This window comes from Kitasatospora sp. NE20-6 (assembly GCF_045862635.1).
Map to the genome: position 1 here is coordinate 285,384 of NZ_BPRL01000003.1, position 55,979 is coordinate 341,362.

The following is a 55,979-nucleotide window of genomic DNA, read 5'->3' on the forward strand; positions in this document are numbered from 1 at the left end:
GGTCGTCCTCGTCGCGCAGGAAGTGCATCACCGCGGCGAGCACGAGCGCGACCGGCCGGTCGGGATCGAGCAGTTCCCCGACCTCGGGGGCGGCGAGGATGGCCGCCGGGTCGCGCAGGTCGGCCTGCAGGACGCTCGTACGGCCGTGCCCCATGCCGGCCATCAGGGCGCGGGCGTGGGTGAGGACGATCGGGTCGTTGTCGACGTAGACGACGCGCGCCGAGGGGGTGACGGTCTGCGCGGTCTCGTGGGTGTTGCCGGCGGTGGGTATGCCGGTGCCGATGTCGAGGAACTGGTCGATGCCCAGTGCGGCCACGTGCCGGACCGCGCGCTGCAGGAAGGCGCGGTTGGCGCGGGCGGTCGACCGGAACTCGGGGTTGGCGGCGAGCGCGCGTTCGGCGGCCTCGCGGTCGGCGGGGAAGTTGTCCTTGCCGCCGAGGTAGTAGTCGTACATCCGGGCCGGGTGCGGGATCTCGGGGCGGAGTGCGGCGGAGGGCTTGCCGCCCGGCTCCCAGCTGATGTCCTCGCCCACCGCAACCTCCAAAGATGATCTGACGATCCGACGGATGCCAGCCTAGGTGGTCGTGATCACCGCGCGTCGACGGGTGGCCGGATCGCGCCGTCAGGCGGAGCGGGAGGGGCCGGTTCCGGCCATCGGCGGCCGTGCGGGTGGTGTCCGGCGCGGGAACCGGGGCGCGCGGCGCGGGCGTCCACCAGGCGTGGCGGTTCGGACCGGGGCGCCGGAGGGCAAGGAGACGGACATGGGTTTCATCAGCTGGATCATCCTCGGCCTGCTCGCCGGGGCCATCGCCAAGTTCCTGCTGCCCGGGCGCGACCCGGGCGGCATCGTCGTCACCACCCTGATCGGCATCGCCGGTTCGTTCGTCGGCGGGTGGATCTCCTCGCGGGTGCTGGACAGGCCGGTGACCACGGAGTTCTTCGACCTGGCCACCTGGGTCTCGGCGATCGGCGGCGCACTGGTGCTGCTGATCGCGTACCGCATCGTCTTCGGCAACTCCCGCGACTGAACCGGCCGGTGGCGGCCCCGGTGTCGGGGCCGCCACCGGCGCCGTCGTGCCGTCACTCGCGGGAGCGCTCCCACCACGCTGTGCCGACCGGCGTCGAATTCTGTCGAAACTTCCTTGTGCACAAGGGATTACGGGAATCCTCCTGCCCGGCTACGATCGGCCCCGGCTGCGCGGGAGCGCTCCCACGGCACCCCCCATGATCGCTGACACCTCTCCCGCGCAGTGTTGCTCCCACCCAGCCCCTCTCCCACCCGAGAGCCCCGCGGAGGACCCCAGTGCGCACCCCCGACGGCATCCGTCGTGCCGCCCCGGCACCCGGCAGCCCCACCCCCCGTACCGCAGGCCGCGGCCGGGCCGCCGCCCTGGCCCTGGCGGCCGGCGCGGCCGCCACCGCCCTGCTCGTCGCCACCCAGACCGGCGCCGACGCGGCCGTCCAGGGCAGCCTGGCCGCGGACACGCAGTTCTACAAGGACCCGGCCTCCCAGGTCGTCAAGTGGGTCGCGGCCAACCCCAACGACTCCCGCACGCCGGTGATCTCCAAGCGGGTCGCCTCCCAGCCCCAGGGCATCTGGTTCTCGAACTACCGCCCCGACACCGTCACCTCCGACGTCCGCACCGTCACCTCCGCCGCCGCCGCGGCCGGCCAGGTGCCCGTGCTCGTCGTGTACGAGATCCCCAACCGCGACTGCGGCGGCGCCTCCGCGGGCGGCGCCCCCGACCTGGCCGCCTACGACGCCTGGGTCACGAAGTTCGCCGCCGGGCTCGGCAGCGGCCGCTCGATCGTCGTCCTGGAGCCCGACTCGATCGCCCTCACCACCTGCCTCAGCTCCTCCGAGCTGGCGAACCGCTACGCCTCGCTCTCCCGGGCCGGCGCCGCGATCCACGCCGCCAACCCCAACGCCAAGGTCTACTACGACGCCGGCCACTCCAGCTGGAACAGCGCCTCCGAGCAGGCCAACCGGCTGCGCAGCGCGGGCATCCTGACCAACGGCGACGGCTTCTACAGCAACGTCTCCAACTTCAACACCACGGCCAACGAGGTCAACTTCGCGAAGTCGGTGCTGTCGGCCCTCGGCAACCCGTCGAAGCTGCACGCCGTCATCGACACCAGCCGCAACGGCAACGGCCCGTCGGGCAGCCAGTGGTGCGACCCCTCCGGCCGCAAGATCGGCAACTACCCGACGGCCGCCACCAACGACGCCGCGATCGACGCGTTCCTCTGGATCAAGCCGCCGGGCGAGGCCGACGGCTGCGCGGCCTCGGCCGGCCAGTTCGTGCCGGACATCGCCTACCAGCTCGCCCTGAACGCCTCCGACCCGACCACCCCGACCAACCCGCCGACCTCGCAGCCGCCCACGTCGCAGCCCCCGACCTCCCAGCCGCCCACGTCGCAGCCGCCCACGTCCCAGCCCCCGACGTCGCAGCCGCCGACCTCGCAGCCCCCGACGGGCACGGCCGCCTGCTCGGTCGCCTACCGCGCCAACTCCTGGACGGGCGGCTTCACCGCCGACGTGACGGTCAAGAACACCGGCACCTCCGCGATCAGCGGCTGGACGCTGACCTGGACGTACCCCGGCGACCAGAAGGTCACCAGCGCCTGGAACGCCAAGGTCACGCAGTCCGGCGCCGCCGTCACCGCGACCGACCTCGGCTACAACGGCAGCCTCGCCCCCGGCGCCTCCACCGGCTTCGGCTTCCAGGGCACCTACGGCTCCAACAACACCACCCCGACCGCCTTCACCCTGAACGGCGCGGCCTGCACCGTCGCCTGACGCACCACGGCACCACGGCACGGCAGCACGGCAGCACGGCGGGCCTCCCCCCGGAGCACCTCTCCGGGGGGAGGCCCGCCGCGGCGTGCCGGGCACCGGTCTGCAGCAGCCGGGCGGTCCCGGTTCAGCCGAACACCGCGCTCCCGGGCACGGGCAGGCTCTCGCGGGCGGCGAGCCAGCCGGCGGGCACGCCGGTCAGGCCCGTGCGTGCGGCGACCACGCCGCCGGCGATCGCGCACGTGGTGTCCATGTCGCCCCACCCGCCGAGGGTGTGCCAGAGGGCTTCCGGCAGGGAGTCGAGCCGCCCGGCGGCGCACCACAGTGCGAACGGCACGGTGTCCTGGGCCGAGATCATGATGCCGGAGCCGAGGACGACGGCGGCGTGCCGCACGGAGGTGCTCGCGGGGAAGCGGGCGGCGGTGCGCAGACCGGAACGGACGTCACTCACCGGCAGCCGGTCCGCGATCCCCTGCAGGAAGGCGGTCCGCTCCGGCGCGCGGGATCCGCGGCTCCGGGCGGCCGAGGCCGCGGCGAGGGCGACGGCCACCGCGCCCGCCGTCGCCTCCGGATGCGCGTGGGTCGCCTCGGCGGAGAGCGCGGCCTGCTCGGCGACGGCGTCGAGGTCGTCGGCGAGCAGGGCCCCGAGGGGCGCGACCCGCATGGCGGCCCCGTTGCCGTGCGAACCCTGGCCACCGAACATGCCCTCGACGACGGTCCGCCGGTCGGCGCCGGCGTGCACGGCCCGCAGCACCTGGTGCATGGACGGGCCGTACTTGCGGCCGGGCTGGATGGTGTAGGCCGTGGCGAAGGCCCGCGCGAGCGCGTCCGGCCGCACCTCGCCGTGCCGGGTCAGGTGCCGGAACAGGACGACGGCCATCGCGGTGTCGTCCGTCCAGTGCCAGGGGGCCCTGCGAGGGATGCGGGCGGCGTGGGCGGCGGCGGCCTCGTCGGCGTCCACGGAGAACCAGCGGTCACCGAAGGCGTCGCCCAGGGCGAGGCCCTCCAGGCTGTCCAGGGCCGCGGTCGGCGGGCGGTGCACGTCATCCTCCAGGTGAGAAGAACCGGAGGTGCCAGTGTCGGGCCGGACGCCCGCCCGCCGCGAGCGGTTTTCGCCGGGCCGCCGCCCCGGCCCGTCCCGGCCGGCCTCGGCGCACCCGGCCGGCCCCGGGCCATCCCGGCCCTCCGGCCGGTCAGTGCGCGCGGAGCCCGTTCAGCAGGAGCGACCAGAGCGCCTCGAAGTCGGCGTCGGCCTGCTCGTGCGCCCACTCGGCGGCGTGCGCCGGGTCGTGGAAGTGGGCGGTGGCCTGGAAGACGGCGCGGGCGACCGGCCCGGCGGGGGCGTCGCGGAACTCGCCCCGCCGGATGCCGTCCTCGACGATCGAGGCGATCTGGGCGACGAGCGTGGCCACGTGCGCCTCGACGGCGCTGCTGAGTTCGCCGACGAGGGCCATGTAGGTGGCGAACATCTCCGGGTCCTCGTGCGCCTTGAGGCGCTTGGCGGCGAAGAGCGTCGCCAGCCAGCGGTGCAGCCGCTCGGGTGCGGGGCCGGGGCCGGCGGCGACGGCGGCGAGGTCGTCGTGGGCCCGGTCGAGCCACCGCCGGGTGACGGCCTCGCGCAGCGCCGCCTTGCTGGGGAAGTGCCGGTAGACGCTGCCGTGGCTGACGCCGAGGGCCCTGGCGACGTCGACCACGGTGGCCTTCGCCGGGCCGAACCGCCGCAGGACGTCCTCCGCCGCGCCCAGGATCTGCTCGGGGGTGAGTGCGTTCTCGGTGCCCACGGGGAGGTCGTCCTTCGGTTCGTACGGCTGCCGGCGGCTCAGCGCTCGCTGTCGAGGTGGGCCATCTGTGCGGCAGCGTACCTGTCGCCCGCGGCCGAGCCCGGGGGGACGGCGGCCTCGACGGCGGCGAGGTCCTCCGGGGTGAGGTGCACGTCGAGCGAGCCGAGCGCCTCGGCGAGGCGGTCGCGGCGGCGGGCGCCGACGAGCGGCACGATGTCGTCGCCGCGGGAGGCGACCCAGGCGATGGCGACCTGGGCGACGGTGGCGCCCTTCGCCGCGGCGATGCCGCGCAGGGCCTCGACGAGCCGCAGGTTGTGGCTGAGGTTGTCGCCCTGGAAGCGCGGGCTGAAGCCGCGGAAGTCGGTCGCGGGGATCTCGCGGTCGCCCGTCCAGTGGCCGCTCAGCAGGCCGCGGGAGAGCACGCCGTAGGCGGTGACGCCGATGCCCAGCTCGCGGGCGGTGGGCAGCACCTCGGCCTCCAGCGAGCGGGAGAGCAGGGAGTACTCGATCTGCAGGTCGCTGATCGGGTGCACGGCGGAGGCCCGGCGGAGGGTCTCGGCGCCGACCTCGGAGAGGCCGATGTGGCGGACGTGGCCGGCCTTGACCATCTCGGCGATGGCGCCCACGGTCTCCTCGACCGGCACGTTCGGGTCGAGGCGGGCGGGGCGGTAGACGTCGATGTAGTCGGTGCGCAGGCGGCGGAGCGAGTAGGCGAGGGCGGTCTTGGTGGCGGCCGGGCTCGCGTCGTAGCCGAGCCAGGAGCGGTCCGGGCCGCGCTGGGCGCCGAACTTGACGCTGATCTGGACGCTCGCGCGGTCGCGGCCGCGCAGCGCCTCGTGCAGGAGCAGTTCGTTGTGGCCCATGCCGTAGAAATCGCCCGTGTCGAGGAGGGTGATGCCGGCGTCGAGGGCGGCGTGCACGGTGGCGACGGACTCGGCCTCGTCGGCCGGGCCGTACAGGTCGGACATGCCCATCAGGCCGAGGCCGAGGGCGGAGGTCGCGGGGCCGGTGGTGCCGAGGGTGGTGCGGGCGGGGGTGGTGGACATCGCGTGCTCCCTGCGGACGGGGGTGGGCGGCGGACGTGTTTCAACTATGGCACTCGGGATGACAGATTTCAATATCTGTCACTTCCGGGCGCCCGGGAGACCTGTGCGGCGCGGAGACCGCGACCGATTCCGAACACTGATCCGACGTCATCCGTCGGACGGAGGTCCGCCGTTCGCAGGCGTTCCGCCCTGCCGAAGCGTTCCCGCAGGTCCATCGTGGGAGGTGGGACGCGTGCACCTGCCCGTGGGCGGGCCGCGGAGCACCAGGCCACCTCGCACGGAACCGAACGGGTCTTCTAGGCTCACCTCCTGTGCCCGCCGGGTCGCCGGTGCCCGGCCGTACCGCGCGCCGGGGGCGCCGTCCACGGGCCCCGGGCCGACCGGGGCCGCCGGAACGAGCGAGGAGGACGCAGTGTCGCCCAGTCCGAGGTTGCACCAGCAGGCGTTTCCCGTCCGGGCCGCAGGCCCGCACCGGGCCTGCCGCCCACGACCGCCACGGCCGCCGCACCCGCCACGCCACCGTCCGGCCGCGCCGTCCGTCCCGGCCGGCGGCGGCCGCGGAGGTGCGAGGTGAGCCCGCATACCGTGCTCCCGGCCGAGCCGGGCACGACCGGGGCCGACCCCGCAGCCCCCTCCACGGCCGACCGGGCCGCCGAGGGCGGCGATCCCGCGAATACCGCGGCGGCCGCCCGTCCGGTGGCGACCGCGGCGCCCGCTCCCGTCGAACACCCCGAACACCCCGAACACCCCGAACACCCCGACCGCCCCTCCCGCCCCGACCCCGCGGCGGCCGGGCTCCCGGAGGCGCCCGCCGTGGCCCTCGCCCTGGCCGCGCTGCCCGCCCTGCCGGGTCTCCCGCAGGCCCTGAGTGCCCGGGCCCGCACGATGGCCGGTGCCGTACGGCGCCGCTGCGCCGCCCTCGCCGCGATGGAGTCGCCGAGCGGCGACGCGGCCCGCCTCGACGCCCTGGCGGAGGAGCTCTCGGCCGGGTTCCGTGCCACCGGCGGCGCCGTGCGGCGCGAGGCCGGGCCGCACGGCGACCACCTGCTGGCGGAGTGGCCCGGCCAGGACGACTCCCTCCGCCACGTGCTGGTCGTGGCCCACCACGACACCGTCTGGCCGGCGGGCACCCTCGCCGACTGGCCGGTCGAGGACCGCGACGGGCGGCTCAGCGGCCCCGGTGTCCTCGACATGAAGGGCGGGCTGGCCCTGCTGGAGGGGGCGTTCGCCCTGCTGGCCGACCTCGGTCAGCGGCCGCACCGGCCCGTGCGGCTGGTGGTGGTCTCCGACGAGGAGGTCGGCAGCCCCGACGGCCGTCGTCTCGTCGAGCGCCAACTGCCCGGTGCCGCAGCCGTCCTGGGCCTGGAGCCGCCGCACCCCGACGGCCGGCTGAAGACCGCCCGGCGCGGTTCCACCCGGGTGCGGCTGAGCGTCACCGGCAAGGAGGCGCACGCCGGCCTCGCCGCCGCCGAGGGCGTCTCCGCGGTCGACGAGCTCGTCGACCAGCTCGTCGCCGTACGGAGCCTGGCCCGGCAGCCGGGCACCGAGCTCAACACCGGCCGGATCACCGGAGGCACCCGCGCCAACGTGATCGCCGGCCGGGCCGAGGCGGAGCTCGGCCTGCGGTTCGCCACGGCGGAGGCGCAGCGCCGCGCCCTCGACACCCTCGCGCACCTGACCGCGCTGCGGCCGGGTGCCAAGGTGCGTTCCGAGGTGCTCTCCAGCCGTCCGGCCTGGCCGGAGCGGGCGGCCAACCCGCTGCTGCGGCACGTGCGGTCGCTGGCCGCGGCGCTCGGCCAGCAGCTCGACGGCGCCCCGGCGGGCGGGGCGGGCGACACCAATCTCGCGGGGGCGCGCGGCCTGCCCACCCTGGACGGCCTCGGCGCGGTCGGTGCGGGGCCGCACGCCCGCCACGAGCACGTGCTCGTCGACCAGTTCGCCCCGCGGATCGCCCTGCTGGCGGCGCTCCTCGCGGTGCCGCTGCCGCGCCTGCGCGAGCGCGCCTGAGGGCCGCCCGGGCCGGGGCGCGCCTGCCCCGGCCCGGGCGCGGTGCCGCCCCGGAGCGGCTGTCCGGCCGCATGCCTTGTCATCGCCGGTCCGGCGTGTGCAGAATTGACCCGACCGAACGGTCAGTCGGGAGGCGGGTGCAATGACGGCAGCGGAGCTGGACGAGGCGGCCCTGGAGGCGCGCTTCGACGCGGTGGTGGCCGCCGAGCAGCGGATCGAGCCGCGCGACTGGATGCCGGACGCCTACCGGGCGACCCTGGTGCGCCAGATCGCGCAGCACGCGCACTCGGAGATCATCGGCATGCAGCCCGAGGGCAACTGGCTCACCCGGGCGCCCTCGCTGCGCCGCAAGGCGATCCTGCTCGCCAAGGCCCAGGACGAGGCCGGCCACGGCCTGTACCTGTACGCCGCGGCCGAGACCCTCGGGGTCGACCGGGCGGAGCTCACCGAGAAGCTGGTCGACGGCCGCCAGAAGTACTCGTCGATCTTCAACTACCCCACGCTGACCTTCGCCGACGTCGGCGTGATCGGCTGGCTGGTGGACGGCGCCGCGATCTGCAACCAGGTGCCGCTGTGCCGCTGCTCCTACGGGCCGTACGCCCGCGCGATGGTGCGGGTCTGCAAGGAGGAGTCCTTCCACCAGCGGCAGGGCTACGAGCTGCTGATGACACTGATGCGCGGCACCGACGGCCAGCGCCGCATGGTGCAGGACGCGGTCGACCGCTGGTGGTGGCCGTCGCTGATGATGTTCGGCCCGCCCGACGACGACTCGCCCAACAGCGCCCGGTCGATGGCCTGGCGGATCAAGCGGCACTCCAACGACGAGCTGCGGCAGCGCTTCGTCGACATGACCGTGCCGCAGGCCGAACACCTCGGCGTGACCCTGCCCGACCCGGCCCTGCAGTGGAACGCGGACCGCGGCAGCTGGGACTTCGGCGAACCCGACTGGTCGGAGCTCAAGCAGGTGATCAAGGGACAGGGCCCGTGCAACGCGCAGCGCGTCGAGCGCCGCCGGGCCGCCCACGAGGACGGCGCCTGGGTCCGCGAGTCGGCCCTGGCGTACGCGGAGAAGAAGCGGAGCGCGACATGACCGGGACCAAGGCCGACTGGCCGCTCTACGAGGTGTTCGTCCGCCCCCGCCGCGGCCTCAACCACGTGCACGTGGGCTCGCTGCACGCCCCCGACGACCGGATGGCGCTGCTCGCCGCCCGTGACCTCTACACCCGCCGCAACGAGGGCGTCAGCCTCTGGGTGGTGCCCTCCGCGGCGATCACCGCCTCCGCCCCGGACGAGCTCGACCCGTTCTTCGCCCCCAGCGGCGACAAGGTCTACCGCCACCCGACCTTCTACGACATCCCCGAGGATGTCCCGCACATCTGAGACGGGGAGCCCGCACGCCATGACCGACGACCACGTCTACCTGAGCCTCACCGACGCCGAGCCCGGGCCCGAGGGCGAGGCCCGCTGGGCGTACGGCACCGGCTTCGCCGACCCGCTGCTCGGCGTCGACACCGCCCTGCCCGCCGGCGTGGACGGCGCCGACCTCGCCGCCTACTGCCTGATGCTCGGCGACGACGCGCTCGTGCTCGCCCAGCGCCTGGTCGAGTGGTGCACCCGCGCGCCCGAGCTGGAGGAGGAGGTCGCCCTCGCCAACCTCGGCCTCGACCTGCTCGGCCAGGCCCGCCGCCTGCTCACCCGGGCCGGGCAGGCCGACGGCAGCGGCCGCACCGAGGACGACCTCGCCTACTGGCGCGAGGACCACGAGTTCCGCAACGTCCGGCTGGTGGAGGTCGCCAACGGCGACTTCGCGCACACCGTCGCCCGGCTGCTGTGCTTCGCCACCGCCCGGCACGCGCTGTACGCGCGGCTCGCCCACCACGCCGACCCCGTGCTGGCCTCGGTGGCCGCCGCCGGCGTCAAGGAGCTCGCCTACCACCGCGAGTGGGCCCTGGAGTGGCTGCTGCGCCTCGGTGACGGCACGCCGTACGCGCACGCCCGCATGCAGGCCGGGGTCGACGCCGTCTGGCCGCTGCTCGACGAGCTGTTCACCCCGCACCCGGTGGAGCTGCGGCTCGGCACCGACCCCGCCGCACTGCGGGAGCCGGTGCTCGCCCTGCTCGCCGACGACCTCCGCGAGGCCACCCTCACGGTGCCGGACGCCGCGCCGCTGGCCTCCGTCGGCGGCCGCGCCGGACGCGACGGCGTGCACACCGAGGCCCTCGGCCTGCTCCTCGCCGAACTGCAGGTCGTGGCCCGCGCCCACCCGGGGGCGACGTGGTGACCACCGCGACCCGCGCCTGGGAGCTGGCCGCCGCCGTGCCCGACCCGGAGCTGCCCATGCTGACCCTCGCCGACCTCGGCATCCTCGCCGGCGTCGACGAGGACCACGGCACGGTCACCGCCTGGCTCACCCCCACCTACTCCGGCTGCCCGGCCGTCGCCGAGATGGCCGCCGACGTCGACACCCGGCTGCGCGCCGCCGGCTACACCGACGTACGGGTGCGGCTGCGCCTCGACCCGCCCTGGTCGACGGACCTGATCACCGCCGACGGCCGCCGCAAGCTCGCCGAGGCCGGCATCGCCCCGCCCGCCGCGGGCGGCCTGCTGCAGCTCGGCCCGACCCGGCAGGCCGTGCACTGCCCGCAGTGCGGCAGCGCCGACACCGAGGAGCTCTCCCGCTTCGGCTCCACCGCCTGCAAGGCGCTGTGGCGCTGCCGCAGCTGCCGCGAGCCCTTCGACCGGATCAAGGAGATCTAGATGGCCGTCCGCCGCCCGACCTTCCACGAGCTGCGCATCGCGGCCCTGGAACCGCTGTGCGAGGACGCGGTCGCGGTCACCTTCGACGTGCCGGACGCCCTCGCCGGGCAGTACGCGTTCCTCCCCGGCCAGACCCTCACGCTGCGCCGCGTCGTCGACGGCTCCGACGAGCGCCGCTCGTACTCGCTGTGCTCGCCGATCGGCGGGCCGCTGCGGATCGCCGTGCGCGAGGTGCCCGGCGGGCTGTTCTCCCGGCGCCTGGTCCGTGAGGCGCAGGTGGGGGAGACCATGGAGGTGCTGCCGCCGTCCGGGCTGTTCACGCCCCCGCTCGGCGAGGCCGCCGAGCACGTGCTGATCGCCGCCGGCTCCGGCATCACCCCGATGCTCTCCATCGCCGGCTCGGTGCTCGACGGACACCCCGGCTCCCGGGTGACCCTGCTCTACGGCAACCGCCGCAGCGACACCGTGATGTTCGCCGACGAGCTCGCCGACCTGAAGGACCGCCACCTCGGACGCTTCCAGCTGGTGCACGTGCTCTCCCGGGAGACCCGCGACGCCGAGCTGCTCACCGGACGGCTCGACACCGAGCGGGTGACGGCACTGGTCGGAGCCCTGATCGACGTGCCGGCGGTCGACCACTGGTGGCTGTGCGGCCCGTACGGCATGGTGACCGGCGCCAAGGAACTGCTCACCGGGCTCGGCGTGCCCGCCGACCGGGTGCACCAGGAGCTGTTCCACGCCGAGGACGGCCCCGGCCCCGAACGGGCCGACGGGCCGGTCGCGGACGGCGCCCTCAGCGAGGTCACCGTCGTGCTCGACGGCCGGTCCAGCACGCTCGCCCTGCCGCGGGACCGCTCGGTGCTGGACGGCGCCCAGCGCTCCCGCCCCGACCTGCCGTTCGCCTGCAAGGGCGGGGTGTGCGGCACCTGCCGGGCGCTGGTGTGCGAGGGCGAGGTGGAGATGCGGCGCAACTTCGCCCTGGAGGAGAAGGAGGTCGCGGCGGGCTACGTGCTGACCTGCCAGGCCCGTCCGGTCTCCGACCGGGTCACCGTCGACTACGACCGCTGAGCGGGCACCGCCGCCGGAGCCGCCGCCCGCGGGTCGCCCAGCAGCCGCACCAGGCCCGCGGCGGCCGCCCGCCCGGCCCGGTTGGCGCCCACGGTGCTCGCCGACGGCCCGTAACCGACCAGGTGGATCCGCGGGTCGTCGGCGGCCTGCGTGCCCGCCATGCGGATGCCGCCGCCGGGGCCGCGCAGGCCCAGCGGCGCGAGGTGGGTGACCTCCGGGCGGAACCCGGTCGCCCAGACGATCACGTCGGCGGGCTCCTCGGTGCCGCCCCAGGCGACGCCGTGCTCCGTCAGCCGGTCGAACATCGGCCGTCGCCGCAGCACGCCCAGCTCCTCGGCCCGCCGGTACGCCACCGACGGGCCGAGCCCGGTCACGCTCACCACGCTGCGCACCGGCAGGCCCTGCCGCACCCGCTCCTCGACGAGGGCGACCGCGGCCCGCCCGGACTCCTCGGTGAACGGCCCGTCCCGGTACACCGGCGGACGCCGGGTCACCCACACCGTCTCCGCGACCGCGCCGACCTCCGACAGCACCTGCACGGCCGAGGCGCCGCCGCCGACCACCACCACCCGCCGCCCGGCGAACTCCTCCGGCCCGCGGTAGGCGGCGTAGTGCAGCTGCCGGCCGGCGAAGTGCCCGGGGTAGTGCGGCAGGAACGGCCGCGTCCAGGTGCCGGTGGCGTTGACCAGCGCGCGGGCCGTCCACCCGCCGCGGTCGGTCTCCACCCGCAGCCGCCCGTCCGGCAGCGACCGCACGGCCCGCACCCGCACCGGGCGCTCCACCGGCAGCGCGTGCCGCGCCTCGTACGCGGCGAAGTAGCCCGGTACGACCTCGCGGGCGGGGGCGGCGGGATCCGGGGCGGGCAGCTCGAAGTCGGGCAGGTCGTGGAAGCCGTGCACGGTGGCCATCCGCAGCGAGGGCGCGCGGTGCGCCCAGGCGCCGCCGGGCGCGTCGTCGGCGTCCAGCACGACGAAGCCGGTGTACGGCGCGAAGCCGCGGCGGCGCAGGTGGTAGGCGGCGGACAGGCCGGCCTGGCCGGCGCCGATCACCACGACGTCGACCTCACGGATGGTTGCACCGTAAACAGTCACGCCGGTGAAACATCGGCCGGGCCGGACCTGTTCCCCGCGGGGTCACACGGCGGGCGAGACCACCGCGGCCGTCCCGTACGCGCACACCTCCGTGCCGACGTCCGCCGCCTCCGACACGTCGAACCGCATCATCAGCACCGCGTTGCCGCCCCGCGCCCTGGTCTGCTCGACCAGCCGCTCCATCGCCTGGTTGCGGCTCTCCACCAGGGTCTTCGTCAGACCCTTCAGCTCACCGCCGACCAGCGACTTCAGGCCCGCGCCGATCTGCGAGCCGACGTGGCGGCTGCGCACCGTCAGCCCGAACACCTCCCCGATGATCCGCTCCACCCGGTGGCCCGGCACGTCGTTGGTGGTGACCACCAGCACATCGGCATCCGGGCGCTGCCCGCCGCCGTACTCGTCGATATTCGCCATGCCCCCACGATGCGTGACGGCCCGTGGGACGGCCGGACCGGCTCGCCGGAACCCCGTGCGATCACCGGCCCGGCGGAGCCCCGCCCGACGGCCCGGCCCCGGCGCGCGCCACGCCGGAGGCGCATCCCGGCGCGCGCCGCGCGCCGTGCGGAAGAAGACGGCAGGCACCGGTGATTCCGGGCCCGTGGTGGCCGTACTGTAGGCGCATGGGCGAGCGAAGCGATCATCCACAGGGGCCGGGCGCGGCGGAGGACTCCGGCGCGCAGGAGATCGAGGCGACAGTGGTGCTCGGCATCCGCATCACCGACTGGCCGCGGCTGCGGGCCGCCGCACTGGCGGCCGTCGACGAACTGGAATTCGACGGGGCCGACCCCGTCGGGCAGCGCACCGACCTGCTCCGCGAGGTCGCCGAGGACCCCAACGCGGCCCTCGGCGTGCTCCTCCACCCCGACCGCCTGGTCGCCGCCGTGCCCGGCATCGAGGCCCTCGGCGGCACCCTGGAGATCAGCGTCACCGACGACTTCGCCCCCGACTTCGCCGAGCTCTTCCCGCTCGACGGCGACGCCGGCGACGCCGGCGACTGGACCCTCACCCCCCGCACGGCCTGCCTGCTGCACACCCAGCTGATCGCCCTCGCCGACGCCGCCTACGACGACCTCGACGAGCACGAGGACGACCCCGTCACCGACGGCGACGAAGCCGACTGGGCGGTCTTCTTCCGGCTGCCCCGGCGCACCTGGACCCTGCACCGCGCATGGCGCCGCGCCTTCGCCCGCGCCCTCGACGACCTCGCCGAGGACCTCGCGCTCGGCGAGTGGCCGCTGCCGCGCTGCCTCGCCGAGGACGTCGCGCTGCGCCTCGCCCTCGCCGACGCCCGCAGCCTGCTCGGCGCCCAGCCCGAGTCCGTCGCCGACATGATGGGCGACCTGCCCGCCGACCTGTACGACTACGACTGGGACGGCTGCGCCGACGAACTCTTCGGCGTCTACGGCCCCGAGGATGGCGACCCCGACCTGGAGACCGCCGACCGCACCGACGACATGCTCGCCGCCACCCACCCCGAAGGCTGGTTCCTGGCCTACGAGGACGCCGAGGAGCGCGACCCCCAGCGCGGGTACCGCCGCTGACGCCGCGGGGCCTGCTGGCATCCTGGTGGGGTGAGCTCACCCTTCACCGACCCCGGCACCCCCGACCGCCCCGACGACCGCGACGAGCGGCAGCAGTACGTGCTGCCGCTCGTCGTCCGGCTCGAACGCGCCGACCCGCCCGCCCGCACCGACGCCCTGGAGACCTCCGCCCGGGCGGTGCTGACCCTGCTCGCCGACCCGCGGGTCACCGACGGCGGGGGCGAGTGGGCGGAACGCGTCGCCGCCTGGGAGGACGCCCGCATCCGCAAGGTCGTCCGGCGGGCCCGCGGCGGCGAGTGGCGCAAGGCGGGCGAGCTGCCCGGCATCACCGTGACCGGCGCCGCCGCCGAGGTCCGGGTCTTCCCGCCGGTGCCGCTCGACGGCTGGCCCAAGGAGCTCGCCAAGCTCCAGGTCTCCGGCACCGACCTCGACGACCCGGCCGAGCCCGCGCCCGCCGCCGAGGGCCTGCCGGTGCTCTGGCTCAACCCCGAGCTGGAGATGAGCGCCGGCAAGACCATGGCCCAGACCGGCCACGCCGCCCAGCTCGCCTGGTGGCAACTGGACGACACCCGCCGCAAGGAGTGGGCCGGGGCAGGGTTCGCCCTCGCCGTCCGCACCGCCGCACCGGACGCCTGGGCGGCGCTCACGGTGAGCGGCCTCCCGGTCGTCCGCGACGCGGGCTTCACCGAGATCGCCCCCGGCAGCTGCACCGTCGTCGCCGACCACCCGGCGCTGCGCGGCTGACGGTCGCCCAGGACCGCCGGGATTCCTCGGAACCGCCCTCGCTCACGCCGGCAATCCTGCCGCTGACGAAAACCACGCCCGGCGCGATGGCGGCCGCACCGGCGGCTGCCGCCATCCGCCAGGTCCGGATCCCCGACTTCCGCTTGACCGCTGCCTCGTCCGTGCCGCCCATGCCCTGACTCCGTCCGGCCGTCCCGTGATGCCTCCCGGACACCAGCCGTGTCGGCCTAGTCGACTGCCCACTCGTCGAGGAGGACGTACGGACGGCCCTCCAGCAACCCAAGGGGGCAGTGCAGTGACTCAAAGTAGTTGCACATATTGCACTTGTTTCACTTGTTCCATATGCTGGAGGAAGGATCGCAACTACTCGAAGCTGAGGACGCGCCGATGCCCGTGACGCACCAGGAACAGAAGTCGGCCAAGGGGGCAAAGCACGTCGTCGACGACAGCACGACGGCTTTCGTGCACGAGGTCAAGGGCTCTCCCACTCGGAGGAAGTTGCGCAAGCGCCCTGTCGAGGGCCTGCCTGCTCTGCGGGGTGCCCAAGCGCAACGTACACGGCAGGAACAGCGCAAGCGCACCGTCGAGGAGGCCGTTCCATGCCTCCGTGACGCCCTCACCAGCAGGGCCGAGACGTTCCACGTCACCGTCGCCGAAGCGGGCAAGGTCACCATGGAGGTGCCGCGCGAAGCCCTGGCGGTCCTCATGGAGACCATGGCGCTCATCGCGTCCGGCCGCGCCGTCGAGGTGATCGCCAAGAACCTGGAACTTTCCACCATCCAGGCAGCGAAAGCCCTTGGCGTCTCCCGGCCGCACCTGGTCAAGCTGCTCGACAAGGGAGCGATCGACTTCCGCATGGTCGGCACCCACCGCCGTGTGGACGTCGCGTCGCTGGAGGTTTACCAGCGACGCGAACAGAAGGACCAGGCCCGACGTCGTCAAGCGGCGGTCGCCTCCGCCATAGGCTCCACCGAGGCCGAGGGACTGCGCGTCGGCGCAGGCACCACAGCCGACCTCGACGCCTACGCACATGGAGAACTCGACGCCGCAGCCCTGCGAGCCCGGACCCTCGCCCGCTACACCCGCAAGGCCACTGAGTGACCGACCCCTACAGCGAGCCCAACGGTGTCCTCCGGAACAGTCTCGGTATCACCGACGCAGCCGAACTCTCCCAGGCCGAAGCGGACATCGCCGCAGTGGAGCTCACCGTCCTCGACGCCGAGCCGTTGCCCGGCAACTACGACCTCGCGCACCTGCAGGCGTTCCACCAGCAGATCTTCGGGAGTGTGTACCCGTGGGCCGGGAGTTGCGCACCATCGAGATCTCCAAAGGCACGTCGTTCTGCCCGTCGATCCACATCGTCTCGTTCGCTGAGGACGTGTTCCGCAAGCTGGCCGACAACGACCACCTGCAAGGCTTGGACCGCCCGGAGTTCATCCGCGCCCTCGCCGACCTGTACGGCGACGTGAACGCCATTCACCCCTTCCGGGAAGGCAACGGCCGCACCCAGCGTGCTTTCCTCGCCCAACTCGCCTGCGAAGCCGGCTAACCGTCTCTTGGCAGGACATGGACCAAGAGGAGAACATCGCCGCGTCAGTGGCCAGCTTCAACGCGAACAACGATCTGCTGGAGAAGATGCTCAACGGGCTGGTACACCCTGCCTGAGCAAAGCCCGAGCGCCGTGGTCGGCATCGGTCGGTGCCGGCAGGCCGGTCTCGCGGGGACGAGGGCGGCAAGTCGAGCCAACTCGGTGCAGGACCTTTGTCGAGGGTCAGGGAGATCGCCCCCGGCAGCTGCACCGTCGTCGCCGACCACCCGGCGCTGCGGTAGCGACCGCGGCCGGGCCTGCCGGGCCGGCGGGGCGCCCGCCGGTCCGGTCGGCCCGTCCGGTCCCGGCCGCGGCCGCGGTCGGTCAGGCCGGTCAGGCCGGGCGGGCCGGGCGGGCCTGCACGGCCAGCCGGGCCTCCGCCAGGGCCAGCCCCGTGACGGAGGCCAGCAGCACCACCGTGCCCGCCGCCGTGGCCCGGGTCAGGTGCTCGCCGAGCAGCAGCACCGCGATCGCCGTCGCACTGACAGGCTCGATGAGGGCGATGACCGAGGCGGTCGTCGCCCGCACCACCGCGGCGCCGGCGAAGTACAGGCCGTACGCCAGCGCGGTCGGCACCGAGGCCAGGTAGACCAGCAGCAGCACCGTCCGGCCCAGGCCCTCCGACTGCGGCCACACGCCCTCCGCCGCCGCGAACGGCAGCAGGCAGACCGCGCAGACCGCGAAGGACCACAGCGTGGTCGAGGACGGGCTCTCCGTCTCGCCGCGGCGTCCCAGGTGCCGGGTCCACACCGTGATGCAGCCGTACCCGGCCGCCGAGAGCAGCGCCCACAGCACCCCGACGGGCCGCACCTCGCCGCTGCCGCCGTCGCCGACCACCAGCACGGCCAGCCCCGCCAGCGCCCCGCCGACCGCGACCGCGCCGGACCCGCCCAGGCGCTCGCCCATCGTCAGCCGGGCGCCGACCGCGATCATCACCGGTGCCGAGCCGAGGGTGACCACGGTGGCCACCGCGAGACCGGTCTGCTGCACCGCGACGAAGTACGCGGCCTGGAAGAGCGTCAGCCCGGCGCCGTTGACGAGGATGCGGGGCCACCGGCGGCGCCACGGCGCGGCCGGCCGCGCCTCGCCGCCGGTGAACGCCCGCACGACGAGCAGCAGCGCCACCCCGCCGGCCGAGCGCCAGAACGTGAGGGCCAGCGGCCCCAGACCGCTGCCGCCGAACAGCAGCGCGGCGGCCGCACCGGCGGTGCCCCAGGCGGTGGCGGAGAAGGTGATGTAGAGCAGACCCCGCCCGACGGGCAGGGTGGTTCGTGCAGTGGACACGGGTGTTCTCCCACAGAGGTGTCGGTCGCATGGCCGCGTCTGCGGGCAGCACCGACAGGCCCGGGGGCTACGCCCCGGACTCCTGGTGGCCGTGCCGCCCGCTCAGGCGGCCGGCGGCGGAAGAACGGTCAGATGCACGGTGCCCACCCTAGCCGACCCGCGGCCGGCCCCGGCCGCGGGTCGTCGCCGCACGTCAGGCGTCGTGCCGGCGGATCGAGCGCAGCCCGCCGTACGCGGCCGCGGCCGCCCACAGCGCCATGATCAGCAGGCCGGTCCAGTGGCCGTAGGGCACGTCCGGGTCGGCGTGGTACGACGTCGCGTACAGGCCGGCCCGGTCCGGCAGGAACCGTGCGACCTCCCGGGCGCCCGGCACCCCGCTCAGGACCGTCGTGCCGAGGAAGACGGTGGGCGTCAGCAGCCCCATCGCCGCCGTCAGGTTGCGCAGCATCGTCGCCGCGCCCAGGCAGATCACCAGCAGCAGCGGGTGGTAGAGCACCCCCGCGGCGATGCTGCGGGCGGCGCCCGGCTCGGAGAGGTCCAGGCCCACCGTCGCCGCGGTGGCGGCGTGCGCGCCGCCCACCGACAGCAGCCCGACCACCAGCCCCACCCCGGCACCGAGCAGCAGCTTGGCGCCGTACAGCCGGCCGCGCCGCGGCACCGCGGCGAGCGAGACGCGGATCGTGCCGGAGGCGAACTCCTGCCCGATCAGCAGCACGCCCGTGCAGACCACGGCGGTCTGCCCGAAGAGCAGCCCGTAGTAGATGCCGACGCCCGGGTCCTCGTACAGCGAGGCGTCGACCTCGCCGTACGCGGCCTGCACGGCCGCGGTGATGCCGGCCGTCAGCAGCACGGCGAGCAGCGGGGTGACCCACTGCGAGCGCAGCGTGGTGAACTTCGTCCACTCGGCGCGCAGGGCGAGCGCGGCCGTCATGCCGCCACCGCCCGGTACTCCACGGCGTCCGTGGTCATCCGCATGAAAGCCTCCTCCAACGAGTCCTGCCGGACGGACAGTTCGTACAGCGCCACGCCCTCCCGGGCGGCCAGGGCGCCGATCTCCTCCGGGGCCGCGCCCGCCACCTCCCAGGCGTCCCCGCCGTCCGGGGACGGCTCGGCGGCGAGGCCGGCGGAGCGCAGCAGCACGGCGAGGCGGTCCGGGTCGACGGCGCGCACCCGCACCCGGCTGCGGCCGTGCCGCTCCAGGAACTCGGCGGTCGACAGGTCGGCCAGCAGCCGTCCGCGGCCGATCACCACCAGGTGGTCGGCGGTCAGCGCCATCTCCGTCATCAGGTGGGAGGAGACCAGCACCGACCGGCCCTCGGCGGCGAGCCCGCGCAGCAGGGTGCGGATCCAGCGGATGCCCTCCGGGTCGAGGCCGTTGACCGGCTCGTCCAGCAGCAGCACCGGCGGGTCGCCGAGCAGCGCCGCCGCCACCCCGAGCCGCTGCCGCATGCCGAGCGAGAAGCCCTTGACCCGGCGCCGGGCCGCGTCGGCGAGGCCGACCTGCGCGAGCACCTCGTCGACCCGGCGCTCCGGGATGCCGTTGCTCGCGGCGAGCCAGCGCAGGTGCCCGCGGGCGGTGCGCCCGCCGTGCACCGCCTGCGCGTCCAGCAGCGCGCCGACCTGCCGCAGCGGGGAGTCGAGCTCGGCGTACGGCCGGCCGTGCACCAGGGCGGTGCCGGCGGTCGGCCGGTCCAGGCCGAGGAGCATCCGCAGGGTGGTGGACTTCCCGGCACCGTTCGGGCCGAGGAACCCGGTGACCCGGCCCGGATCCACCCGGAAGCTCAGGTCGGACACCGCGGCGGTGTCACCGTACGACTTGCTGAGGGATCGGATCTCGATCACCGGCTGCCTCCCCTGGTCGGCTGCCTCCAGTCAAGCGGCGCGGCGGCCCGCCGCCCTCCCGCCAGGGGGTGGACCGCCTCCCTCCCGGGAGGGAGGCCCCCGCCCGGTGCGGTCCGGCAGGATGGCGGGGTGTCCACGATCCTCGCGCCCCTCGTCCGGGCCGCCACCTACGCGCGCTGGCTGCACCTGCTCGTCGGTGCGGTCTTCGCCTGCGTGGTGCTGCTCGTCTACCCGGGCACCGAGGGGCCGCTCGGGTGGCCCGCCCTCGTCGGGGTGAGCGCGCTGCTCGACGGCGCGCTGCTGTGCCTGGCGGCGCTGATCCCGGCGACCCGCCGGGCCGAGGGCGTGCAGGCCGCGCTGCTGCTGATGCCCGCGCGCGAGGACGCCATCGGCACGGCGTCCTCGGCGAGCTGGGCGGACCGCGGCCGGACGGCGCTCTGGCTGGTCGCCCGGGTCGCCCTGGGCATGGGCGTGGCGCTCCTGACCGTGCACGGTCTGATCGCCGTGGTCGGCCTGGTGCGGGCGGGCGGCTACCTGCTGCCGTGCGCGCCGCTGCTCCTGGTGGCGATGGTGTACACCGTGGCCCTCGCGGGACGGCTTCAACTGGCCATGGCCGTCCGCCTGCTGGGGCCGTCCGCGGGTGAGCGGCTGGCCGAGGCGGAGGCGCGGGCGGAGCGCCTGCTGGAGCGCAACCGGCTCGCCCGCGAACTCCACGACTCGATCGGGCACGCCCTCACCGTGTCGGTGCTGCAGGCCGGCGCCGCCCGGGAGGTGGCCGACCCGGCGTTCCGCGAGAAGGCGCTGGAGGCGATCGAGACGACCGGCCGCCGGGCGATGGAGGACCTGGAGCGGATGCTCGTCCTGCTCCGCGACCACCCGGACGGGCCTGCCGTCGAACACCCCGGGCTCGACCGCGTGGAGGTGCTGTTCGAGACGGCGCGCGCGGCCGGCAGCCCGGTCGAGGCACGGATCGAGGTGGCCGGCGCCCGCCTGCCCGGCGTGCTGTCCCGCGAGGCGTACCGGATCGTCCAGGAGGGCGTGACCAACGCGCTCAAGCACGTGCCGGGCACACCGGTGCGGGTGCACGCCGGGACGGCCGACGGGCTGCTGCACCTGAGCTGCGCCACCGCACTGCCGGCCGTCCCGCAGGCCGGGGGCCGGCGCTCCGGCGGCAAGGGGCTGCGCGGCATCCGCGAGCGGGCGGCGCTGCTCGGCGGCGAGGCCGTCGCGGGCCCGGTGGACGGCGACTGGGTGGTCCGCGTCCGGCTGCCGCTACGGTTGGGCTCATGATCGACATCGTGCTGGTGGACGACGAGGAGCTCGTCCGCGCGGGCCTGCGGGCCGTGCTGGAGGCCCAGGGCGACCTGCGGGTCGTGGGGGAGGCCGCGGACGGCGCCGAGGCGCTCTCCGTCGTCCGCGCCGCGCGTCCCCAGGTGGTGCTGATGGACGTCCGCATGCCCGACGTCGACGGGCTCACCGCGACCCGCGCCATCCTGCGCGGCACCGACCGCCCGCCCCGCATCCTCGTCGTCACGACCTTCGAGAACGACGACTACGTCTACGAGGCCCTGCGGGCCGGTGCGGACGGCTTCCTGCTCAAGCGCGCCCGCCCCGCCGAGATCGCCCACGCGGTCCGCCTCGTCGCGGCCGGCGAGTCGCTGCTCTTCCCCGCCGCCATCCGCCGCCTCGCCGCGGCCCGCACCGGCCGCGCCGCCGCCGACACCATGGCCCGCGCCGCCCTCACCGACCGGGAGGCCGAGGTGCTGCGGCTGATGGCCCGCGGCCTCTCCAACACCGAGATCGCCGCCGAACTGGTCGTGGGCGTACAGACCGTCAAGACGCACGTCAGCAGCGTGCTCGGGAAGCTCGGCGCCCGGGACCGCACCCAGGCCGTCATCGCCGCGTACGAGTCGGGCTTCGTGCGGCCCGCCTGACCTGCGGTCACCGGCTCCGGCGTGCGCGGACGCCCCGGCCGGCCGGACCCGGACAGCACCGTGCGGTACCGGTTCCGGCACGACCGGGTCACGCAGGGCCGCCCGGCGGACGGGGTGTCACCGCCCGGCTGCATACTCGTGCCCGGTTCACGTTCACCCAGATACCGAAACAGGGAAATTCTTCCATGCTCTCCAAGCGCCTCGTCCCGACCGCCGTCGTCTGCGTGCTGCTGGCCGCCGGTGCCACCGCCTGCAGCTCCGGCACCGCGACGCCGTCCGCCGCCCCGTCCGCGACGCCGTCCGCGGCGCCGTCCGCGAGCCCCGTCCCGACGCTGGCGGTCGACACCCTCTCCGCCAAGGAGATCTCCGGCCAGGCGCACGCCGCGATGAAGGCCGTCACCGCGATGAAGGCCGCCGGCACCTTCACCTCCGAGGGCAGCGTGACCACGGTGGACCTCGCCGCCGACATGCAGGGCAACTGCGCGGGCACCATCGGCCACCCGGGCAAGGGCACGGCCGAGGTGCTGCGCACCGGCACCACGACGTGGCTCAAGCCGGACGAGGCGTTCTGGAAGGACCTCGCCAAGAGCCTGGGCGGCAACGAGAAGCAGGCCGCCGTCGCCGCGCAGCTGTTCAAGGGCCGCTGGTTCACCGGCGACGGGACGGGCCAGAGCCTGACCGAGACGGTCTTCATGTGCGGCATGGTCAAGGCCATCACCGGGGACGACGGCGCCGACGAGGTGACCTCGGAGAAGGGCACCGCCGGCACCACCGGCGGCGTGAAGACCTTCAGCATCGTCGTCGCCGACGCGGAGGGCACGAAGACCACCCTCCACATCGCCACCGAGGGCAAGCCGTACCTCGTCGCGATGGAGCAGAAGGAGGGCGACAGCCCCGCCGAGCTGACCTTCTCCGACTTCGACAAGCCCGTCACCGTGCAGAAGCCCGCGGCCGACCAGGTCGTCGACCTGGCGGCGTTCGAGCAGCAGCTCAAGAAGGGCTGACCCCCGCCCGCGTACCCGGTCCGACCGCCGCCCCCGGCCCGGTCAGGCCGGGTACGCGTGCGTCTGGCCGGCCTTGACGGACGCCCAGACCTCGCGGCCGGGCGAGAGGTCGAGCTCGGCGGCGGCGCCCGGCGTGAGGTCGGCGGCGAGCGGCAGCGGGCCCGCGAGGTCGACCCGGATGCGGTCGCCGTGCAGGTCGAGGCCGGCGACGGTCGCCGGCCAGACGTTGCGCGCGCTGGACTCCGGACGCCCGCGGTGCAGCGTGACGGCGTCCGGCGGGAACGCCACGAACGCCGGGCCGGCCAGCTCGTCCGTCGTGTGCAGCACCGCGCCGCCGGGCAGCGTGACGAGGTGTCCGTCCGCGGTGCCGCGGTAGAGGTTCAGGCCGACCAGGCGGGCGATGTAGTCCGTCCGCGGGTGCCGGGCGATCTCGGCGGGGGTGCCCGACTGCACCTCCCGGCCGTCCTCGACGACGACCAGCCGGTCCGCGAGCACCATGGCGTCCAGCGGGTCGTGCGTGACGAGCACCGCCACCGCCTCGAACTCCGCCAGGTGCCGCCGCAGCTGCGCCCGGACGTCCAGCCGGGTGCGCGCGTCCAGCGCGGCCAGCGGCTCGTCCAGCAGCAGCAGCCGGGGCCGGACGGCGAGCGCCCGCGCCAGCGCCACGCGCTGCGCCTGGCCGCCCGACAGCGTGCCCGGGCGGCTCGCCGCGTGGTCCGCCAGGCCCATGCGCTCCAGCCACGGCAGTGCGGCGGCCCGGGCGGCCGCCTTCCGCAGGCCCTGGCAGCGCAGGCCGAAGGCGATGTTGTCGAGTGCCCCGAGATGGGGGAAGAGCAGGTAGTCCTGGAAGACCACGCCGACGGGCCGTTCCTCGGCCGGGGTGTGCAGGCCGAGGGCCGGGTCCTCCAGCAGTGCGCCGTCGAGGGTGAGGCTGCCGCCGGTGAGCGGGAGCAGGCCGGCCAGGGCGCGCAGGGCGGTGGACTTGCCGGCGCCGTTCGGACCGAGCAGCGCCACGACCTCGCCGGGCGCGGCGGTGAGCGCGAGGTCGAGGCGGAAGGCGGCGCGTTCGACGAGCAGGCGGGCGTCGAGGGCGGGCATCGCGGGCTCCGGGGGAGGGGTCACGGGGCCGACATCCAGCGTTCGCGCAGTCCGGCCAGGACGGCGACGGACACCGCGAGCAGCACCAGACTCAGCGCGATGGCCGCCTCCGGTTCGGACTCCATCGCCAGGTAGACGGCGAGCGGCATCGTCTGGGTGCGGCCGGGGAAGTTGCCGGCGAAGGTGATGGTCGCGCCGAACTCGCCGAGCGCCCGCGCCCAGGCCAGCACCGCGCCCGCGCCGATGCCGGGCGCGATCAGCGGCAGCGTGACCCGGCGGAAGGCGGTGAGCCGGGACGCGCCGAGCGTCGCCGCCGCCTCCTCGTACCGCGGGTCGGCGGCGCGCAGCGCGCCCTCGACGCTGATCACCAGGAACGGCATGGCGACGAACGTCTCGGCGACCACCACGCCCGTGGTGGTGAACGGCAGCGTGAAGCCGAACGCCGAGTCGAGCCACCGGCCGACGATGCCGTTGCGGCCGAGCACGAGCAGCAGCGCCACGCCGCCGACCACCGGCGGCAGCACCAGCGGCAGCGTCACCAGGGCCCGGACCGCCCGCCGCCCGGGCAGCTCGGTGCGGGCCAGCACCCAGGCCAGCGGCACCCCGAGCACCAGCGACACCCCCGTGGCCGCCGTCGCACAGATCAGGGAGAGCCGCAGGGCCTGCCAGACCTCCGGGCTGGACAGCTGCTCCGGCATGGCGCTCCACGGCGCCCGGACGAGCAGGCCGACCAGGGGCAGCACGAGGAACGCCAGCCCGAGCAGGGCGGGCAGCAGCAGGGCGTACGGCACCCCCCGCCCGCGCCGGGAGCGCGGGCGGCGGGCCGTCCCGGGGGCGCCGCCGGGGCCGGGGCCGCCGGCGGTGGTGCGGTCGGTCACGGTGCCTGGAAGCCCGCCGCGGTCAGGGCCTGCGCGGCCTCGGCGGACTCGACGTACGCGACGAAGGCCGCGGCGGCCGCGGCGTTGGGCGCCTTGGCGAGCGCGGCGATCGGGTAGTCGTTGACGGCCTTGGCGGCCTCGGGGAACTCCACGCCGTCGATCTTCGCAGCATCGGCCTGCACATCGGTCCGGTACACGAGGGCGGCGTCGACCTCGCCGAGCTCGACCTTGGTGAGGGCGCCCTTGACGTCCTGCTCCAGGGTCACGGGGGTGAGGTTCACCCCGGCCGCCTGGAGGGCCTTGACGGCGGCGGCGCCGCACGGCACCTCCTTGGCGCAGAGGGCGACCTTCACGCCGGTGAGGTCCTTCAGGCCGGTGATGTGCTTGGGGTTGCCCTCGGGGACGGCGATCTCCAGGGTGTTCTTCACGAACACCTGCGGGGTGCCGGCGGCGGCCTTCGCGTCGGTGACGGTCTTCATGGTGGCCGGGCTCGCGGCCGCGAAGACGTCCGCCGGAGCGCCGGAGACGATGCTCTGCGCCAGGGCCGAGCTGCCGCCGAAGTTGAAGGTGACCTTCACCCCGGGGTTCGCGGCCTCGAACTTCTTGCCCAGCGCGGTGAAGGACTCCTTCAGCGAGGCCGCGGCGAAGACCGTGACCGCGCCCGTGACCGTGCCGGTCGCCGCGGAGGCGGACGCCCCGGCGGGGGCCGATGCCGCAGGGGCCGACGCCGCGGGGGCCGGGTCGCCGCTGCTGCCGCAGGCGGTCAGCCCGGCGGTGAGGAGCAGTGCGGTGGCGGTGGCGACGGCGGTGCGGCGTCCGACGGTGTTCATGTGGTTCCTGTTCCCCTCGACCGTGCCCGGCAGGGGGCACGCAGGTGCGATCACGACGCCGATCATAATGTCGCATCTGCAAGGGGCGAGTCGCCTGTTTCATCGCACAGGCCAGCATGTGGACATGCGCGGACTCGCATGTGCGATGGTCCGGCACGAAAATCGCTGGCCTCCGGGCCGGGCGGGCCGGGACAGTGATCGACGTCACCGGAACGGGGAGGGACGGCACCGATGTCCACACTGAAGGTCACCGCCGAGCGCCTGACCATCCTGGAGCACCCGAACGCCGACGCGCTGGAGCTCGCCCAGGTCGGCCTCTACCGTGCGGTCGTCGCCAAGGGCGCCTACCGCACGGGCGAGACGGCCGTCTACATCCCCGAGCAGGCGGTGCTGCCGCCCGGGCTGATCGAGGAGCTCGGGCTCACCGGCCGGCTGGCCGGCGGCGACGCCAACCGGGTCAAGGCCGTACGGCTGCGCGGCGAGCTGTCGCAGGGCATCGTGTGCCGGCCGGGTGCGCTCGCGGGTGTCGACCTCGCGGAGGCCGCCGGTTCCGGGGCGGACTTCGCCGGGGTGCTCGGCATCACCAAGTGGCAGCCGCCGATCCCCACCGCCATGAACGGCGAGGTGGAGCGGGCGCCCGACCTGCTGCCCTGGGTCGACATCGAGAACCTCAAGCGCTTCCCGGACGTGTTCGAGCCGGGCGAGCCCGTCGTCGTGACCGAGAAGCTGCACGGCACCTGTTGCCTGGTCACCTACCACGCCGGGTCCGGCGAGGTGCAGGTCTCGTCCAAGGGCGTCGGTGCGCAGGGCCTGGCGCTGCGCGAGGACGGCGTGAACCTCTACTGGCGGGCCGTGCGGGCGCACGGCGTCGCGGAGGCCGCCGCCGGTCTCGCCGAACGCCTCGGCGCCGACCGGGTGGGCATCTTCGGCGAGGTCTTCGGCACCGGCGTGCAGGACCTGACGTACGGGCGTTCGGGCCGGAGCGAACTGCCCGGCTACGCGGTCTTCGACGTGTCGGCCGTCATCGACGGGCGGCTGCGCTGGCTCGACGCGGCCGTGCTGCTCGCCGGTGTGCTGCCGGTCGTGCCCGAGCTGTGGCGCGGGCCCTTCGACCCGGCGGTGGTGCTGGAGCTGGCCGAGGGCCGGGAGACGCTGTCGGGCCGGTCGCTGCACATCAGGGAGGGGGTCGTCGTGCGTCCGCAGACCGAGCGGTACAGCCCGGTGACCGGCGGCCGGGCCATCGCCAAGGCCGTCGGCGGCGCCTACCTCACGCGCAAGGGCGGCACCGAGTACGAGTGACCCGGGCGGCCTGCGCGGTCTACTGCCCTGACGGAACGTCGGCTAGCGTGGCCGATGACCGTACACCGTCATATGGGGGACACGTGCAGGCCACCACCCGGACACCCGGCCCCGCCGGGCTGCCGATCATCGGGTCGATGCTCGACCTGACCCGCGACCCGCTCGCCGCCTACCTCGCCGCCCACCGCGAGCACGGCGACGTCGTGCGCTTCGGCGCGGGCCCGCCCGGCCTGCGGGCCGAGTTCTACATGGTGTTCTCGCCGGACGGCGCGCAGCAGGTGCTCGCCACCCGCGCGGCGGACTTCCGCAAGGACAACACCATGTACGAGGAGCTCAGGGCCAGCCTCGGCAACGGGCTGCTGACCGCGCAGGACGCCGACTACCAGCGCCAGCGGCGGCTGATCCAGCCGCTCTTCACCCGCCGCCGGGTCGACACGTACGCCGCGGCGGTCGCCCTGGAGTCGGCGGCCCTCGTGGAGCGCTGGGCGGCCGTGCCCGGCGGTGTCGTCGACGCGGCCGAGGAGATGTCCCGCTTCGCGCTGCGCGCGGTCGCCCGGATCCTCTTCGGCACCGACGTGGAGGAGGCGATCGGCGCCGTCCGCCGCTCCTTCCCGGTGCTCGGCGCGTACGTCCGCGACCGCGGCTTCGCGCCGGTGCGCATCCCGCGGCAGTGGCCGACCCCCGGCAACCGCGAGGCCCGGGCCGCCGAGCAGGCGCTGTACGGGGTGTGCGACGCGATCATCGCCCGGCGCGCCGGGCGCGAGGCGGACGACCTGCTCGGCCTGCTCGCCGCCGCCCGCGGCGAGGACGGCGAACAGCTCGACCCCACCGAACTCCGCGACCAGGTGCTGATCTTCCTGCTCGCCGGGCACGAGACCACCGCGACCTCGCTCGCCTTCGCCCTGCACCTGCTGGGCAAGCACCCGGAGGAGCAGGAGCGGGCCCGCGCCGAGGCCCGCGCGGTGCTCGGCGACCGCGCGCCGACCGCCGACGACCTCGCGGCCCTGCCGTACACCACCGCCGTGCTGAAGGAGGCCATGCGGCTCTACCCGGCCGCCGCCGTCATCGGACGCCGGGCGGTGGCCGACTGCGAGATCGGCGGGGTGCGGATACCGGCCGGGGCCGACGTGCTCGTCGCCCCGTACGTGACGCACCGGCACCCCGGCCACTGGGACGAACCGGAGCGCTTCGACCCCGGCCGCTTCACCCCCGAACAGGAGGCCGCGCGGCACCGCTACGCCTGGTTCCCCTTCGGCGGCGGCCCGCGGGCCTGCATCGGGCAGCACTTCTCGATGCTGGAGTCGGTGCTCGCGCTCGCCGCGCTGCTGCGGGAGTTCGAGGTCGCGGCGGTCGACACGGAGGTCGTGCTCGGCCAGGCGATCACCCTGGAGGCCCGCAGCCCGGTGCGGGTCCGGCTGACCCGGCACACGTCCGGCTGACCCGGACGGCGCGGCGCCTCCCTGCGCCTCCGTAACGCGCTCGCGGGCGGGCTGTTCTTCCTCGCCCTGCCGAGGTTCGACCGCGACGCGCCGGAGTCCGAGCCCGGGGACGGGGACGCCTTCCGGCGCTGACCGCGCGACCCGGCCGCGGGCGGCGCCGGGGGTGGCCCTAGAGTACGTCAGCCATCTCGACGTCCTGGCGGGACGGGGCGCTCCGTGGTCGGCCGACCTGTGGCGAAGACCCGAGTCCCGAGCCGGACACTGCCACGGGGAAGACCTTTGACCACGCCTCAGCCGCCGTCCCAGCCGTACGCCGCGCCGCCGGCCCCGCCCGCGCCGGTGCCCGGCCAGGCCCAGCCGCCCGCCGGGTACGGGTATCCGGCGCAGCCCGCGCCGTACCCGCAGCCCCCGGCCTACGGCGCGGCGCCGCCCGCGTACGGCCAGCCGGCACCGTACGGCCAGCAGGCGCCCTACGGGCAGCCGGCACCGTACGGGCAGCCCTCGCCGTACGCGCAGCCGCCGACCTACGGGCAGCCGTCGCCGTACGCGCAGCAGCCGGCCCACGCGGTGCCGGGGGCCGGGCCGGGCTGCCGGTTCTGCGGCGGCCTCCCGGCCGTGAAGACCACGGTGCGCGCCCACCGGGGCATGATCGTCATCATGCAGTTCCAGCGCCAGGAGGGGCCGTTCTGCCGCACCTGCGGCACCGCGGCGGTGCGCGACATGTCGGCCCGCACGATGGTGCAGGGCTGGTGGGGCTACCTGTCGTCGATCATCACGCCGGTGACGCTGATCCGGAACCTCTTCGCCTGGAACAAGATCAAGGCGCTGCCGCCGGCCGCCCCGGTCAGCGGACCGCAGCTCGACCCGGGCAAGCCGCTGACGAAGCGCCCGGCGATGCTCATGCTGCTGCTCCCGGTGGTGGCCTGGTCGGTGGTCATCGGCCTGATGGTGGTCGGCGCGCTGGCCGACGACGACCCGTACACCCCCACGACGCCGTACCGGGTGCCCACGTCGGTCGGGATCACGACCGGTTCCTGCGTGCACAACGCGGGCACCTCGGTGAAGCCCGCGCTGAAGGTGCTGCCGTGCAGCGACCCGACGGCCGACTACAAGGTGGTGGGCCGCGTCGACGGCACCACCGACGACGCGGCGGCGTGCGAGGCGTACCCGGACACCGAGTCCTCCTTCACCCACTCCGAGAGCGGGACGAGCGACGACTACGTGCTCTGCCTGGCCCGCAACGGCAGCTCGGGGGCGAGCGCAGCGGTCTCCTGAACCCGCCCGCGGGCCGGCGGGGGCGGAGCGGCTGCTGCCGCCCCGTCCCCGCCGGCCCGTTCCGTCCGCCGGACGGTCACTTCACGGTGCAGGAGGCTCCGTTGAGGGTGAACGCGGCCGGGTTGGTGTTGCTGCCGGTCCACGTGCCGTTGAACCCGAAGGACGTGCTGCCGCCGTTCGCGGCGAGCGCGCCGTTGTAGCTCAGGCTGGTGACGGTGACGCTGGCGCCGCTCTGGGTCCAGCTGCCGTTCCAGAGCGAGCCGACGGTCTGGCCGTTGGCGAACGCCCACTTCAGCGTCCAGCCGTTGACCGCCGTGGTGCCGGTGTTCCTGACGGTGACGTTGGCGCCGAAGCCGCCGCCCCACTGGCTGCTCACGGCGTACGTGACCTCGCAGCCGGTGCCCGCGGTCGGGCTGGAGGACGGCGAGGACGAGGGCGAGGACGACGGCGAGGCGGACGCGGAGGGCGAGGCGGACGCCGACGGTGACGGGGAGGACGACGCGGAGGCCGAGGCGGACGGCGACGGCGAGACCGTGGTCACGGCCGAGGTGTCGCCGACGATGATGCCGCGGCCGTTGGTGGAGACGTACACCCGGCCGTAGACCCGCGGGTCGCCGGTGATCGCGGCGCCGGTCCAGCCCCACTGGTGGTTGTCGTCGTTGATGCGGACCCAGCTCGCCCCGGCGTTGTCGGAGCGGTAGATGCCGCGGACGCCGCCGATCTGGGCGCTGCTGTACAGCGCCGGGTAGGCGGTGCCGGTGGCGGCCTTGCCGAAGCCGATGCTGTCGGCCTTGTCGACGCCCGCGAGGCGGGTGAAGGACGCGCCGGAGTTGGTGGAGTGCCACAGGCCGTAGGTGGCGTCGTCGGCGCCGCCGGCGAGCCAGACGTCGCCCTCGGTGGTGGTCAGCGCCTTGAAGCGGACGTTGCCCTTGGCCGGGAGGCTGGTGGCCGCGGTCTTGGTGAAGGTCACGCCGCCGTCGGTGGAGACGTAGAAGGAACCGGCCGCGTAGGCGTAGAACTTCTTGGCGTTGACCCGGTCCGACTCCACGGTCGCGCCGGCCGGCAGGCCGCTCGCGGTGGCCCAGGAGCCGCCGCCGAAGGTGCCGGTGACGGGGGAGGCGCCCTCCGGCGACCACACGATGCGGGTGCCGTCCGCGGAGATCGCCACGGTGCCGCCGGCGGTGATGCCGGCCGGCTCGCTGCTCGCCGCGTACCAGTTGGCGCCGTTGTCGTTGGAGAAGGCGATGTGCTTGTCGGTCGAGCCGCTGGGCGTGTTGCCGACCCGGACGACGACGTTGCCGTTGGTCTCGGCGTAGTCGAGGCTGGTGGTGCTGCTGTGGTTCGGCGAGGTGAACATCATCGCCGGGGTGGTGGTCAGCGAGGTGTGGCGGAAGCCCCCGATGTCACCGAGCGCGCTGAGCAGCGGGGCCCCGGTCGGCGGGCTGGCCAGGTCCAGGACGGCGGTCTCCTCCAGGCCCTCCACCATCGGCTTGATGGTGATCTTGGTGCCGGCGTCCCAGGCGGTCAGGTTGCTGCTGCCGTACAGCGTCGCGCCGGTGCCGTACATCATGCGGTCGGAGTTGAACGGGTCGATCTCCAGCGACTCCGTCATCCAGCCGAGCTTCGGGGTCTCCTCCGGCGGCGAGGGGTAGGCGCCCCAGGTCAGCCACGGCGAGGTGGAGACGTCCATGGTGTAGTGGTCGACCCGGTTCGGGTAGCCGTTGTACTCCCAGATCGGCTTGAACGTCGCGCCGAAGTCGGTGGAGCGGTAGATCTGGGTGTCCGGCCACCAGGAGCTGTAGCCCGTGACCATGACGACGTTCGGGTGCTGGCGGTCGATCGTCAGGCCGCTGTAGCCGAAGTACGCGCCGGAGTCGGACGACTTGAGCGGGCTGATCTGCAGCCAGGTGCCGGCCTTGGTGTCGTAGCGCCAGACGTCGCCCTTGCCGCCGTCGTACGGGCCGCCGGTGTCGCTGGTGGCCAGGTAGAGGTAGCCGTTGGTGCCGTCGAGGACGCCCTTGTGCGGCAGGAACCCGGTGGGCTGGCCGGCGAGGCGGGTCCAGGTGGTGCCGCCGTCGGTGGAGCGGTAGACGTTGTTGTCCTTGTCGGCGACGCCGACGTAGATCGTCTGGGTGGTGGCGCCGGCGGCGGCGCTCGCCTTGTCGAACGTCACCCAGAGCACGCCCGGGTTGGAGCTCAGGTAGCCGCTGGTGTCCGTCGGGTCGGCCTGGTAGTTGCCGACGTTGGTGAAGCTGCTGACCTTCGCCCAGGTGACGCCGTAGTCGACGGACTTCCACAGGCCGTTGCCCTCGGCGGCGCCGAAGTAGACGATCTTGTCGTTGTTCGGGTCGACCGCGAGGCGCTCGCCCATGCCGCGGCCCGGCATGTTGCCGCCGACCTTGAACGGCAGGGTGGTGCGGGCCCAGGTCTTGCCCTTGTCGGTGGAGCGCAGGATGGCGCCGTTGTTCGGATCCCAGCTGTTGGTGTAGTTGCCCGCGGCGACGTACACCCGGTTGGTCTGCACCGGGTCGGTGGCGAGCGAGGCGACACCGGTGAGGTTCCAGTCGTTCCAGCCGACCGAGTCGAGCAGCGGGATCCACTTCTTGGTGGCCGGGTCCTGCCGGTAGGCGCCGCCGATGTCGGTGCGGGCGTAGACCAGGTCCTTCTCGGTCTGGTTGAAGACGATGCCGGGCACGAAGCCGCCGCCGTCCACCCTGGCGTTGCTCCAGGTGTACGTGTCGGAGGTGGCCTCGGTCGCGGCGGTCGCGGTGCTGTGCAGGCCGGTCAGCCACGACACCGCCAGGCCGCAGCTCACCGCCAGCGCCGTGACGGCCGTCCGGGGACGGGTCAGGAGAGGAGGCATGGGGGAACGGACTCCTTCACGGGCCCGCGTGGTGGGAGAAGGGCCACCACGGTCGACGCGACCGTGGGGAGGGGTGCCCCCGCGCAACGGGTGGGGCGCGTCGTGCGGGCCGTCGGGCGTGACCCTAACGGCGGGCCGGGACCGGCAGAAGGGAGCGGACCGGGCCTGTCCGTAACCGGTCATGACAGGCAGTCAGCCCGTGCGGGCACACGGGGCCCGCCCATTCGAGCACACCACCGAGGCCGCCCGGGCAGCTTTTCACATCTTCTCGTGACCACGGGTGGACGCTGGGTAGCGTCCTCCGCATCCGTGAGCCCCTTCGCACATGCGAAAGGCATATGACCGACCGCCAGGTCACGCCCGCCGGAGGCACCGATGGGAACCCTGCACCACCTCAGCTTCGGCTGGCCCACACCCGCACTCTCGTACCTCCTCGCCTGCACCGGCGCGGCGCTCGGCCTGCGCTGCACCCTCAGGGCGCTCTCCGCGACCGGCCGCGCACGCCGCAACTGGCTGCTCACCGCCGCCGCCGCGATCGGCTCCGGCATCTGGACGATGCACTTCGTCGCGATGTTCGGCTTCACCATCGACGGCACCGAACTCCGCTACGACGTGGCGCTCACCGTGCTCAGCCTGCTGGTCGCCGTGGTCGTCGTCGGCCTCGGCGTCTTCGCCGTCGGCTACGGCCGCCACCGCGGACGCAGCCTGCTCGCCGGCGGCCTCACCACCGGCATCGGCGTCGCCGCCATGCACTACATCGGCATGGCCGCCGTCCGGCTGCACGGCGCCATCGACTACGCACCCGCCACCGTGGCGCTGTCCGTCGCCATCGGGGTCGGTGCGGCCACCGCCGCCCTCTGGGCCGCCGTCACCATCCGCAACGTCGTCGCCGCCGCCGGGGCCGCCCTCGTCATGGGCGTCGCCGTCAGCTGCATGCACTACACCGGCATGGCCGCGGTGCACGTGCACCTCGACCCCGCCCGCACCGACCTGGGCGGCGCCACCCCGATGCAGTTCGTCTTCCCGCTCGCGGTGGGCCTCGGCTCGTTCCTCTTCCTCACCTCCGCGTTCGTCGCGCTCTCCCCCACCGCGCAGGAACGCGCGGCCTACCGCGAGGCCGGCGAACTCGCCATCGAGGACCTCGCCCCCGCCGAACTCGACCGCGCGGCCTGACCGTCCGCCGCCCCGGGCCCGGACACCACCCGGCCGCCCGGCACCGGCGGCCGGCCCGCACCCGCCCCGACGACGACCCGGCCCGACGCGGCCGAAAGGACCCACCCATGCGAGTACGCCGCGGCACCCCGCGCACCGCGCCGACGGCCGGCCCCGGCAGCACCGGGCGCGGACCGCGCCGACCGGGCCACCCGGCCGGCCGGCACCGCGGGGCGCACGCCCGCGACGAACAGCCCGCGCCCCCGCCCCCCCGCCCCCCGCACCGGACGGCCCTCGCTGCGCCCCCGCACCGTGCGGGCCCGGATCGTCGCCCTGCTCATGGTGCCCGTGGTCTCCGTGATGGCGCTCTGGGCGTTCGCCACCGTCACCACCGCCCGGTCGGTGTGGGACACCCTGCAGCTCAAGACGGTCTCCGGCGCACTCCTCGACCCGGTCTCCGCCACCGTCTCCGCCCTGCAGGCCGAGCGCACCGCCGCCGGCCGGCTGCTCGCCGGCGACGGCGACGGCCGCGACGGCGCCCTGCGCGACGCGGGCACCGCGACCGACCGGGCCGTCGCCCCGCTGCGCCTCGCCGACGGCTACAACCGGGCCGACGCCCTCGGCCTCGGCCCCGGGACCGCGGGCCGGGTCGACGAGCTCACCGCCGCCGTCGCCGCCCTCCCCGCCCTGCGGGCCCGGGTGCTCCGGCACCAGGCGGGCTGGCCCGAGACGTACACCGCGTACACCGCGGCCGTCGACCGCGCCCTCGACGTCACCGGCTCCGTCACCGCCCTGCAGGACCACCGGGTCGCCTCCGACGCCCGCGTGCTGCTGGAGTTCGCCCGGGCCCGCGAACTCCTCGCCCGCGAGGACGCCCTGCTCCGCGCCGGCCAGGCCGCCGGCCGCCTCGACGACGCCCAGCTCCGCGAGTTCGGCGCCGCCGTGTACGCCCGCCGCCTCTTCGCGCAGGCGGCCTCCCGCGACCTCCGCCCGGCCGACCGGTCCGCGCTGCTCGCCGTCACCGGCGGCGCCGACCACCGCGAGCTCGCCCGCATCGAGGACGCCGTCCGCGACGCCCCCGACGGCGGGGCCGCCGTCCGCGCCGCGTCCGCCGAACGCTGGGCCGACCTCGCCGACGCCACCGCCCGCGACCTCGCCGCCGTCGAACGGGCCGCCGGCAACGCCGCCACCGCCCGCTCCGCCCCGTACGCGCTCGGACTGTTCACCCCCGCAGGACTCGCCGTGCTGCTCGGCCTGGCCGCGGTGATCGCCTCGCTGCTCATCTCCGTGCGGATCGGCCGCGGCCTCGTCACCGAGCTGATCGGCCTGCGCAACTCCGCCCTCGAACTCGCCGGACGCACCCTGCCCGCCACCATGCGACGGCTCCGGGCCGGCGAGGAGATCGACGTCGCCGTCGAGGCCCCGCTGCCGCCCTCCGGCGACGACGAGATCGGCCAGGTGCACGGCGCGCTGGCCCGGGTGCAGCGCGCCGCCGTCACCGCGGCGGTGGAGCGCGCCGAGGTGCTCTCCGGGGTGTCCGGCGTCTTCGTCAACCTCGCCCGGCGCAGCCAGGTGCTGGTGCACCGCCAGCTGACCCTGCTGGACGCCATGGAGCGCCGCACCGAGGACCCGGCCGAGCTCGCCGACCTCTTCCGCCTCGACCACCTCACCACCCGGATGCGGCGGCACGCCGAGGGCCTGATCATCCTCTCCGGCGCCGCCCCCGGCCGGGCCTGGCGGCGGCCCGTACCGCTGATGGACGTCGTCCGCGCGGCGGTCGCCGAGGTCGAGGAGTACGCCCGGGTCGAGGTGCACCGGCTGCCGCCCGCCGCGGTCTCCGGCCCCGCCGTCGCCGACCTCACCCACCTCGTCGCCGAACTCGTCGAGAACGCCACCGGCTTCTCCCCGCCGCACACCAGGGTGCACATCCGCGGCGAACAGGTCGGCAACGGCTACGCGCTGGAGATCGAGGACCGCGGCCTCGGCATGGGCCCGGAGGCACTCGCCGACGCCAACCGGCGGATCGCCGCCTCCGAACAGGTCGACCTCTTCGACAGCGACCGGCTCGGCCTGTTCGTCGTCAGCCGGCTGGCCCGCCGGCACGAGGTCAGGGTGGCGCTGCGCCCGTCCGCGTACGGCGGCACGACGGCCGTGGTGCTGCTGCCGACCGCGCTGCTCGAAGCCACCGGGTCCGGGACCGGGTCCGACCTGGTGACGGCCCCCGCGGCCCCCGCGGCCCCCGCGGCGGTGCCTGCGGCGGCTGTTGCGGAGGAGACGGGGACCGCCGCCGGGAGCGTGCCGGCGGCGCCGGCCCGGCCGCCGGTGGCGGCTGTGCCGATGCCCCGCCCGCTGCCCACCGCGGCCCCGTTCGGGGCGCTCGGCGCCGACCCGGGCGTGCTGCGCCCGACGCCGTTCCGGGCCGCGGGCGGCCGGACCGAGCGGCCGGCCGGGTCCGCGCGCCGTGCGGCCGCACCGGACGGGTCGGCGGTCCGCACGCCGCTGGCCGCGGTGCCCTCGCCGCCGCAGGCTGCCGCCCCGCCCGCCGTCGCCCCCGCTCCGAGGTCCGTGGCCGCTCCGAGGTCCGCCCCGGCGGCGGCGCCGGGCGTCCCCGTGGCGGGCGCCGCCGACGACGCGCTGCCGCGCCGCGTACGGCAGGCCAGCCTCGTGCCGCAGCTGCGGGAGGCGCCGCCGAAACCGAAGCCGCGCCCGCGCCGGGATCCGGCGCAGCCCGTCGGCCGCGACCCGGAGGAGGCCCGCGCCGCGATGTCGGCGTTCCGGAGCGGCTGGGCGCGGGGCGCCGCCGAGCAGTCCGCCCGCCCGAACCCCACCGGAGGAGAGCACCGATGATCGGTACCACGCACCACGCGGGAGAGCTCAACTGGCTGCTCGACGAACTGGTCGCGCGGGTGCCCCAGGTGAGATTCGCCGTGATGCTGTCCGCCGACGGCCTCGCCATGGGCACCTCGGCCGGCCTCGGCCGCGAGGACGGCGAGCACCTCGCGGCGGTCGCCTCCGGCTTCCACAGCCTCGCCAAGGGCGCCGGGCGCCACTTCGAGGCCGGCGAGGTGCGGCAGACGATGGTCGAGCTGGAGCACGGCTTCCTGTGCGTCGCGGCGGCCGGCGAGGGCACCTGCCTGGCGGTGTTCTCCACCGCCGACGCCGACCTCGGCCTGATCGCCTACGAGATGGCCCGCCTCGTGCGGCGGGTCGGCGAGCACCTGTACGCGCCGCCGCGCAGCACGGCCGGACGGTGAGCCCGGTGCCGTACCCGCCCCCGCGCCACGGGCCCGCCGGCCCGTCCGGCAGCCCTCCGCTGCCGGAGGCGCCCGTGCAGTGGTTCGACGACGCGGCCGGGCCGATGGTCCGCCCGTACGCGATGACCCGCGGCCGCACCCGGCCGGCCGGCGCCGGCTTCGACCTGATCGCGCAGATCACCGCGGACGTGCCGGAGGGCGAGGACCCGCCCGTCGGGCCCGAACAGGCCGTCATCCTCGGCCTGTGCCGGGCGGAGGCGCTCTCCGTCGCCGAGATCGCCGCCGGCGTCGACCTGCCGCTCGGCGTGGTGCGGGTGCTGCTCGGCGACCTCCTCGACGCCGGGTACATCCGCGTCGGCCGACCCGTACCGCCCGCCCTGCTCCCCGACGTGCACATCCTCCAGGAGGTCATCGATGGACTCCGTGCCCTCTGACGGTTCGGTGCTCGCCCTGAAGATCCTCGTCGCCGGTGGCTTCGGCGTCGGCAAGACCACGCTCGTCGGCTCGGTCAGCGAGATCCGCCCGCTGCGCACCGAGGAGCGGCTGACGGCGGCCGGCCGGGGCGTCGACGACCTCGGCGGTGTCGAGCAGAAGACCACGACGACGGTCGCCATGGACTTCGGCCGGATCACCATCCGCGAGGGGCTGTCGGTGTACCTCTTCGGCACGCCCGGCCAGGACCGCTTCTGGTTCCTCTGGGACGAGCTGGCGCAGGGCGCGCTCGGGGCGGTGGTGCTGGCCGACACGCGGCGGCTCACCGACTGCTTCCCGGCGGTCGACTTCTTCGAGCACCGCGGCATCCCGTTCGTCGTCGCGGTGAACCGCTTCGCCGGCACCCGGGACTTCCGCCCCGAGGAGGTCGCGCGCGCCCTCGACCTCGACGGCGGCACCCCCGTGGTGGTGTGCGACGCCCGGCGCCGCGCCTCCGGCAAGGACGTGCTCGTCAACCTCGTCGAACACGCCGGCCGGGTGCACGCCGCCCGGCTGCTCGCGGACACCCGCCGCTGACCGTCGGCCTGCCCGCGGACACCCGCCGCCCGCGGGCCCGGTGACGGACCGCCGTCCGGCGCGGTGAACCCCGGACGGCGGTCCGACACGCATGCCGCTGACGACGTGTCAGTCCCTGCCGCGACCCCGGACGTACATTGGCGAGATGATCACGTACGAGGGGCGCGAGGCGAGCGCACTGGCGGCCGACGGCCGCTGGCCGGAGCTGCTCGGCCACTTCCGACGGGCCCGCGCGGCCGCCGTCGCGGCGCACGGCCGGCCCGGCGGCGCGGCCGGCCCGTCCGGCCACCTGCTCGCGTACGGGGCGCCGCCGCAGCTCGCCGCCCGGCTCTTCGACCACGACGGCGGCCCGGGCACCGCCGCCGACGAGACCGACCACGACGCCGGCCCGCTCTGGGAGGTGCTCGCCACCCGGCACTCCTGGCAGCGGCTGGCCCCGCTGCTCGAACCGGCGCCGGTGCGCCGGCTCGTCGCCCACACCCGGGCCCTGCTCGGCGAGAACCTCGCCGGCCGGGCCGAGCCCGATCCGGAGGACGTGCCGCTCACCCTGCAGTCGTGGGAGGAGGCGGGCTGGGAGGCGGCCGCCCGGGTCCGCGACTACCTGCCGGACGGTGGTGCCCGGCGCGCCCTGCTCGCGCTGCCCGCCACCCGCGAGGACCTCGGCCCGCTCGACCTGCCGGAGTCCGGCGGGCGGGTGCCGGGGCTGGCCGCCACCCGGCTGTTCGCGGGGCTCGCCCCCTGGCTGCAGGCGGTCTGCGTGCGCGGCACCGCACCGGACGCCGCGGCCCAGCTCGCCCCGCAGCGCAGCGCCGTCGCCGGGCACCTGCCGTTCGGGGCGGTGTACCCGGCGCTCGTCCAGGCCGGGTCCGGACTGCCCGGGCTGGGCAGCGCGCACGGGCGCCTCGCGGTGTGGCGGCTGCTCGGCGCGATGACCGGTGCGAGCCGGCCGGCGGTGGCCGAGGTGAACGCCCTGGTGGCCCGGCTGCGCTGCCTCGCCTGGGCCGACCCGGAGGACGAGCTCTGGTACCTGCACGTCGCCCTGGAGGATCCGGCGACCGGCCTGGCCTGGGCGGTCAGCGGCACGTCGGAGGCGTGAGACCGGCCCGGTGCCGCTGCCGGGGGAGGTGCGGCGCCGGGCCGGTGGCCTGGGCGGGACGGGGGTCCGCGCGTGCGGGGTCGGGTGTGGGGTCCGCGCGTGCGGATCGGGTGCGGGGTCGGGTGTGCGAGCGGGTGCGGGGCGGTCAGGCGCTGGTGCGTTCGGCGGCGGGCGCGTCCGGCTGCGGCGGCACGGCGGTGCCGGCGTGGGTGTCGACCAGGGTGGTCTCGTCGAAGGGCAGGCCGCCGGCCAGGACCCGGGTGAGGCGGTCGCGGTCGAGTTCGCCCGTCCAGTGGCCGATCAGCACGGTGGCGACGGCGTTGCCGGCGAAGTTGGTGAGCGCGCGGGCCTCCGACATGAAGCGGTCGATGCCGACGATCAGGCCCACGCCGTCGACGAGTTCGGGCCGGTGCGACTGCAGCCCGCCGGCCAGGGTGGCCAGGCCGGCGCCGGTGACCCCGGCGGCGCCCTTGCTGGCGATCACCATGAAGACCAGCAGGGAGAGCTGCTGGCCGAGCGGCATCGGCTTGTCGAGTGCCTCGGAGATGAAGATCGAGGCCATGGTGAGGTAGATCGCGGTGCCGTCGAGGTTGAAGCTGTAGCCGGTCGGCACGGTGATGCCGACGACCGGGCGGCTGACGCCGAGGTGCTCCATCTTGGCGATCAGCCGGGGCAGCGCGCTCTCCGAGGAGGACGTGGAGAGGATCAGCAGGAACTCCCGGCCGAGGTAGCGCAGCAGGGCGAAGATGCTGACGCCGGCGGCCAGCCGCAGCAGCAGGCCGAGGACCACGGCGACGAACAGCGCGCAGGTGAGGTAGAAGCCGGCCATGATCATGGCGAGGCTCTTCAGGGCGGCCGTGCCGGTGGCGCCGACCACGGCGGCGATGGCGCCGAACGCCCCGACCGGCGCCAGCCACATGATCATCGCCATGATCCGGAAGACCAGCTTCTGCAGGTGCTCGACACCGCGCAGCACCGGGGCGCCGGCCGCACCCATCGCCTGCAGGGCGAAGCCCGCGAGCAGCGCCACCAGCAGGGTCTGCAGCACCTTGCCCTCGGTGAGCGCGGAGAACAGCGTGGTGGGGACGATGCCGAGCAGGAAGTCGGCGGTGCCGGTGGCCTCGCCCGCCGCGGCCTGGGCGTGCCCCGACTTCGCCAGGGCGCCGGTGAGGTGCAGTCCGGCGCCGGGCTCGATCAGGTTGCCGACCAGCAGGCCGATGCCGAGGGCGACGGTCGACATCGCGAGGAAGTAGCCGAGGGCGAGGCCGCCGACCCGGCCGACCTTCGCAGCCCTGGTGACCGAGCCGATGCCGAGCACGATGGTGCAGAAGATCACCGGGCTGATCATCATCTTGATGAGGTTGACGAAGCCCGTTCCGATCGGCTTCAGCTCCACCGCGACACCCGGCGCCGCCAGACCGACCACGATCCCCGCCACCACCGCGGCGACCACCGCCGGGTAGAGGTAGCGGGTCCGGTCCCGGCCGCCGGCCCTGACCTCTGCTGCGCTCGACATCATGCGGCTCCTTCGCCCTGCTGTCCCTGACGGGCCGGCCGGGCCGCCGTGGTCCCGGCACCGCCCTGCTGCTCCCGACGGCCCCGGGGGGAGGGCCGCTCCGACTATCGGCGCCGCGCGTGACGGCCGTCACGTTTGCGTTCATAGAGTTCACCGCACGGCCGGGGGCACCCCCGGCGGCACCAGGCACACTGTCCGGTATGACCAGCCGCCCGGACCGTCCCCGCCGCCCCGCGCGCCGGCCGCTGCGCAGCCTGGCCGGCCAGCTCTTCGCGGTGCAGGTCGTCATCGTCGCCGCCGTGGTCGCCGGTGGCGCCGTGCTCGCCTACCTCTTCACCGAGCAGCGCAGCCACGACGCCGCGGTCCGCCAGGTCACCGCGGCCGCCCGCGCGGTCGCCGACGCCCCCGGCGTCCGTACGGCGGCCACCGGGCCGGACCCGACCGCGGTGCTCCAGCCGTACGCCGAGCAGGTCCGGGCCGACACCGGGGTCGACTTCGTCACCGTCATGGACACCCACGGCATCCGCTGGGCCCACCGCGACCCCGCCCAGATCGGCCGCCCCTTCCTCGGCCACATCGACCGGGCCCTCGCCGGGCACACCGACGACGAGACCTACACCGGCACCCTCGGCCCGTCCGTCCGCGTCGTCACCCCCGTCGTCGGCGACGACGGCCGGATCGTCGGCCTCGTCAGCGCCGGCATCACCCTCGACTCCATCAGCGCCGGCCTGCGCGGCCCGCTCCTCGCCCTCACCGGTGTCGCGGCCGCCGCCCTGGCCCTCGGCGGTGCCGGCACCTATCTCGCCAACGCCCGCCTGCGCCGCCACACCCACGGCATGGGCGCGGCCGAGCTCAGCCACCTGTACGACTACCACCAGGCCACCCTCCACTCCGTCCGCGAGGGCCTGGTGCTCCTCGACCGGGCCCACCGGGTGGTGCTCTGCAACGACGCCGCCCGCGAACTCCTCGGCCTGCGCGGCGCGGTGGAGGGCAGGCCGTTCGAGGAGCTGGGCCTGCCGGAGTCGCTCGTCCGGACGGTGCTCGGCGCGCAGCCCGCCCACGACGAGGTGCACCTCACCGCGGAGCGCGTGGTGGTGCTCAACACCTCGCCGATCGGCACCGGCCTCGGCAGTGTCGTCACCCTGCGCGACCACACCGAACTCCAGTCCCTCACCGGGGAGCTGGACACCGTACGCGGCTTCGCCGACGCCCTCGCCGCCCAGGCGCACGAGGCGGCCAACCGGCTGCACGCCGTCGTCTCCCTCATCGAACTCGGCCGCCACCACGAGGCCGTGGAGTTCGCCACCGCCGAACTCGCCCTCGCCCAGCGCCTCACCGACCAGGTGGTCGCCGCCGTCGGCGAACCCGTGCTCGCCGCCCTCCTCCTGGGCAAGGCCGCGCAGGCCGCGGAACGCGGCGTCGACCTCGAACTCGCCCCCGACAGCCGGATCGACGACGGGGTGCTGCCGAGCGGCCTCGCCCCGCGCGACCTCGTCACCGTGCTCGGCAACCTCATCGACAACGCCGTCGACGCCGCCGTGGAGAACGCCGCCGCCCGGGCCGAGCCGCCTCGTGTCGCCGTCACCGCCCGCGTCACCGACGGCGAACTCCTGCTCCGCGTCGCCGACTCGGGCGCCGGCATCGACGAGGACGCCGTCGGCGAGGTCTTCCGCCGCGGCTGGACGACCAAACAGCACGGCCGCGGCCTCGGGCTCGCGCTGGTCGCCCAGACCGTCCGCCGCAACGGCGGCACCGTCGAGGTCGCCCGCGAGCACGGCGCCGTCCTCACCGTCCGGCTGCCCCTGGCGCGGGAGGCCGTCCGATGACCGCCGTCATCTCCGTGCTCGTCGTCGAGGACGACCCGGTGGCCGCCGCCGCCCACGGCCTCCACGTCTCCCGCACCCCCGGCTTCCGGCTCGCCGGCACCGCGCACAGCTGCGCCGGGGCACTCCGGGTGCTGGAACCGGCCCGGACCGCCGGCACGCCCGTCGACCTCGTGCTGCTCGACCTGCACCTCCCGGACGGCCACGGGCTGCAGCTGTGCCGCACCCTGCGGGCGGCCGGGCACACCGCCGACGTCATCGCCGTCACCTCCGCCCGCGAACTCGCCACCGTCCGGCGGGCGGTGTCGGCGGGCGTCGTCCAGTACCTGCTCAAGCCGTTCGGCGGGGCGGCCCTGCGCGACCGCCTGGAGCGGTACGCCCGCTACCGCGACTCCCTCGGACGCCCGGGCGAGGCCACCGGCCAGGACGAGGTCGACCAGGCGTTCGCCCTGCTGCGCACCCCCGACCGCAGCTCCCTGCCGAAGGGGCTGAGCGCGCCCACCCTGGAGACCCTCGCCGGGGTGCTGCGCGGCTCCGGCGCGGGCCTGTCGGCCGCGGCGGCGGGCAGCGCCGCCGGGGTGTCCCGGATCACCGCCCGCCGCTACCTGGAACACCTGGTCGACACCGGTCTCGCCGTCCGTGAGCCGCAGTACGGCCAGGTCGGCCGGCCGGAGCTGTGCTACCGCTGGCGGACGTGATCAGCCGCGGACGGCCACCGCGAGGAACCGCTCGTCGGTGTCGGTGTACGCGGTCAGCCGCCAGCCCGAAGCCGCCAGCAGCGGACGGAGGCTGGGCTCGGCCCGCAGGTCGTCCGGGGTGATCCGCCGGCCGTGCCGCGCGGCGAGGGCGGCCCGCCCGATCGGGTGGTAGAGCGCGAGGACGCCGCCGGGCCGCGTCACGCGGGCGAGTTCGCGCAGGCCCTCCGCCGGGCCGGGCAGGTGGGAGATCAGTCCGGCGCCGAACACCAGGTCGGCGACGCCGTCCCGCAGCGGCAGCCGGGCGCAGTCGGCCAGCAACAGGGCGGCCTCGGCGCGGTGCGCGGCCGCCTGCGCGAGCATCTCCGGGGTGAGGTCGACGCCGAGCACGGTGCCGGACGGGCCGACCGCGGCCCGCAGCAGCGGCAGGGCCCGGCCGGTGCCGCAGCCGGCGTCGACGACGAACCCGCCGGGGCCGGGCGACACCTCGGCGATCGCGGCGGCGTACCGCGGCCCGTCGTCGGGGAACTTCGCGTCCCATCCCGCCGCGCGTGCCCCGAAGAACTCCTGTGTGCGGGCCCGCTCCGCCCGGTCGTCGGCCATGGGGGCAGCATAGGCCCGGCCTCCGCGCAGGCCCTGCGCGGCGTCAGCGGACGAGCCGTCGGGTGTCCCAGACCCGGATCGGGCCGCGGCGGTCCTGCGTCGCCAGATGGTGGCCGTCCGGGGTGACCGCGAGGCGGATGACGTCCTCCCGGCCCGCGGGGAAGGCGCCCAGCAGGGCCCAGTCGGCGGTGTCGTGGATCCGCACGGACGGTGCGCCGGCGACGGCCAGCCACCGGCCGCCGCCGCACACCGCGACGGGGTAGCGGGTGTCGAGGGTCAGCAGCTCCCGGCCGTCGGGGAACGCCAGCACCCGGGTGCGCTCCGTGTCGGTGACGGCCAGCCAGGCCGTGCCGGGACCGACGGCGATCCGCACGACCCTCCGTCCGTGGGCGGGGATCTCCCCCAGCAGTTCGGCGCCGCCGAAGGTCCGGAGCGTGACGCCGCCGTCCTCGTCGCCGAGGGCGAGGGCCGAGCCGTCGGGGGTGATGGCGGTGGCGGTCACGCGGGGCCGCGGTCCGTCCGGGAGCGGGAAGGCGGCGGTCCGCCCGGTGTACGGGGCGGCGAGGTCGACCGTGCCGACCGTGCCGGTGACGACGAGGTGCCGGCCGTCGGGGGAGGAGGCGAAGTCCTCCGGGTCGGTCGGCAGGCCGAGCATGCCGGTCAGTGCGACGGACGACAGCAGGCTGCCGTCCACGGGGTGCCACACGTGGAGGAGGCCGTGTTCGCCGGTGACGGCGGCCGATCCGTCGCCGAGGACCGCGCAGCGGTTGGTGAGGCCCTCCAGGGGGCCGATCCGGCGGACCGACCCGTCGTCGACGTCGAGGATGCGCAGGTGGCCGTCCCAGGCGACGGAGGCCAGCCAGCTGCCGTCGGGGGCGAGCGCGAACCCGTCGGAGCGCGGGGTGAGGGGGAAGGACGCGACCAGCGCGGTCGAGGCGTCGACCGGCGCCCGCCGGAGCGCGGCCGCCTGCCGTTCGGAGCGGCACGCCTCGGCCTGCGGCCGGAGCTGCCCGACCTCGGCGAGGGCGGCCAGCAGGCGTTCGGCGCGTTCGTCCGGATCCTCGCAGTCGAGCCGGTCGAGCCGGTCGGCGTGCTCCTCGACGACCTGCCGGGCCAGGACCACCGCGGGTGCGGCGACCAGGTCGAGGTCGGCGGCCAGCGCGTCCGGTCCGCTGCGCAGCAGCTTGGCGACCTGCCACCGGGGGTCGCCCACCAGAGCGGCCGTCGCCTCCTCCCCGTCGGACCGCAGGAGGTGCCAGGGCAGGTGCCGCCACCAGTGGTCGGCGTGGGGCGGCAGGTCCCACCACGAGCCGCCGGGCGGGAGCAGGCCGCGTGCGGTGTCCAGGAGCCTGCCGTGCCAGGCACGGGTCTCGGCCTCCGGCGTGCGGGAGGCGATGAGGTCGTGCAGTTCCTGCGGGACGGTGACACGCCGGGTGCCGTCGAGCGGTTCGGTCGCGCGGACGAGTCCCTCGGCCTCCAGTGCCTTCAGGTGGTCGAGGAGGGCCCAGCCGTGGTCGGCCGCCCGCCACTCCTCCGCGAGCGTGTCCGCCAGGAGGTCCGTCTCCGGCGGGAGGGCGGTGATCAGCGTGACCTGTGCCTGCGGGCGGAGACCGGCGAGGGCGCGGCCCGCCGCGCCGCCGCCCCAGGCCTCCTCCAGTGCCCTGCGCTCCTTCTTGCCACCGAACCACGCCATGGGTGCCGACCGCCCTCCCCGAGATGCCAGGAAGGCCAGTGAACCAGGTCGGCCGAACGGCCGCGGCTCCTAAGGCACTTCCGGCCAGGCTCCGGGTGCGGGCCTGGCGCGGCGGCCGCTTCCGTGCTCGGCAGGCGGGCAGTCGGGGAGCTCCCGTGCGGTGTGCACCGCCGTGCGGCCGTGACCTTGCGGCACCCGGCTCGTTGAGGCAGGGCGGAGCCGCACCCCACGGGTGGACGCCGGCCGGTCGGTCGGCGGTGGGCGGACTCCTGCCGATAAAGTCAGGTTTGCCTGACTTCGCGAGGGGAAGCCGTCCGTGAGTCCTGCCGTCGACACCGCCGCCACGGCCGGTGACGCCATCCTGCGCCGCCAGCGCATCCGTGAGTCCTCCGCCCGCACGTACGCGCGATCCTTCCCGATCGTGCCGGTCCGCGCGCACGGCATGACCGTGGAGGGGGCCGACGGCCGGCGCTACCTCGACTGCCTCTCCGGCGCCGGCACGCTCGTCCTCGGCCACAACCACCCCACCGTGCTGGAGGCGATCCGCCGCACCCTCGACGGCGGCGCCCCGCTCCACCTCCTCGACCTCGCCACCGCCGAGAAGGACGACTTCACCACCGCTCTCTTCGAGACGCTGCCGCCCGCGTTCGCCGCCCGCGCCCGCATCCACTTCTGCGGCCCGGCCGGCACCGACGCGGTCGAGGCCGCGCTCAAGCTCATGCAGACCGCCACCGGCCGCCGCGGCGCCCTCGCCTTCACCGGCGCCTACCACGGCATGACCGCCGGGGCGCTGGCCGTCACCGGCTCGGTCGCCGCCAAGGCGCCGCTGCCGAGCGGCGGCGAGGTCACCCGGCTGCCCTACCCGTACCCGTACCGCTGCCCGTTCGGGCTCGGCGGCGACCGCAGCGCCGCACTCTCCGCCGCCTACACCGAACGGCTCCTCGACGACCCGGCGGGCGGCGTCACGGCGCCCGCCGCGATGATCCTCGAAGCCGTGCAGGGCGAGGGCGGCGTCGTGCCCGCCCCCGACGACTGGCTGCGCACCATGCGCCGGATCACCGCGGAGCGCGGCATCCCGCTGATCGTCGACGAGGTGCAGACCGGCGTCGGCCGCACCGGCGCGATGTGGGCCGTCGAGCACAGCGGCATCGTGCCCGACGCGATCGTGATGTCCAAGGCCATCGGCGGCAGCCTCCCGCTCGCCGCCGTCGTCTACCGCGAGGAGTACGACGGCTGGCAGCCCGGTGCGCACACCGGCACCTTCCGCGGCAACACCCTCGCCATGGCCGCCGGCGCCGCCACCCTGCGGTACGTCGCCGCGCACGGCCTCGTCGAGCGCTCCCGGCAGGTCGGCGCCCGGATGGCCGCCCGGCTCGCCGGGCTGCAGAGCAGGCTGCCCGTCGTCGGCGACGTCCGCGGGCGCGGCCTGATGCTCGGCGTCGAACTCGTCGACCCGGCCGGCACCCCCGACAGCTGCGGCGCCCTCCCGGCCGACCCGCACCTCGCCGTCCGCGTCCGCGAGGCGTGCCTGCAGCGCGGCCTGATCGTCGAACTCGGCGGCCGCCACGACGCGGTGCTCCGCCTCCTGCCGCCGCTCACCATCACCGACGAACAGGCCGAGGCCGTGCTCGACCGGCTCGCCGACGCCGTCGAGGCGGCCTCCCGGGCCTCGGCATGACCCTGCCCCCGGCACTCTCGGGCGGCACCGCCGGGCCCGGTGCGCTCCGCCCGCTGCTCGCCCGGGTGCTGGACGCACTCGCCGCCGGGGCGGCCCGCCGCGCCGGGCCCGTCCCGGCCGTCCGGCCCCGCGACCTCGACGGGCAGGTCCGGGCGGCCCTCGCCGGCCCCGGCCGGGACGCCCTGGACCGCCTCACCGAACTCCTCGCCCACGGCGCCGCCGACCCCGCCGACCCCGGCTGCGCCGCCCACCTGCACGCCCCGCCCCTGGCCGTGGCCGTCGCCGCCGACCTCGCCGTCAGCGCCCTCAACCCCTCCCAGGACTCCTGGGACCAGGCCCCCGCCGCCACCGCCCTGGAGACCGCCCTCCTCGCCGAACTCGCCGCGCTCGTCGGCCACCTGCCGGGGCAGGCCGCCGGGGTGTTCACCGGCGGCGGCACCGAGTCCAACCTGATGGGCCTCATGCTCGCCCGCGACCGGGTGCTCGGCGGCGGCGTCGAACTCCACGGCCTGCCCGCCGGCCGCGCGCCCCGCATCGTCGCCTCCGAGGCCGCGCACTTCTCCGTGCAGCGCGCCGCGGCCCTGCTCGGCCTCGGCGAACGCGCCGTCCTCACCGTGCCCGTCGACCGCACCCTCCGCATGGACGGCGACGCGCTGGCCACCACCCTCGCCCGGGCCGTACGCGACGGCGCCACCCCGATCGCCGTCGTCGCCACCGCCGGCACCACCGACACCGGCGCGATCGACCCGCTGCACCGGGCCGCCGACCTCGCCGCGCAGTACGGCGCCTGGCTGCACGTCGACGCCGCCTACGGGGGCGGCGCCCTGCTCTCCGACCGCCTCGCACCGCTCCTCGACGGCATCGGGCGCGCCGACTCCGTCGCGCTCGACTTCCACAAGCTCGGCTGGCAACCCGCCGCCGCCGGGGTCTTCCTGGTGCGCCGCGCCGAGACGTACGCCTCGCTCACCCGGCGCGCCGCCTACCTCAACCCGGCCGACGACGAGGAGGCCGGCTACCCGAGCCTGCTCGGGCTCTCCCTGCGCACCACCCGCCGGCCGGACGCCTTCAAGCTCGCCGTCACCCTGGCCACGCTCGGCCGGGCCGGCCTCGGTGCGCTCGTCGACGCCTGCCACCGGCTGGCCGCCGACGCCGCCGACGCCGTCCGGGCCGAGCCCGCCCTGGAACTGCACACGCCACCGGTGCTCACCACCGTGGTGTTCCGCTACCGGCCCGCCGCCGCGGACCCCGCCGCGGCCGACCGGGTCAACGCCGTGCTGCGCCGCGACCTGCTCGCCGCCGGCACGGCGGTGGTCGGGCGCACCGAACTGCCGGGCACCGGACCGGGCCGGGTACGCCTCAAACTGACCCTGCTGAACCCGCACACCACCCCGGACGAGGTCGGCCGGCTGCTCGGAGCCGTCGTCGCCGCGGGCCGCCGCGCGGAGGCCCGGCCCGACTGACCGGGCCGGGGCGCGTCAGTCCTCGAAGGCCAGGTCGAGCAGGATCTCCCGGGTGCGCTCCCACACCGCCGGGTCGCAGGCGACGAGCAGGCCGTCCTCGCAGCCGGGCGGCTCCGGCCGGTAGGCGCTGCCGTCGAGGCGGGCGGAGACGCCGCCGGCCTCGGTCACCAGCAGCGAGCCGGGGGCGTGGTCCCACGGCAGGGTGCGCCAGTAGAGGATGAACTCGTGGCCGCCCTCGGCCAGCTGCGGATACTCCATGCCGGCCGAGCGGAGGCCGGGGGTGATCGGGCCGAACGCCCGTGCGTTGCTCTGCAGCTGATGGTGGAGGGCCGGTTCGACGTAGCGGCTCTTCACCGAGCCCCGCCACTTCTCCGGGTCGTCGCCCGCGGGCTCCCGGACGAGCCGGTGGCCGTCCCGCCAGGCGCCCGACCCGAGCTCGGCCGTGTAGGAGACGCCGCTGACGGGCTGGTAGATCCAGGAGGCCACGGTGCGCCCGGTCCGGACGAGCGAGGCCATCACCGCGAAGTCGGGGCGGCCGGCGACGAAGTTGGAGGTGCCGTCGACCGGGTCGACCAGCCACACGGCGGGCTCCGTGCCGAGGGCCAGGGCGAGTGACGGGTCGGCGGCCACCGCCTCCTCGCCGACCACCGGCACCGGCAGCAGCTCCTGCAGGCGCCGCGTGATGATCACCTCGGCCTCGCGGTCGGCGACGGTCACGATCTCGCCGGGCGCCTTCTCGATCACCTCGCCCGCGGCCAGGGCCCGGAACCGGGGCTCGACCACCTCGGCCGACGCCTCGGCGAGGATCTCCGCCACCTTCTCCATCAGCACCCGACCGCTCCCTTCGCCGGGTACCACTCTCGCATGCCCGGGGTGCGGGGACCTGCGGCGGTCCGGCCGGCGGACACGGGCGCGCCCCGGGGCGGCCGTGGCCCGCCGGCCGGACCGCCGCGCCCGGTCGTCCGGTCGCCCGTTCGCCGGGCGGCGGCCGGCCGGGCCGGTCAGGGGCGGCCCCGGTCCGGTGCCCCGTCGGGTGCGTCCAGGACGTGGAAGCCCGGCCGGGGGTGCATCAGGAAGTCATGGTGCGAGATGTTCCACGCGTAGGCGCCGGCCATCGCGAAGACCACCCGGTCGCCCGCCCGCAGCCCGGGGGCCGCCGCCCGTCCGGCGAGCACGTCCTTCGGGGTGCAGAGCTGCCCCGCGAGGGTGACCTCCGGCCCGGCCGCGGCAGGCCGTTCCCACGGGTGGGGCCAGTGCGCGGACGGGCGGACGGCGAACGGCTGCGCGTGCCCGCGGGTGGCGGGCGTGCGCAGGTGGTGGGTGCCGCCGCGGACGACGGCGAAGTCCTCGCCGTGGCTGCGCTTGAGGTCGAGCACCTCGGTGGCGTACCAGCCGCAGTAGGCGGTCAGCGAGCGGCCGGGCTCGATCCGCAGGCGCAGCCCCGGGTGACGGTCGAGGAGCTTCTCCAGGCCGGTGCCGAAGGCCGCCCAGTCGAAGCGGGCGTCGGGGTCCGCGTAGTCGACGGCCATGCCGCCGCCGATGTTGGCCTCGCCGAGGCCCAGGGCGACGGCATGGCCCGCGATGGCCCCGGCGAGGGCGAGTTGGCCGTCGGCGTCGAGGCCGCTGGCCAGGTGGGCGTGGATGCCGCGCAGCCGCAGGTGGCGGGCGTCCCGTCCGGCGAGCAGCCGCAGGCCGCGGTGCACGTCGTCCGGGTCCATGCCGAACGGGCTGGGCCGGCCGCCCATGGCGAGTGCCACCCCGTCGAGTCCGCCGCCGTCCACCGGCAGGTTGGCGCGCAGCAGGACGTCCACCGGCACGCCGAGGGCGATGAGTTGCCGCAGTTCGTGCAGGCTCTCGACGTGCCACCGGTGCACTCCGGCGGCGAGTCCGGCGGTGATCTCGGCCGGTGTCTTGCCCGGCCCGCCGAACGCGGTGCGCGCGCCGGGTACGGCGGCCGCGACGTGGGCCAGCTCGCCGCCGGAGGCGACCTCGTAGCCGTCGACGAACGGGCGCAGCGCGGTCAGCAGGGCGGGCTCGGGGTTGGCCTTGGCTGCGTAGTACAGCTCGACGCGGTCCGGCAGTGCGGCCCGGACGGCGGCGGCGTGGGCGCGGAGCGCCGGCAGGTCGTAGAGGTAGGCGGGCAGCGCGTCGGGGGGCAGGGTGTCGACGTGCCGGGCGACGAGCGCCCCGGGGGAGGCGGTCACCGGGCACCGGCCCCGCTGCGGGCCGCCTCGGCGAGGAGGTCCGGGGCGAGCGGCGACGGCAGCCGGACGTACCCGGCCTCGCGGTCGGGGCGGCGCTCCCACCGGGTCAGCAGGTTGGCCTTGGCGGGCAGCGGGGCGCCGTCCAGCAGGGCGGTGAGCCGGTCCGGGCGGCCGTTCGCCTCGGCGTACTCGGCGAGGACGGTGCGGAGTTCGCCCCAGAGGGCGGCCTCGTGCCGGGCGGCGTGGGCGGCCGGGGCGAGGTCGGCGAGCGCGGCGAGCAGCTCGGAGAGGTGGTTGACGACGAGGCAGTAGACCACGCGGTCCCAGCCGCGGTCGGCGTCGTAGGTCATCGGCCCCGCGACGTCGGGCGGCAGGGCGGCGAGCGCGTCGGCGTGGTGGCCGGGCAGCAGTTTGGTGCCTTCGAGGTCGCGGAAGAGCACCTGGGCCGGGCGGCCGTCGGCGTCGACGCACACGAGGACGTTCTGCAGGTGGGGTTCCAGCACGATGCCGTGGTCGAGGTAGGCGGCGAGCACGGGAGGGACGACCAGGCGCAGGTAGCGGGCCCACCAGTCGCGGGCGGCGGCCGGGCCCGCGTCGTCGAGGAGGGCGGCGATCTGCGCGGAGCTGGTGGGGTACTCGTCGGCGACGGCGGCGGCCAGCAGCGGGGTGAGGCCGGGCCGGACGGCGCCGGCGAGGCCCTCGCGGACGATCAGGCCGAAGCCCTCGTAGAGCGCGGTGTTGGGGCGGCCGTCCGGGCCGGGCAGGGCGAGGGTGCGGAAGGCGGGTTCGCGGAGCACGGCGGCGTCGGGGAAGCGCCGGGCGAGGTCGGCGAACGGTCCGGCGAGCAGCCGGGTGAGGGCGACGGCGCCGGCCAGCTCGTACGCGGCGTTCTTGCGCAGGCAGTTGGTGATCCGCACGTTGAGGCTGAACTTGAGGAACGCGTCGGCGCCGTAGAGCGTGCGGACGGACGCGGTGGCGGTGAAGGGGGTGCCGCCGGGGCCGAGGTCGACGACGTCGCCGCGGGCGAGGGCGGCGGTCAGCAGCGGGTGGTCGCGCAGCAGCGCGTACTGCCAGGGGTGGGCGGGCAGCAGGCGGTAGCCGTCGGGGAGTTCGGCGCGCAGGCCGTCGAGCAGGGCGGGTGCGCCGGGGTCGGCGGCGTCCTCGGCGATCAGGGCGCCGCGGACGGCGAGGTGGCGCAGCCGGAAGGCGGCGCGCGCCTCGGGCGCGTACGCGGACCACGGGGTTGGCGGGCCGGAGCGGTCGACGGAGCGGGCCTTGGGGGCGGGGTGGAAGCGGTGGCCGAGGAGCAGGGCCTGCTCGGACTCCACGTACCGGTCGGCGCCGGGTTCCGGCCGGCCGGCCAGGGCGGCGGACACCCCGGCGTGGCTGGAGGCGAGCTGGGTGAGGAACTCGTCGTTGGCGGTGCCGCCGCGGCCGGCGAGCTCGGCCTGGACGTGCTCGGCGAGTTCGCGCCAGCCGAGGGCGTGCGGCCCGTCGGCGGACTGGGCGAGGACGGGGCCGGTGAAGCGGTGCGCGCCGGAGAGCGAGGTGCGGCGCAGGGCGACCCGCAGCAGGGTGCCGCGCCGGGGCAGCCGGACGATCAGGTGGTCGTCGATCACGGCGGTCTGGTGTTCGGGCGCGGAGACCTCGCGGAGCAGGCAGTTGAGGAGGGTGTGGGCGACCGCGTCGTCGGCGGTGGGCAGCCCGGCGGGGGCGCAGGTGTGGCGGGTGTCGAGCCGTGGGGTCATGCGTCACTCCATCGCGGGTGTGGGCCGGGCGTGCCGGTCGGGGCGCTCACCTGGGCGCGGACCGCAGGTAGTTGGGCCCGGTGGTGTAGTGCTTGTTGATGTCGGCGGCGCCGGAGCGTTCCTTGCTGAGCAGGGTGCCGGCGGTGACCATGGCCTTCACGGGCAGTTCGTCGGCGTCGAGGAGGGCGGCGCGCAGCGGTGCGCCGGCGTCGCCGAGCCGGTCGAGGGCCTCGCCGAGGCGGTGGCGGAGCAGGCCGAGGGTGCGGTCGAGGGGGGCGCGGCCGAGGTCGGCGAGGCCGAAGGCGAGGGCTCCGGCGCAGAGGTGCCCGGTGATCGTGGCGAACAGGTCGACGACCGGCCGGTCGTCCGTTCCGGGTATCCGCGCGTCGTCGAACTCCTCCCCGTACGGAGCCAGTTCGCCCAGTCGGGTGGTGTTGATGCGCGGGCCGTCGTCGTCCTTGAGGAGCAGCCGCAGCCGGGTGCGGCCGCCGGGCCGGTCGAGCACGAGGGAGGTGTTCTGCTGGTGGGCCTCCAGGGCGATGCCGTAGGAGAACAGCGTGGTGTGCCAGTCCAGCAGCAGGCGGAGCAGGTCGTCGTAGAGGCGGAGCGGGTCGCCGTCGTGGAAGCGGTCGGCGAGGTGGTCGACGACGGTGCGGCCGCCGGGGGCGGGGGCGAGCAGCGCGGCGAGCGGCACGGTCACGGCGTCGTCGAGTCCGGGGGGCTGGCGGCGGAGCAGCACGGCGACGAGTTCGTCGCCGGCGTGGGCCCAGCACTGTTCGTCGGCGTGCAGGACGGCGCCGGCGAAGCGGGGTTCGCGGGCGGTGACGGCGGCGAGCAGCCGCTGGCCCGCGGCTCCGTCGACGAGGCTGCCGGGCTTGATGGTGCGCCGGTTCCGCAGGCCCAGCGTGGCGGTGGCGAGGGGGAGTTTGAGGTGGCTGGAGGGGTCCTGGACGACGGCGACGGTGCGCATCGACAGGGTGGGCCGGACGGTCAGGTAGGGCCGTTCGGCGAGGTGGGCGCCGGGCACCCGGGCGGCGAGGTCCGGTGCGGCGGTGAGCGGGTGGACGGGCACGGTCAGGCCGCGGCCGGTGAGTCCGAGGTCGGCGGGGGTGGGCCACCAGGCGGGCAGCGGTCCGGTGCCGTGCACGGTGAGGGCGTGCTCCGGCAGGACGAGCCAGCGCAGTTCGAAGGCGGGGTGGAACTCCGGCGCGTAGGCGCGGAGCTGGTCGTCGTCGAGGCCGGCGCGGCCGCGGGCGGCGGGGTAGACGGGGTGGTCGAGGTAGGCGGCGAGGGTGTCGAAGCCGAGGGCGCCGGCGGGGCCGGTCCAGTCGGCGGGGTCCGGGCCGAGGCGGTCGGCGAGGGCGGCGAGGACGCCGGGCCCGGAGCGGTCGTGGAGGTGCATGGTGGCGAGGGTCTGGCGGCACTCCTCGGCGAAGGCCAGGTGGCCGTGCCGGTCGAGGGGGTCGGCGAGGGCGGTGACGGCGGCGAGCACGTCGTCGAGGCGGGTGAGGGGGCGGCCGTCGACCTCCAGGAGGGCGAGGCGGGCCGTCCAGCGGCTCTGGAAGCCGTCCTCGGCGACCGGCAGGGCCAGCCGGGTGCCGCGCAGCCAGGGGCCGTCGGGCCGGAGTTCGCGGGTGGCGCGGGTGCGCAGGCCGAGCACGTCCTCGCGGTGCAGGGCGCCGAGGACGCGGCGGGTGAGGAGGTCCTCCTGGCGGGTGGCGGGCCGGGGCCGGGGTACGCCGTTCACGGGGTGATCTCCCAGCGGTTGGCGTCGACGAACCGGCTGACCGCGCGGTCGACGGCCTGCTGGTCGGGGCCGACCGCCCAGACGACGCCGAGGTAGTCGCGGTTGGTGCGGTGGTGCTCGTGGTGCTCGCCGACGGCGCGGACGGGTCGGTAGACGAGCTGGACGCCGTCGGCCTCGTGCTCCTGCGGGGCGGGGGCGGCGGTGAGGGTGCCGGCACGGTCGGCGAGGACGGCGCGGTTGTGCCCGTACCGTCCGGTGCGGGTGCCGAGGTCGTCGGGCAGGGGGCGCCCGAGGTGGACGGCCAGCACGTGCTCGAAGTACGGGATGCCGAGGAGGCGGGCCAGCATGAGGTCGCACTGGTCGCCGATGGCGCGGTAGTTGACCTCGATGATGCGGGCGCGGCCGTCCGGCTGGACGACGAACTCGGTGTGGCAGGCGCCGAGTCCGACCCCGAGGGCGTCCAGCTGGGCGAGCACCTGGTCGACCACCGGGCGGGGGTGGGCGGCGACGAACTCCAGCGACTCCTCGACGAAGTGCGGCGGCGGGGAGAGCCGGGTGCGGAAGCCGCCGAGCACGTGGCGGCGGGTGCCGTCGCCGAGCGTCTCCAGGGTGTGGAGGTCGCCGGCGAGGAACTCCTCGACCACGAGGGCGTCGTGGGGGCGGCGGGTGCGGACCGCGGCGACGTGCGCGGCGAGTTCGGCGGGGCCGGCGGCGAGGGCGACGTCCTCGCTGGCGACGCCCTCGCGGGGCTTGACGACGCAGGGGTAGGGCGGGTCGAGCGTGGCGACGTCCTGGCCGGGCGGGAGTTCGAGGGCGCGGACGGTGTCGTGGCCGGTGGCGGTGAGGCGGCGGCGCAGCTCGGCCTTGTTCTTCGTGCGCAGGGCGGCCCGCCAGTCCTTGGCGGGCAGGCCGAAGTAGTCGGCGGTGAGGGCGGTCTGGATCTGCAGGTGGTCGCTGTTGCTGAACACGGCGTCGGGGGCGCCGAGCCGGGACACCAGGGCGACGACCTCGCGGTGGTCGCGGACCTCGCAGGCCGTCACCCCGGGGGGCGCGGGGAGGCCGGCGTAGGCGGCGCGGTGCGCCTCGGGGTGGTCGGTGAGGACGGTGACCGTGAGACCGAGGCGGGCGGCGGCGGGCAGGAAGCCCTCGGTGACCGAGTCGGTGGGGTTCAGGGCGAGCAGGTACAGCCGCATGGCGTCGTCCTCGGGGTGGTGGCAGGAGGGGCCCGCGCGGGGCTGATCGGGCGGTGTCTCGGTGCGGGGTCGGTCAGGAGGGCTGCTGCGGGGGGTGGTTGGGGTGGTGGGTGTCCGGTGCGGTCGATCGTGCCCGGGGGTGGGACGTGGAAACCGCGCGGCGGTGCCGGGGCGTGGCGGGGTGCGGTGTTTCGTCACACGTGGTTCTCTGGTGGGCACGGAACGGAACATTAGGTTAGGCGTTCCTAATTCCGTCAAATCCACCGGGGTGGTGCGGGTCCGCGGATTGACGGCCCATCAGTTGGATGTAAGGTGAGGCATACCTTAGTTGATCACAGGAGTGCCCCATGCTCCAGCTGACGGCCCCGCCGTCCCCCGCGCCCGGTGGCGCGTCCGGACCGGTCCGACGCCTTGTCGACCTCTGCCCCGCACTGCCCGTCACGCTGCTCGCCGCCCCGCCCGCCGACACCTCGCGCTGGTGCGCCGGGGCGGACCTCGCACCGCGGGCGGAGGCGCTGGTCGCGGCCGAGGCCGCCCGCATCGAGGTGGCCCACGGCGTTGCGCCGCGTCCCCACGTGGCCGCGTCCCGCCTGCTCCACCACTACCTCTGGGCACTGTGCCTGCTCACCGCCGGGCCCTGGTACCTGGAAGGCCGCCTCGCCCGGATCGCCCCCGCGGCCTTCTGGATCGAGGAGTCCACCGGGGCTCTGGCACTGCTCGCGGACGTACCGGGCGCGGGGCCCGCCACCCCGGCACAGCTGCGGACCGCCGTCGCCGCCCACGCCGGGCCGGTGCTGGGCGCCTTCCAGCCGTACGTGCGGCGCGGCCCGCACGCGCTGTGGGGCATGGTGACGGACGATCTGGTCTCCGCCCTCTGGTACCTCGGCCGCGCCCTCGGCGAGGAGGACCGCGCCGTCGCCGCCGCGGCCGAGCTGCTGCCCGG

At 75.6% G+C, this 55,979-nt stretch carries 50 protein-coding genes (2 of these 50 cut by a window edge); 29 read left to right on the forward strand and 21 right to left on the reverse strand.

Features of this window, described 5'->3' with window-relative positions:
* On the reverse strand, positions 1-532 hold the 5' portion of the coding sequence (locus SNE206_RS03555; RefSeq protein ID WP_407911840.1) for an SAM-dependent methyltransferase. The gene continues 296 nt to the left of window position 1, outside the view; the window shows 532 of its 828 coding nt (coding positions 1-532); the start codon lies at positions 530-532; the stop codon falls past the left edge of the window.
* Positions 533-761: 229 nt separating this feature from the next.
* Here SNE206_RS03555 and SNE206_RS03560 point away from each other — a divergent pair, with 229 nt between their 5' ends.
* A complete protein-coding gene (locus SNE206_RS03560; protein WP_405010779.1) occupies positions 762-1,028 on the forward strand; it encodes a GlsB/YeaQ/YmgE family stress response membrane protein in 267 nt (88 codons plus the stop codon).
* 275 nt (positions 1,029-1,303) lie between these two features.
* Entirely contained in the window at positions 1,304-2,800 is a 1,497-nt protein-coding gene (locus SNE206_RS03565; protein WP_407911841.1) for a glycoside hydrolase family 6 protein, read from the forward strand.
* 124 nt (positions 2,801-2,924) lie between these two features.
* Here the strand turns inward: SNE206_RS03565 and SNE206_RS03570 are convergent, their stop codons facing one another.
* The 3 genes from SNE206_RS03570 to SNE206_RS03580 form a co-directional block, all read right to left on the reverse strand.
* Positions 2,925-3,839: an ADP-ribosylglycohydrolase family protein gene (locus tag SNE206_RS03570; RefSeq protein WP_407911842.1), complete on the reverse strand. Its 915-nt coding sequence runs from the start codon at positions 3,837-3,839 to the stop codon at positions 2,925-2,927.
* Positions 3,840-3,990: 151 nt separating this feature from the next.
* Positions 3,991-4,578, reverse strand: a complete 588-nt coding sequence (locus SNE206_RS03575; protein WP_407911843.1) for a TetR family transcriptional regulator — start codon at positions 4,576-4,578, stop codon at positions 3,991-3,993.
* 38 nt (positions 4,579-4,616) lie between these two features.
* Complete coding sequence (locus SNE206_RS03580) at positions 4,617-5,624, reverse strand: aldo/keto reductase (RefSeq protein WP_407911844.1); 1,008 nt, start codon at positions 5,622-5,624, stop codon at positions 4,617-4,619.
* Positions 5,625-6,194: 570 nt separating this feature from the next.
* On the opposite strand from SNE206_RS03580, the gene SNE206_RS03585 reads away from it, so the two are divergent.
* The 6 genes from SNE206_RS03585 to paaE all read left to right on the forward strand — a co-directional run bounded on the left by SNE206_RS03585 (position 6,195) and on the right by paaE (position 11,456).
* Positions 6,195-7,631: a M20 family metallopeptidase gene (locus SNE206_RS03585; RefSeq protein ID WP_407911845.1), complete on the forward strand. Its 1,437-nt coding sequence runs from the start codon at positions 6,195-6,197 to the stop codon at positions 7,629-7,631.
* A 142-nt stretch (positions 7,632-7,773) separates the two neighbouring features.
* A complete protein-coding gene (paaA, locus tag SNE206_RS03590; protein WP_407911846.1) occupies positions 7,774-8,721 on the forward strand; it encodes a 1,2-phenylacetyl-CoA epoxidase subunit PaaA in 948 nt (315 codons plus the stop codon).
* Positions 8,718-9,011 carry a 1,2-phenylacetyl-CoA epoxidase subunit PaaB gene (paaB, locus tag SNE206_RS03595; RefSeq protein ID WP_407911847.1) on the forward strand — a complete coding sequence of 98 codons (294 nt, stop codon included), beginning with the start codon at positions 8,718-8,720 and terminating at the stop codon, positions 9,009-9,011. The genes paaA and paaB overlap by 4 nt, the downstream gene beginning before the upstream one ends.
* 19 nt (positions 9,012-9,030) lie before the next feature.
* Positions 9,031-9,912: a 1,2-phenylacetyl-CoA epoxidase subunit PaaC gene (gene paaC / locus SNE206_RS03600; RefSeq protein WP_407911848.1), complete on the forward strand. Its 882-nt coding sequence runs from the start codon at positions 9,031-9,033 to the stop codon at positions 9,910-9,912.
* Positions 9,906-10,388: a 1,2-phenylacetyl-CoA epoxidase subunit PaaD gene (gene paaD, locus SNE206_RS03605; RefSeq protein ID WP_407911849.1), complete on the forward strand. Its 483-nt coding sequence runs from the start codon at positions 9,906-9,908 to the stop codon at positions 10,386-10,388. The genes paaC and paaD overlap by 7 nt, the downstream gene beginning before the upstream one ends.
* A complete protein-coding gene (gene paaE, locus SNE206_RS03610) occupies positions 10,389-11,456 on the forward strand; it encodes a 1,2-phenylacetyl-CoA epoxidase subunit PaaE (RefSeq protein ID WP_407911850.1) in 1,068 nt (355 codons plus the stop codon).
* On the opposite strand, the gene SNE206_RS03615 is transcribed toward paaE, so the two are convergent.
* Positions 11,444-12,547 carry an FAD-dependent oxidoreductase gene (locus SNE206_RS03615; protein ID WP_407911851.1) on the reverse strand — a complete coding sequence of 368 codons (1,104 nt, stop codon included), beginning with the start codon at positions 12,545-12,547 and terminating at the stop codon, positions 11,444-11,446. The two genes, paaE and SNE206_RS03615, sit on opposite strands and share 13 nt — an antisense overlap.
* A 42-nt stretch (positions 12,548-12,589) precedes the next feature.
* Positions 12,590-12,961 carry a YbjQ family protein gene (locus tag SNE206_RS03620; protein ID WP_407911852.1) on the reverse strand — a complete coding sequence of 124 codons (372 nt, stop codon included), beginning with the start codon at positions 12,959-12,961 and terminating at the stop codon, positions 12,590-12,592.
* Between the two features lie 206 nt (positions 12,962-13,167).
* Here SNE206_RS03620 and SNE206_RS03625 point away from each other — a divergent pair, with 206 nt between their 5' ends.
* The 4 genes from SNE206_RS03625 (at position 13,168) to SNE206_RS03640 (ending at position 16,381) form a co-directional block, all read left to right on the forward strand.
* Positions 13,168-14,088 (forward strand): hypothetical protein, encoded by a 921-nt coding sequence (locus SNE206_RS03625; RefSeq protein WP_407911853.1) that lies wholly within the window; start codon positions 13,168-13,170, stop codon positions 14,086-14,088.
* A gap of 30 nt (positions 14,089-14,118) precedes the next feature.
* Positions 14,119-14,832, forward strand: coding sequence for an aminoacyl-tRNA hydrolase (locus SNE206_RS03630; protein ID WP_407911854.1), 714 nt, complete (start codon positions 14,119-14,121; stop codon positions 14,830-14,832).
* A 342-nt stretch (positions 14,833-15,174) separates the two neighbouring features.
* On the forward strand, positions 15,175-15,933 hold the full coding sequence (locus SNE206_RS03635) for an excisionase family DNA-binding protein (RefSeq protein WP_407911855.1): 759 nt from the start codon (positions 15,175-15,177) through the stop codon (positions 15,931-15,933).
* Between the two features lie 193 nt (positions 15,934-16,126).
* Complete coding sequence (locus SNE206_RS03640) at positions 16,127-16,381, forward strand: Fic family protein (RefSeq protein WP_407911856.1); 255 nt, start codon at positions 16,127-16,129, stop codon at positions 16,379-16,381.
* Between the two features lie 372 nt (positions 16,382-16,753).
* Here SNE206_RS03640 and SNE206_RS03645 read toward each other — a convergent pair whose 3' ends face one another.
* The 3 genes from SNE206_RS03645 to SNE206_RS03655 all read right to left on the reverse strand — a co-directional run bounded on the left by SNE206_RS03645 (position 16,754) and on the right by SNE206_RS03655 (position 19,546).
* Entirely contained in the window at positions 16,754-17,704 is a 951-nt protein-coding gene (locus tag SNE206_RS03645) for a DMT family transporter (protein WP_407911857.1), read from the reverse strand.
* A gap of 193 nt (positions 17,705-17,897) precedes the next feature.
* Positions 17,898-18,635: an ABC transporter permease gene (locus tag SNE206_RS03650; RefSeq protein ID WP_407911858.1), complete on the reverse strand. Its 738-nt coding sequence runs from the start codon at positions 18,633-18,635 to the stop codon at positions 17,898-17,900.
* Positions 18,632-19,546, reverse strand: coding sequence for an ABC transporter ATP-binding protein (locus SNE206_RS03655; RefSeq protein WP_407911859.1), 915 nt, complete (start codon positions 19,544-19,546; stop codon positions 18,632-18,634). Before SNE206_RS03655 ends, SNE206_RS03650 begins: the two co-directional genes overlap by 4 nt.
* Before the next feature lie 129 nt (positions 19,547-19,675).
* On the opposite strand from SNE206_RS03655, the gene SNE206_RS03660 reads away from it, so the two are divergent.
* The 3 genes from SNE206_RS03660 (at position 19,676) to SNE206_RS03670 (ending at position 22,484) form a co-directional block, all read left to right on the forward strand.
* The gene (locus tag SNE206_RS03660; protein ID WP_407911860.1) at positions 19,676-20,836 is read left to right on the forward strand and encodes a sensor histidine kinase; all 1,161 of its coding nucleotides are present in this window, start codon (positions 19,676-19,678) and stop codon (positions 20,834-20,836) included.
* Positions 20,833-21,480 (forward strand): response regulator, encoded by a 648-nt coding sequence (locus SNE206_RS03665; protein ID WP_407911861.1) that lies wholly within the window; start codon positions 20,833-20,835, stop codon positions 21,478-21,480. Before SNE206_RS03660 ends, SNE206_RS03665 begins: the two co-directional genes overlap by 4 nt.
* Positions 21,481-21,665: 185 nt before the next feature.
* A complete protein-coding gene (locus SNE206_RS03670; protein ID WP_407911862.1) occupies positions 21,666-22,484 on the forward strand; it encodes a hypothetical protein in 819 nt (272 codons plus the stop codon).
* 42 nt (positions 22,485-22,526) lie between these two features.
* Here SNE206_RS03670 and SNE206_RS03675 read toward each other — a convergent pair whose 3' ends face one another.
* The 3 genes from SNE206_RS03675 to modA are packed head-to-tail and all read right to left on the reverse strand — an operon-like array spanning position 22,527 to position 25,290.
* On the reverse strand, positions 22,527-23,582 hold the full coding sequence (locus SNE206_RS03675) for an ABC transporter ATP-binding protein (RefSeq protein ID WP_407911981.1): 1,056 nt from the start codon (positions 23,580-23,582) through the stop codon (positions 22,527-22,529).
* Positions 23,583-23,602: 20 nt separating this feature from the next.
* Positions 23,603-24,460: an ABC transporter permease gene (locus tag SNE206_RS03680; protein ID WP_407911863.1), complete on the reverse strand. Its 858-nt coding sequence runs from the start codon at positions 24,458-24,460 to the stop codon at positions 23,603-23,605.
* Positions 24,457-25,290, reverse strand: a complete 834-nt coding sequence (modA, locus tag SNE206_RS03685) for a molybdate ABC transporter substrate-binding protein (RefSeq protein ID WP_407911864.1) — start codon at positions 25,288-25,290, stop codon at positions 24,457-24,459. The genes SNE206_RS03680 and modA overlap by 4 nt, the downstream gene beginning before the upstream one ends.
* Positions 25,291-25,521: 231 nt before the next feature.
* Here modA and SNE206_RS03690 point away from each other — a divergent pair, with 231 nt between their 5' ends.
* From SNE206_RS03690 to SNE206_RS03700, 3 genes are all read left to right on the forward strand, one after another.
* A complete protein-coding gene (locus tag SNE206_RS03690; protein WP_407911865.1) occupies positions 25,522-26,589 on the forward strand; it encodes an RNA ligase (ATP) in 1,068 nt (355 codons plus the stop codon).
* A gap of 83 nt (positions 26,590-26,672) precedes the next feature.
* Complete coding sequence (locus SNE206_RS03695; protein ID WP_407911866.1) at positions 26,673-28,028, forward strand: cytochrome P450; 1,356 nt, start codon at positions 26,673-26,675, stop codon at positions 28,026-28,028.
* Between the two features lie 279 nt (positions 28,029-28,307).
* On the forward strand, positions 28,308-29,303 hold the full coding sequence (locus tag SNE206_RS03700) for a hypothetical protein (RefSeq protein ID WP_407911867.1): 996 nt from the start codon (positions 28,308-28,310) through the stop codon (positions 29,301-29,303).
* A 76-nt stretch (positions 29,304-29,379) separates the two neighbouring features.
* On the opposite strand, the gene SNE206_RS03705 is transcribed toward SNE206_RS03700, so the two are convergent.
* Positions 29,380-32,166, reverse strand: a complete 2,787-nt coding sequence (locus SNE206_RS03705) for a cellulose binding domain-containing protein (protein WP_407911868.1) — start codon at positions 32,164-32,166, stop codon at positions 29,380-29,382.
* A gap of 375 nt (positions 32,167-32,541) precedes the next feature.
* Between SNE206_RS03705 and SNE206_RS03710 the strand changes: the two genes are divergently transcribed.
* From SNE206_RS03710 to SNE206_RS03735, 6 genes are all read left to right on the forward strand, one after another.
* Complete coding sequence (locus SNE206_RS03710; protein ID WP_407911869.1) at positions 32,542-33,339, forward strand: MHYT domain-containing protein; 798 nt, start codon at positions 32,542-32,544, stop codon at positions 33,337-33,339.
* Between the two features lie 291 nt (positions 33,340-33,630).
* Positions 33,631-36,165, forward strand: a complete 2,535-nt coding sequence (locus SNE206_RS03715; protein ID WP_407911870.1) for a nitrate- and nitrite sensing domain-containing protein — start codon at positions 33,631-33,633, stop codon at positions 36,163-36,165.
* Positions 36,162-36,572, forward strand: a complete 411-nt coding sequence (locus SNE206_RS03720; protein WP_407911871.1) for a roadblock/LC7 domain-containing protein — start codon at positions 36,162-36,164, stop codon at positions 36,570-36,572. Before SNE206_RS03715 ends, SNE206_RS03720 begins: the two co-directional genes overlap by 4 nt.
* A gap of 104 nt (positions 36,573-36,676) precedes the next feature.
* Complete coding sequence (locus SNE206_RS03725) at positions 36,677-37,006, forward strand: DUF742 domain-containing protein (protein ID WP_407911982.1); 330 nt, start codon at positions 36,677-36,679, stop codon at positions 37,004-37,006.
* A complete protein-coding gene (locus SNE206_RS03730; protein WP_407911872.1) occupies positions 36,987-37,580 on the forward strand; it encodes a GTP-binding protein in 594 nt (197 codons plus the stop codon). Before SNE206_RS03725 ends, SNE206_RS03730 begins: the two co-directional genes overlap by 20 nt.
* A gap of 145 nt (positions 37,581-37,725) precedes the next feature.
* On the forward strand, positions 37,726-38,676 hold the full coding sequence (locus SNE206_RS03735; protein ID WP_407911873.1) for a hypothetical protein: 951 nt from the start codon (positions 37,726-37,728) through the stop codon (positions 38,674-38,676).
* A 145-nt stretch (positions 38,677-38,821) separates the two neighbouring features.
* Here SNE206_RS03735 and SNE206_RS03740 read toward each other — a convergent pair whose 3' ends face one another.
* Complete coding sequence (locus SNE206_RS03740) at positions 38,822-40,195, reverse strand: cation:dicarboxylate symporter family transporter (RefSeq protein ID WP_407911874.1); 1,374 nt, start codon at positions 40,193-40,195, stop codon at positions 38,822-38,824.
* Between the two features lie 197 nt (positions 40,196-40,392).
* Here SNE206_RS03740 and SNE206_RS03745 point away from each other — a divergent pair, with 197 nt between their 5' ends.
* Together SNE206_RS03745 and SNE206_RS03750 are read left to right on the forward strand one after the other, a co-directional pair.
* Entirely contained in the window at positions 40,393-42,018 is a 1,626-nt protein-coding gene (locus tag SNE206_RS03745) for an ATP-binding protein (RefSeq protein WP_407911875.1), read from the forward strand.
* Positions 42,015-42,713: a response regulator gene (locus tag SNE206_RS03750; RefSeq protein WP_407911876.1), complete on the forward strand. Its 699-nt coding sequence runs from the start codon at positions 42,015-42,017 to the stop codon at positions 42,711-42,713. The genes SNE206_RS03745 and SNE206_RS03750 overlap by 4 nt, the downstream gene beginning before the upstream one ends.
* Here SNE206_RS03750 and SNE206_RS03755 read toward each other — a convergent pair whose 3' ends face one another.
* Both SNE206_RS03755 and SNE206_RS03760 read right to left on the reverse strand, forming a co-directional pair.
* Positions 42,714-43,313 carry a class I SAM-dependent methyltransferase gene (locus SNE206_RS03755; RefSeq protein ID WP_407911877.1) on the reverse strand — a complete coding sequence of 200 codons (600 nt, stop codon included), beginning with the start codon at positions 43,311-43,313 and terminating at the stop codon, positions 42,714-42,716. It abuts the gene before it with no gap.
* 43 nt (positions 43,314-43,356) lie between these two features.
* On the reverse strand, positions 43,357-45,006 hold the full coding sequence (locus tag SNE206_RS03760) for a WD40 repeat domain-containing protein (RefSeq protein ID WP_407911878.1): 1,650 nt from the start codon (positions 45,004-45,006) through the stop codon (positions 43,357-43,359).
* Positions 45,007-45,322: 316 nt separating this feature from the next.
* Between SNE206_RS03760 and SNE206_RS03765 the strand changes: the two genes are divergently transcribed.
* Together SNE206_RS03765 and SNE206_RS03770 are read left to right on the forward strand one after the other, a co-directional pair.
* Entirely contained in the window at positions 45,323-46,684 is a 1,362-nt protein-coding gene (locus SNE206_RS03765) for a diaminobutyrate--2-oxoglutarate transaminase family protein (protein ID WP_407911879.1), read from the forward strand.
* Positions 46,681-48,144 carry a pyridoxal phosphate-dependent decarboxylase family protein gene (locus SNE206_RS03770; RefSeq protein ID WP_407911880.1) on the forward strand — a complete coding sequence of 488 codons (1,464 nt, stop codon included), beginning with the start codon at positions 46,681-46,683 and terminating at the stop codon, positions 48,142-48,144. The genes SNE206_RS03765 and SNE206_RS03770 overlap by 4 nt, the downstream gene beginning before the upstream one ends.
* 15 nt (positions 48,145-48,159) lie before the next feature.
* Here the strand turns inward: SNE206_RS03770 and SNE206_RS03775 are convergent, their stop codons facing one another.
* The 5 genes from SNE206_RS03775 to SNE206_RS03795 form a co-directional block, all read right to left on the reverse strand.
* Positions 48,160-48,969, reverse strand: coding sequence for an inositol monophosphatase family protein (locus tag SNE206_RS03775; RefSeq protein ID WP_407911983.1), 810 nt, complete (start codon positions 48,967-48,969; stop codon positions 48,160-48,162).
* Between the two features lie 176 nt (positions 48,970-49,145).
* Positions 49,146-50,348: a type III PLP-dependent enzyme gene (locus tag SNE206_RS03780; protein ID WP_407911881.1), complete on the reverse strand. Its 1,203-nt coding sequence runs from the start codon at positions 50,346-50,348 to the stop codon at positions 49,146-49,148.
* Positions 50,345-52,096 (reverse strand): IucA/IucC family protein, encoded by a 1,752-nt coding sequence (locus SNE206_RS03785; protein WP_407911882.1) that lies wholly within the window; start codon positions 52,094-52,096, stop codon positions 50,345-50,347. The genes SNE206_RS03780 and SNE206_RS03785 overlap by 4 nt, the downstream gene beginning before the upstream one ends.
* A 46-nt stretch (positions 52,097-52,142) precedes the next feature.
* Positions 52,143-53,843, reverse strand: a complete 1,701-nt coding sequence (locus SNE206_RS03790) for an IucA/IucC family protein (protein WP_407911883.1) — start codon at positions 53,841-53,843, stop codon at positions 52,143-52,145.
* Positions 53,840-55,036 carry an acetyl-CoA carboxylase biotin carboxylase subunit family protein gene (locus tag SNE206_RS03795; RefSeq protein WP_407911884.1) on the reverse strand — a complete coding sequence of 399 codons (1,197 nt, stop codon included), beginning with the start codon at positions 55,034-55,036 and terminating at the stop codon, positions 53,840-53,842. Before SNE206_RS03795 ends, SNE206_RS03790 begins: the two co-directional genes overlap by 4 nt.
* Before the next feature lie 347 nt (positions 55,037-55,383).
* On the opposite strand from SNE206_RS03795, the gene SNE206_RS03800 reads away from it, so the two are divergent.
* Positions 55,384-55,979, forward strand: partial view of a (2Fe-2S)-binding protein gene (locus SNE206_RS03800; protein WP_407911885.1) — the 5' portion only. Its footprint extends 181 nt past the window's final position; 596 of the gene's 777 nt are visible here — the first part of the coding sequence; the start codon lies at positions 55,384-55,386; its stop codon lies off the right edge, out of view.

Excerpts from the sequence above, each read along its gene's own strand:
- SNE206_RS03560 (WP_405010779.1), top strand. The coding sequence starts at position 762 with ATGGGTTTCATCAGCTGGATCATCCTCGGCCTGCTCGCCGGGGCCATC.
- SNE206_RS03580 (WP_407911844.1), bottom strand. The coding sequence starts at position 5,624 with ATGTCCACCACCCCCGCCCGCACCACCCTCGGCACCACCGGCCCCGCG.
- paaA (WP_407911846.1), top strand. The coding sequence starts at position 7,774 with ATGACGGCAGCGGAGCTGGACGAGGCGGCCCTGGAGGCGCGCTTCGAC.
- paaB (WP_407911847.1), top strand. The coding sequence starts at position 8,718 with ATGACCGGGACCAAGGCCGACTGGCCGCTCTACGAGGTGTTCGTCCGC.
- paaC (WP_407911848.1), top strand. The coding sequence starts at position 9,031 with ATGACCGACGACCACGTCTACCTGAGCCTCACCGACGCCGAGCCCGGG.
- paaE (WP_407911850.1), top strand. The coding sequence starts at position 10,389 with ATGGCCGTCCGCCGCCCGACCTTCCACGAGCTGCGCATCGCGGCCCTG.
- SNE206_RS03620 (WP_407911852.1), bottom strand. The coding sequence starts at position 12,961 with ATGGCGAATATCGACGAGTACGGCGGCGGGCAGCGCCCGGATGCCGAT.
- SNE206_RS03625 (WP_407911853.1), top strand. The coding sequence starts at position 13,168 with ATGGGCGAGCGAAGCGATCATCCACAGGGGCCGGGCGCGGCGGAGGAC.
- SNE206_RS03635 (WP_407911855.1), top strand. The coding sequence starts at position 15,175 with ATGCTGGAGGAAGGATCGCAACTACTCGAAGCTGAGGACGCGCCGATG.
- SNE206_RS03650 (WP_407911858.1), bottom strand. The coding sequence starts at position 18,635 with ATGACGGCCGCGCTCGCCCTGCGCGCCGAGTGGACGAAGTTCACCACG.
- SNE206_RS03665 (WP_407911861.1), top strand. The coding sequence starts at position 20,833 with ATGATCGACATCGTGCTGGTGGACGACGAGGAGCTCGTCCGCGCGGGC.
- SNE206_RS03670 (WP_407911862.1), top strand. The coding sequence starts at position 21,666 with ATGCTCTCCAAGCGCCTCGTCCCGACCGCCGTCGTCTGCGTGCTGCTG.
- SNE206_RS03675 (WP_407911981.1), bottom strand. The coding sequence starts at position 23,582 with ATGCCCGCCCTCGACGCCCGCCTGCTCGTCGAACGCGCCGCCTTCCGC.
- modA (WP_407911864.1), bottom strand. The coding sequence starts at position 25,290 with ATGAACACCGTCGGACGCCGCACCGCCGTCGCCACCGCCACCGCACTG.
- SNE206_RS03690 (WP_407911865.1), top strand. The coding sequence starts at position 25,522 with ATGTCCACACTGAAGGTCACCGCCGAGCGCCTGACCATCCTGGAGCAC.
- SNE206_RS03705 (WP_407911868.1), bottom strand. The coding sequence starts at position 32,166 with ATGCCTCCTCTCCTGACCCGTCCCCGGACGGCCGTCACGGCGCTGGCG.
- SNE206_RS03710 (WP_407911869.1), top strand. The coding sequence starts at position 32,542 with ATGGGAACCCTGCACCACCTCAGCTTCGGCTGGCCCACACCCGCACTC.
- SNE206_RS03720 (WP_407911871.1), top strand. The coding sequence starts at position 36,162 with ATGATCGGTACCACGCACCACGCGGGAGAGCTCAACTGGCTGCTCGAC.
- SNE206_RS03725 (WP_407911982.1), top strand. The coding sequence starts at position 36,677 with ATGGTCCGCCCGTACGCGATGACCCGCGGCCGCACCCGGCCGGCCGGC.
- SNE206_RS03730 (WP_407911872.1), top strand. The coding sequence starts at position 36,987 with ATGGACTCCGTGCCCTCTGACGGTTCGGTGCTCGCCCTGAAGATCCTC.
- SNE206_RS03735 (WP_407911873.1), top strand. The coding sequence starts at position 37,726 with ATGATCACGTACGAGGGGCGCGAGGCGAGCGCACTGGCGGCCGACGGC.
- SNE206_RS03740 (WP_407911874.1), bottom strand. The coding sequence starts at position 40,195 with ATGATGTCGAGCGCAGCAGAGGTCAGGGCCGGCGGCCGGGACCGGACC.
- SNE206_RS03745 (WP_407911875.1), top strand. The coding sequence starts at position 40,393 with ATGACCAGCCGCCCGGACCGTCCCCGCCGCCCCGCGCGCCGGCCGCTG.
- SNE206_RS03750 (WP_407911876.1), top strand. The coding sequence starts at position 42,015 with ATGACCGCCGTCATCTCCGTGCTCGTCGTCGAGGACGACCCGGTGGCC.
- SNE206_RS03755 (WP_407911877.1), bottom strand. The coding sequence starts at position 43,313 with ATGGCCGACGACCGGGCGGAGCGGGCCCGCACACAGGAGTTCTTCGGG.
- SNE206_RS03760 (WP_407911878.1), bottom strand. The coding sequence starts at position 45,006 with ATGGCGTGGTTCGGTGGCAAGAAGGAGCGCAGGGCACTGGAGGAGGCC.
- SNE206_RS03770 (WP_407911880.1), top strand. The coding sequence starts at position 46,681 with ATGACCCTGCCCCCGGCACTCTCGGGCGGCACCGCCGGGCCCGGTGCG.
- SNE206_RS03775 (WP_407911983.1), bottom strand. The coding sequence starts at position 48,969 with ATGGAGAAGGTGGCGGAGATCCTCGCCGAGGCGTCGGCCGAGGTGGTC.
- SNE206_RS03785 (WP_407911882.1), bottom strand. The coding sequence starts at position 52,096 with ATGACCCCACGGCTCGACACCCGCCACACCTGCGCCCCCGCCGGGCTG.
- SNE206_RS03795 (WP_407911884.1), bottom strand. The coding sequence starts at position 55,036 with ATGCGGCTGTACCTGCTCGCCCTGAACCCCACCGACTCGGTCACCGAG.